The sequence below is a fragment of the Cobetia sp. Ld8 genome (genome assembly GCF_045066615.1).
GTDB lineage: Bacteria > Pseudomonadota > Gammaproteobacteria > Pseudomonadales > Halomonadaceae > Cobetia > Cobetia amphilecti.
In genome coordinates, this window is the sequence record NZ_JBISHF010000008.1 from 918,191 (window position 1) to 975,861 (window position 57,671).

43 protein-coding genes (2 of these 43 running past the window's edge) are annotated in these 57,671 nt (G+C 64.1%); 13 read left to right on the top strand and 30 right to left on the bottom strand.

Annotation, left to right across the window (positions count from 1 at the left end; translation table 11 throughout):
- The 5 genes from ACJJV2_RS14790 to fhuB all read left to right on the top strand — a co-directional run.
- Positions 1–1,308 carry the 3' end of a GNAT family N-acetyltransferase gene (locus tag ACJJV2_RS14790; protein ID WP_405281965.1) on the top strand. 1,410 nt of this gene lie to the left of the window's left edge, so the window shows 1,308 of its 2,718 coding nt (coding positions 1,411–2,718); its start codon lies beyond the left edge, outside the window; its stop codon occupies positions 1,306–1,308.
- 269 nt (positions 1,309–1,577) lie between these two features.
- Positions 1,578–2,345 carry an RNA polymerase sigma factor gene (locus ACJJV2_RS14795; protein WP_175090181.1) on the top strand — a complete coding sequence of 256 codons (768 nt, stop codon included), beginning with the start codon at positions 1,578–1,580 and terminating at the stop codon, positions 2,343–2,345.
- Between the two features lie 99 nt (positions 2,346–2,444).
- Positions 2,445–3,212, top strand: coding sequence for an ABC transporter ATP-binding protein (locus ACJJV2_RS14800; RefSeq protein WP_287020507.1), 768 nt, complete (start codon positions 2,445–2,447; stop codon positions 3,210–3,212).
- 8 nt (positions 3,213–3,220) lie between these two features.
- Positions 3,221–4,165 (top strand): ABC transporter substrate-binding protein, encoded by a 945-nt coding sequence (locus tag ACJJV2_RS14805; RefSeq protein ID WP_405281968.1) that lies wholly within the window; start codon positions 3,221–3,223, stop codon positions 4,163–4,165.
- Complete coding sequence (gene fhuB / locus ACJJV2_RS14810; protein ID WP_405281970.1) at positions 4,152–6,272, top strand: Fe(3+)-hydroxamate ABC transporter permease FhuB; 2,121 nt, start codon at positions 4,152–4,154, stop codon at positions 6,270–6,272. Before ACJJV2_RS14805 ends, fhuB begins: the two co-directional genes overlap by 14 nt.
- Positions 6,273–6,387: 115 nt before the next feature.
- On the opposite strand, the gene purU is transcribed toward fhuB, so the two are convergent.
- From purU to glyA, 6 genes are all read right to left on the bottom strand, one after another.
- The gene (gene purU / locus ACJJV2_RS14815; RefSeq protein WP_107335546.1) at positions 6,388–7,263 is read right to left on the bottom strand and encodes a formyltetrahydrofolate deformylase; all 876 of its coding nucleotides are present in this window, start codon (positions 7,261–7,263) and stop codon (positions 6,388–6,390) included.
- 244 nt (positions 7,264–7,507) lie between these two features.
- Positions 7,508–8,209 (bottom strand): sarcosine oxidase subunit gamma, encoded by a 702-nt coding sequence (locus ACJJV2_RS14820; protein WP_235506931.1) that lies wholly within the window; start codon positions 8,207–8,209, stop codon positions 7,508–7,510.
- Positions 8,202–11,309: a sarcosine oxidase subunit alpha family protein gene (locus tag ACJJV2_RS14825; RefSeq protein WP_405281973.1), complete on the bottom strand. Its 3,108-nt coding sequence runs from the start codon at positions 11,307–11,309 to the stop codon at positions 8,202–8,204. The genes ACJJV2_RS14820 and ACJJV2_RS14825 overlap by 8 nt, the downstream gene beginning before the upstream one ends.
- Positions 11,306–11,632, bottom strand: coding sequence for a sarcosine oxidase subunit delta (locus tag ACJJV2_RS14830; RefSeq protein WP_043333138.1), 327 nt, complete (start codon positions 11,630–11,632; stop codon positions 11,306–11,308). The genes ACJJV2_RS14825 and ACJJV2_RS14830 overlap by 4 nt, the downstream gene beginning before the upstream one ends.
- Positions 11,633–11,657: 25 nt before the next feature.
- Positions 11,658–12,908 (bottom strand): sarcosine oxidase subunit beta family protein, encoded by a 1,251-nt coding sequence (locus tag ACJJV2_RS14835; protein ID WP_043333139.1) that lies wholly within the window; start codon positions 12,906–12,908, stop codon positions 11,658–11,660.
- A 141-nt stretch (positions 12,909–13,049) separates the two neighbouring features.
- Entirely contained in the window at positions 13,050–14,360 is a 1,311-nt protein-coding gene (gene glyA / locus ACJJV2_RS14840; RefSeq protein WP_043333140.1) for a serine hydroxymethyltransferase, read from the bottom strand.
- A gap of 372 nt (positions 14,361–14,732) precedes the next feature.
- Between glyA and ACJJV2_RS14845 the strand changes: the two genes are divergently transcribed.
- Positions 14,733–15,623, top strand: a complete 891-nt coding sequence (locus ACJJV2_RS14845) for an AEC family transporter (protein WP_054555340.1) — start codon at positions 14,733–14,735, stop codon at positions 15,621–15,623.
- 559 nt (positions 15,624–16,182) lie between these two features.
- Here the strand turns inward: ACJJV2_RS14845 and nhaC are convergent.
- The gene (gene nhaC, locus ACJJV2_RS14850; RefSeq protein ID WP_405281976.1) at positions 16,183–17,715 is read right to left on the bottom strand and encodes a Na+/H+ antiporter NhaC; all 1,533 of its coding nucleotides are present in this window, start codon (positions 17,713–17,715) and stop codon (positions 16,183–16,185) included.
- A 194-nt stretch (positions 17,716–17,909) separates the two neighbouring features.
- Positions 17,910–19,019, bottom strand: coding sequence for an FAD-binding oxidoreductase (locus tag ACJJV2_RS14855; RefSeq protein ID WP_405281978.1), 1,110 nt, complete (start codon positions 19,017–19,019; stop codon positions 17,910–17,912).
- Positions 19,020–19,638: 619 nt separating this feature from the next.
- On the opposite strand from ACJJV2_RS14855, the gene ACJJV2_RS14860 reads away from it, so the two are divergent.
- Entirely contained in the window at positions 19,639–20,922 is a 1,284-nt protein-coding gene (locus ACJJV2_RS14860; RefSeq protein ID WP_279834379.1) for an aromatic ring-hydroxylating dioxygenase subunit alpha, read from the top strand.
- 139 nt (positions 20,923–21,061) lie between these two features.
- On the opposite strand, the gene cyoE is transcribed toward ACJJV2_RS14860, so the two are convergent.
- From cyoE to ACJJV2_RS14890, 6 genes are all read right to left on the bottom strand, one after another.
- Entirely contained in the window at positions 21,062–21,916 is an 855-nt protein-coding gene (cyoE, locus tag ACJJV2_RS14865) for a heme o synthase (protein WP_043333143.1), read from the bottom strand.
- 13 nt (positions 21,917–21,929) lie between these two features.
- Positions 21,930–22,259, bottom strand: a complete 330-nt coding sequence (gene cyoD, locus ACJJV2_RS14870) for a cytochrome o ubiquinol oxidase subunit IV (protein WP_043333144.1) — start codon at positions 22,257–22,259, stop codon at positions 21,930–21,932.
- Positions 22,256–22,867, bottom strand: a complete 612-nt coding sequence (gene cyoC / locus ACJJV2_RS14875) for a cytochrome o ubiquinol oxidase subunit III (RefSeq protein WP_405281981.1) — start codon at positions 22,865–22,867, stop codon at positions 22,256–22,258. The genes cyoD and cyoC overlap by 4 nt, the downstream gene beginning before the upstream one ends.
- Positions 22,868–22,884: 17 nt before the next feature.
- Complete coding sequence (gene cyoB, locus ACJJV2_RS14880) at positions 22,885–24,894, bottom strand: cytochrome o ubiquinol oxidase subunit I (protein WP_279835327.1); 2,010 nt, start codon at positions 24,892–24,894, stop codon at positions 22,885–22,887.
- Positions 24,895–24,897: 3 nt separating this feature from the next.
- Entirely contained in the window at positions 24,898–25,881 is a 984-nt protein-coding gene (cyoA, locus tag ACJJV2_RS14885; RefSeq protein ID WP_043333146.1) for a ubiquinol oxidase subunit II, read from the bottom strand.
- Positions 25,882–26,316: 435 nt separating this feature from the next.
- Positions 26,317–26,574, bottom strand: coding sequence for a hypothetical protein (locus tag ACJJV2_RS14890; protein WP_405281984.1), 258 nt, complete (start codon positions 26,572–26,574; stop codon positions 26,317–26,319).
- Positions 26,575–27,374: 800 nt separating this feature from the next.
- Here ACJJV2_RS14890 and ACJJV2_RS14895 point away from each other — a divergent pair.
- Together ACJJV2_RS14895 and ACJJV2_RS14900 are read left to right on the top strand one after the other, a co-directional pair.
- Positions 27,375–28,004: a flavin reductase family protein gene (locus tag ACJJV2_RS14895; protein WP_052384477.1), complete on the top strand. Its 630-nt coding sequence runs from the start codon at positions 27,375–27,377 to the stop codon at positions 28,002–28,004.
- A gap of 232 nt (positions 28,005–28,236) precedes the next feature.
- A complete protein-coding gene (locus ACJJV2_RS14900) occupies positions 28,237–29,817 on the top strand; it encodes a BCCT family transporter (RefSeq protein ID WP_043333147.1) in 1,581 nt (526 codons plus the stop codon).
- A gap of 127 nt (positions 29,818–29,944) precedes the next feature.
- Here ACJJV2_RS14900 and ACJJV2_RS14905 read toward each other — a convergent pair whose 3' ends face one another.
- The 3 genes from ACJJV2_RS14905 to ACJJV2_RS14915 form a co-directional block, all read right to left on the bottom strand.
- Positions 29,945–30,184, bottom strand: coding sequence for a hypothetical protein (locus ACJJV2_RS14905; protein WP_043333148.1), 240 nt, complete (start codon positions 30,182–30,184; stop codon positions 29,945–29,947).
- Between the two features lie 261 nt (positions 30,185–30,445).
- On the bottom strand, positions 30,446–33,472 hold the full coding sequence (locus ACJJV2_RS14910) for a molybdopterin-dependent oxidoreductase (protein WP_405281987.1): 3,027 nt from the start codon (positions 33,470–33,472) through the stop codon (positions 30,446–30,448).
- Positions 33,469–35,232 (bottom strand): NADH-ubiquinone oxidoreductase-F iron-sulfur binding region domain-containing protein, encoded by a 1,764-nt coding sequence (locus ACJJV2_RS14915; RefSeq protein WP_405281988.1) that lies wholly within the window; start codon positions 35,230–35,232, stop codon positions 33,469–33,471. The genes ACJJV2_RS14910 and ACJJV2_RS14915 overlap by 4 nt, the downstream gene beginning before the upstream one ends.
- A gap of 420 nt (positions 35,233–35,652) precedes the next feature.
- Here ACJJV2_RS14915 and ACJJV2_RS14920 point away from each other — a divergent pair, with 420 nt between their 5' ends.
- On the top strand, positions 35,653–37,242 hold the full coding sequence (locus ACJJV2_RS14920) for a BCCT family transporter (protein WP_043333742.1): 1,590 nt from the start codon (positions 35,653–35,655) through the stop codon (positions 37,240–37,242).
- Between the two features lie 153 nt (positions 37,243–37,395).
- Here ACJJV2_RS14920 and ACJJV2_RS14925 read toward each other — a convergent pair whose 3' ends face one another.
- Positions 37,396–37,788 carry a DUF4168 domain-containing protein gene (locus ACJJV2_RS14925; RefSeq protein ID WP_043333741.1) on the bottom strand — a complete coding sequence of 131 codons (393 nt, stop codon included), beginning with the start codon at positions 37,786–37,788 and terminating at the stop codon, positions 37,396–37,398.
- Between the two features lie 669 nt (positions 37,789–38,457).
- Between ACJJV2_RS14925 and ACJJV2_RS14930 the strand changes: the two genes are divergently transcribed.
- Complete coding sequence (locus ACJJV2_RS14930) at positions 38,458–39,093, top strand: DUF4174 domain-containing protein (protein ID WP_347422024.1); 636 nt, start codon at positions 38,458–38,460, stop codon at positions 39,091–39,093.
- 137 nt (positions 39,094–39,230) lie between these two features.
- On the opposite strand, the gene ACJJV2_RS14935 is transcribed toward ACJJV2_RS14930, so the two are convergent.
- The 10 genes from ACJJV2_RS14935 to ACJJV2_RS14980 all read right to left on the bottom strand — a co-directional run bounded on the left by ACJJV2_RS14935 (position 39,231) and on the right by ACJJV2_RS14980 (position 53,225).
- Positions 39,231–40,157: an electron transfer flavoprotein subunit beta gene (locus tag ACJJV2_RS14935; protein WP_405281991.1), complete on the bottom strand. Its 927-nt coding sequence runs from the start codon at positions 40,155–40,157 to the stop codon at positions 39,231–39,233.
- Positions 40,158–40,190: 33 nt separating this feature from the next.
- On the bottom strand, positions 40,191–41,645 hold the full coding sequence (locus ACJJV2_RS14940) for an electron transfer flavoprotein subunit alpha/FixB family protein (RefSeq protein WP_405281993.1): 1,455 nt from the start codon (positions 41,643–41,645) through the stop codon (positions 40,191–40,193).
- The gene (locus tag ACJJV2_RS14945) at positions 41,642–43,831 is read right to left on the bottom strand and encodes a (Fe-S)-binding protein (RefSeq protein ID WP_405281995.1); all 2,190 of its coding nucleotides are present in this window, start codon (positions 43,829–43,831) and stop codon (positions 41,642–41,644) included. Before ACJJV2_RS14945 ends, ACJJV2_RS14940 begins: the two co-directional genes overlap by 4 nt.
- 156 nt (positions 43,832–43,987) lie before the next feature.
- Positions 43,988–46,066 carry a dimethylglycine demethylation protein DgcA gene (gene dgcA / locus ACJJV2_RS14950; RefSeq protein ID WP_043333738.1) on the bottom strand — a complete coding sequence of 693 codons (2,079 nt, stop codon included), beginning with the start codon at positions 46,064–46,066 and terminating at the stop codon, positions 43,988–43,990.
- Positions 46,067–46,338: 272 nt separating this feature from the next.
- Positions 46,339–46,875, bottom strand: coding sequence for a DUF5943 domain-containing protein (locus ACJJV2_RS14955; RefSeq protein ID WP_107335564.1), 537 nt, complete (start codon positions 46,873–46,875; stop codon positions 46,339–46,341).
- A gap of 99 nt (positions 46,876–46,974) precedes the next feature.
- On the bottom strand, positions 46,975–47,985 hold the full coding sequence (locus tag ACJJV2_RS14960; RefSeq protein WP_107335565.1) for a dipeptidase: 1,011 nt from the start codon (positions 47,983–47,985) through the stop codon (positions 46,975–46,977).
- 248 nt (positions 47,986–48,233) lie between these two features.
- Positions 48,234–48,995, bottom strand: a complete 762-nt coding sequence (gene mtgA, locus ACJJV2_RS14965) for a monofunctional biosynthetic peptidoglycan transglycosylase (RefSeq protein ID WP_405282242.1) — start codon at positions 48,993–48,995, stop codon at positions 48,234–48,236.
- Positions 48,996–49,280: 285 nt separating this feature from the next.
- Positions 49,281–50,462: a GlxA family transcriptional regulator gene (locus ACJJV2_RS14970; RefSeq protein ID WP_405282244.1), complete on the bottom strand. Its 1,182-nt coding sequence runs from the start codon at positions 50,460–50,462 to the stop codon at positions 49,281–49,283.
- A 668-nt stretch (positions 50,463–51,130) separates the two neighbouring features.
- A complete protein-coding gene (gene fghA, locus ACJJV2_RS14975) occupies positions 51,131–51,994 on the bottom strand; it encodes an S-formylglutathione hydrolase (RefSeq protein WP_405281997.1) in 864 nt (287 codons plus the stop codon).
- A 121-nt stretch (positions 51,995–52,115) separates the two neighbouring features.
- Positions 52,116–53,225, bottom strand: coding sequence for an S-(hydroxymethyl)glutathione dehydrogenase/class III alcohol dehydrogenase (locus tag ACJJV2_RS14980; RefSeq protein WP_043333735.1), 1,110 nt, complete (start codon positions 53,223–53,225; stop codon positions 52,116–52,118).
- Positions 53,226–53,511: 286 nt separating this feature from the next.
- Here ACJJV2_RS14980 and ACJJV2_RS14985 point away from each other — a divergent pair, with 286 nt between their 5' ends.
- Positions 53,512–54,405 carry a LysR family transcriptional regulator gene (locus ACJJV2_RS14985; protein WP_216060106.1) on the top strand — a complete coding sequence of 298 codons (894 nt, stop codon included), beginning with the start codon at positions 53,512–53,514 and terminating at the stop codon, positions 54,403–54,405.
- Between the two features lie 137 nt (positions 54,406–54,542).
- On the opposite strand, the gene ACJJV2_RS14990 is transcribed toward ACJJV2_RS14985, so the two are convergent.
- Positions 54,543–56,069 (bottom strand): NCS1 family nucleobase:cation symporter-1, encoded by a 1,527-nt coding sequence (locus ACJJV2_RS14990; protein WP_054555323.1) that lies wholly within the window; start codon positions 56,067–56,069, stop codon positions 54,543–54,545.
- On the bottom strand, positions 56,026–56,421 hold the full coding sequence (locus tag ACJJV2_RS14995) for a hypothetical protein (RefSeq protein ID WP_405282000.1): 396 nt from the start codon (positions 56,419–56,421) through the stop codon (positions 56,026–56,028). The genes ACJJV2_RS14990 and ACJJV2_RS14995 overlap by 44 nt, the downstream gene beginning before the upstream one ends.
- Before the next feature lie 553 nt (positions 56,422–56,974).
- Between ACJJV2_RS14995 and ACJJV2_RS15000 the strand changes: the two genes are divergently transcribed.
- Positions 56,975–57,671 carry the 5' portion of a nitrilase-related carbon-nitrogen hydrolase gene (locus tag ACJJV2_RS15000; RefSeq protein ID WP_043333765.1) on the top strand. 140 nt of this gene lie beyond the right edge of the window, so the window shows 697 of its 837 coding nt (coding positions 1–697); it begins with the start codon at positions 56,975–56,977; the stop codon falls past the right edge of the window.

A 57,671-nucleotide genomic window follows, 5' to 3' on the forward strand; every position in this document is an offset into this window, starting at 1 on the left:
TTCGATGCGCTGGACTATCGCGCCTACGCGCCGGAAGCCGCGCAGCCGTTCTCGCTGGTGTGGATCGCCGTGCATCGCGACAACGCCCATTACTCGGCCGTGGATGGTCTCGATCCGCGCCGTCTGCTCGAGGAAGAGCTGGGTGAAGCCGAACTCGCCCGTCTGGAGCAGCAGCTGACCGAGAAGGGCCTTGCACCCTCCGACTACCTGATGATGCCGGTGCACCCGTGGCAGTGGAGCCACAAGCTGGCGATCACCTTCGCCGCCGAGATCGCCAGTCAGCACATCGTCTGTCTCGGCCTGGGGGAGGACCGCTATCAGGCGCAGCAGTCGATCCGCACGCTCTACAACCGCAATCAGCCGAATCGCCGCTATGTGAAGGTCGCGCTGTCGATCCTCAACATGGGCTTCATGCGCGGCCTGTCGCCCTATTACATGCGTGCCACTCCGGTCATCAATCAGTGGCTGCAGGGCCTGATCGATTCGGACCCGTCCTTCGAGAAGTGGGGCTTCCGCCTGCTGCGTGAAGTCGCGGCCATCGGCTATCGCGATGATGTGCTGGAAGACGCGGACCCGGCGGCCGTCGGCTATCGCAAGATGCTGGCCAGCCTGTGGCGCGAGAGCCCGGAAGACGTCAAGGACGAGGGCGAGCGCCTGATGACCATGGCCGCGCTGCTGCATGTCGACAACGATGAGAAGGCCTTGCTGCCGGCGCTGATCGAGCGCTCCGGCATCGGCGCCGAAGCGTGGATCGACAAGTGGCTGACGGCTTACATGACGCCGCTGCTGCACTGCTACTTCAAGCACGACCTGGTGTTCATGCCGCACGGCGAGAACCTGATCATGCGTCTGCGCGATGGCGTGCCATGTGGTGCGCTGATGAAGGACATCGCCGAGGAAGCGGCGCTGTTCGCCACCGAGGAGACGCGCGCACTCGAACTGCCGGCAGGGGTCGAGCGTCTGGTGGTCGAGGTGCCGGAACCGATCCGCATCCTGTCGCTGCTCACCGATGTCTTCGACTGCATCTTCCGCTTCGCGGTACCGCTGCTGGTGCGCGAGCAGGTGATGACGGAAGAGGCCTTCTGGTCGCGCGTCGCGGCCTGCATCCATGACTATCAGGATGCCCACCCGGAGATGGCCGACAAGTTCGCGCGTCATGATCTGTTCGCGCCGCGCTTCACGCTGTCGTGCCTCAACCGCCTGCAGCTGCGCAACAACCAGCAGATGGTCGATCTCACCGATCCGTCCGGCGCCCTGCAGCTCAAGGGCGAGCTGGATAACCCCATCGCGGCCTTCGCCCGCCGCTAGACGGTGACGCTTGGCGATCACCAGGTCGCGATGACCTGATGATCGCCATGACCCGTCAGCTACGACCCGTCAGCCAAGACCAGCTAACTACGACCAGCTAACTACGACCAGCTAACTACGACCAGCTAACTACGACCAAGCAGCACCGGGACCGCCCTCGTCATGCACGGGGGCGGTCCTTGGCGTGTCTGATACTTAATCATTGATAATGATTCGTAACAACAATACCATTACCCTCCCATCACGACAGATCTCATTGCGAGCCGTGGATGTCCTCTCACGCCAAGCCCCCAGTTCGGCCTCATCGCGACACGGATGAGCGAACGCCTGACGCACACGGGCCAGAAGCTGAAACGCCCGCTGAGCTGCAGGCTTGTGCTGCACAGCAATACCGTCACTCGCTGGACCAGCTGTTTGCCGAGCATCGTCACGAACTGACCGGCTTTCTGGTGCGCCAGCTGGGCTCGCATGAGCTGGCGGAAGACATCAGCCATGAGGTCTATCTGCGTCTGCGCCTGACCGGAGACTGGCCCGCCAACCCGCGCGCCTGGCTGTTTCGCATCGCTCGCAATCTGATCATCGACCACCACCGCCACCAGTCCCGCGCACCGGAATTCGAATCGGTGTCCGAGGGCGATGAACGCGTGGCGGCCGCCCATCTGGACCCGGAGAGGAGCCTGGCGCGCCGCCAGAAGCTGCAGGTCGTCGATGCGGCACTCTCCGAGCTGGCGGGCCATTTTCGCCTCGCCCTGACCTGGTATCGCCTCGAGGGCCTGACCAAGCGCGAGATCGGCGAGCGACTCGGCGTGTCCGAGCGCATGGCAGGCCGCTACGTCACCCAGGCGCAGCAGCACTGCGAGATGCGGCTGGCCGCGGCGGGCTGTTATCGCAATGAAGTCAGCCGCGACTGCGCCGCCAGCCAACAGGACACCGCGGATTCGCTGCCAGCCGTGCGCCAAACGTCAGCCGCGCCCGGCAAGGCGCGACGACGAAGCCGGCGTGATGACATCCCGACAACAAGAGGCGATCAGCACTGATGGCCCCGCGGAGCACGGATGGGCGAACGCCTCCGCGTCATGTCGCCCAGAATGAATCGCCCCTAGCCTGACGCCCTGACCACGGATGACGATGCTTTCATGTTCACTCTCGACCACCTGCGCTTTGACCTCGGCGAGCGCTGCCTGCTCAAGACGCAGTCTCTCGATTTCGCCCCCGGCCAGGTGCATGGCCTGATCGGCCACAATGGCTCCGGCAAGTCGACACTGCTCAAGTTGCTGGCGCGTCAGAACACCCCGACCAGTGGCAAGTTGGCGCTGGATGATCGCCCGCTCTCGCAGTTCGGCAGTCGGGAATTCGCGCGGGCGGTGGCCTACCTGCCGCAGCACCTGCCGGCGGCCGAAGCGCTGACCGGCCGCGAGCTGGTCGCCTTCGGCCGTTATCCGTGGCACGGCCTGCTCGGCCGTCCCGGCCCCAAGGATGAAGAAGCCATCGAGCGCGCCATCGCGCTGACCCACACCGAAGCCTTCGCCGAACAACAGGTCGATACCCTCTCCGGTGGCGAACGTCAGCGCGTGTGGCTGGCCATGCTGCTGGCCCAGGGCAGTCGTTATCTGCTGCTGGATGAACCGCTGGCGGCGCTGGATATCGCCCATCAGATCGAGGTGATGGAGCTGGTCTCGCACCTGAGCCACACCCTCGGGCTGGGCATCATCATCGTGCTCCACGACATCAATCTGGCGGCGCGTTACTGCGATCGCCTGGTGGCGCTGCACGGCGGCCAGGTGCTGGCTGAAGGCGCGCCCGACGAGATGATGAACCCCGCCACGCTCAAGGATATCTACGGCGTCGAGATGCAGGTGATCACCCCGCCGCAGAGCCAGCAGCAGATCGCGGTGCCGCTATGAAGTGGCTGTTGGCACTGATCAGTCTGAGCCTGCTGGCGGTGGGGGCCGCCAGCGCTGCCACGACGGACGATACAGCCCAGCCACCGGCCGGCTTCGTCGATCGCCCCATCGTGGCGCTGGACTGGACCCTGGCCGAGACCCTGACCGGAATCGGAGTGCGCGCCATGGGCGTGGGTCAGGTCGCGACCTACGCAAGCTGGGTGGATCAACCGGCGCTGCCGCAGGGCACGCGGGATCTCGGCCTGCGCACCCAGCCGAGTCTGGAGCAGCTGGCCGCCCTTGCCCCCGCCGACATCCTGATCAGCCCGATGCTGTCCAGCCTCGCGCCACGCCTGTCGGCCATCGCGCCGGTCACCAGCATCGCCATCTATACCCCGGACGCCGACACCTGGCAGACACTGGTCAAGGCGACCCGCCAGCTGGGCAAGCTGACGCAGCGCGAGCCACAGGCCGAACAGCTGATTCGCCTGAGCACCGCTCGCCTGGCCGGTTACAACGCCGCGCTGCGCCAGCAGGCGGCACGCAAGAGTCAATCGCCCCTGCCGCTGTTGATGGTGCAATTCATGGATGACCGCCATGTGCGCATCTTCGGCGACAACAGCCTGTTCCAGGCCGTGATCGAGCGCATGGGTATCGACAACGCCTGGCAAGGGGACACCAACGCCTGGGGCTTCGCCACCGTCAGTCTCGAGAAGCTGGTGACGCTGAAGGGCCGCATGGTGGTGGTGGAGCCGCTGCCGCCCGGCGGACACCAGGCACTGGCACATAACGGTCTCTGGCAGGCCATGCCCGGCGTGCGCGAGAACAGCCAGGCCTCGACGCCGCTGTTCCTGCCGCCGGTCTGGAGCTTCGGCGCCCTGCCCTCGGCCAATCGTTTCGCCGCACTGCTCGCCAGCCATCTGATTGACGACGAGGCGACACTTGAGGGGGAGACCACCGATGGCAACCACTGAGCAGGCCATGAGCACCCGCCCCGCATCAGGCCGTCGCCCGCTGTACCTCACGCCGGGCCGGGCCTGCAGCCTGTTGGCCCTGGCCCTTGTGGTGCTGGGCAGCCTCGCGCTCAACCGTGAAGGCCTGAGCCTGATGCAGGGCCTGACCGCACTGTGGGCCTCGCCCGACTTCAGCGATGCGGCCAGTCTCGGCCAGGCAGACAGCGCGCTGCTCTCCGCGCAGCTGGTGGCCCATGTCAGCTGGTGGCCGCGTCTTGTCTGCGCGCTGCTGGCCGGTGGCGCGCTGGGCATGGCGGGCGTGCTGATGCAGCAGGTGCTGCGCAATCCACTGGCCGCGCCCACCACCCTCGGCGTCGCCAGTGGCGCGAGTCTGGCGATGATGCTGGCGACGCTGTTCGCCCCGGCGCTGATGGCCGGCACGGGCCTTGGAGGAGACGGCTTCCAGCTGGGCCGTGAATGGGTCGCACTGGCCGGTGGCCTGGCCGCCATGGGGCTGGTATTCGCGCTGGCCTGGGCGCGTGGCATGTCGCCGACCGTGGTGGTGCTGGCAGGGCTGGTGGTCAATCTCTACATCGGCGCGCTGGGCATGGTGCTGTTGCTGTTCAATCAGGAGGCCCTGCACGGCACCCTGGTATGGGGCGCAGGTTCGCTGGCCCAGAACAGCTGGGATGGCGTGATCACGCTGCTCACCCGCCTGCTGCCGGGCATGTTGCTGGCGCTGGTGCTGATGCGCCCGCTGGCAGTGCTGGACCTCGACGAGGCCAATGCCAGAAGCCTGGGCGTCTCGCTGCGCAAGCTGCGCCTGATGAGTCTGGGACTGGCGGTATTTCTCAGCGCCTGCGTGGTCAGCGTGCTGGGCATCATCGGCTTCATCGGCCTGGCCGCGCCGGCCTGCGTGCGTCTGATGGGCGCGCGCCGGCTGGGCCAGCGCCTGCTGTGGGCACCATTGTTCGGGGCGCTGCTGCTGGCGGTGACGGACCAGGTGGTCGCCAGCCTCGATGGCCTGCTGCCCAACCTGATTCCGACCGGCGCGATGACGGCGGCCCTCGGCGCGCCGCTGCTGCTGTGGCTGATTCCGCGCCTCAAGATGGCGCAAGGGGCTGGCCCCGCCAGTCATCACGGCATGTCACTGACGCATCGTCATCCTCGCCCCGACCGCCTGCTCGGCTGGCTGCTGGCCGGGGTCTGCGTGGCCCTGATGCTGGCCCTGCTGATCGGCAATGGCGCCGATGGCTGGACCCTGGGCAGTGACATGCTCCAACAGCTGATGTCCGGCCAGACCAGCGTGCTGGACTTCCGCCTGCCACGGGTACTGGCGGCGGCAGGCGCCGGCGTACTGCTGGCCCTGGCCGGCACCCTGTTGCAGCGCCTGACCAGCAACCCGATGGCCAGCCCCGAGATTCTCGGCATCAGCGGCGGCACCGCCATCGCTCTGATGCTGACGCTGCTGCTGGTCCCGTCGCCGGGGCAGCTGACCCTGCTGGGCGCAGGCATCTGCGGGGCGCTGGCCTGTCTGGCGCTGCTGGTGGTGCTCAATCATCGCAGTGGCTTCATTCCCGAACGCGTGCTGCTGTGCGGGGTGGCGATCACGGCGCTCTACGATGCGGTGCGCGGCATCATCCTCGCCGATGGCGACCCGCGCGGTCAGCAGATTCTGGCCTGGCTGTCCGGCTCCACCTATTACGTGGGTCTCTCCGCGGCGGTCGGCGTGCTCGCGCTGGCGATCATCGCGGTCCTGCTGGTGCGTCCGCTGGCGCGCTGGCTGGACATCCTGCCACTGGGCATGGCGAGCGCCAGTGCGCTGGGCATCGGCGTGACCCGCGCCCGCCTGGTGCTGCTGGGCGCGGTGGCGGTGCTGACCGCGCTGGCGACCCTGATCGTCGGCCCGCTGTCCTTCGTCGGCCTGCTGGCCCCGCATCTGGCGCGCCTGCTGGGGCTGAGCCGCGCCCGCGAGCACATGCTCGGTGCGGTACTGTGCGGCGCGCTGTTGATGGTGCTGGCCGACTGGCTGGGCCGCCAGCTGCTGTCGCCCTACGAGATTCCCGCCGGCCTGATGGCCTCGCTGATCGGTGGCAGCTACTTCCTGTGGAGCCTGCGCAGAAGCTGACGCGCATACGCACATGCATGAACGACGAAGCCCGCCACCGAAAGGTCGCGGGCTTCGTCGTTTGTGGAGTCTGTGGAGTTCATGAACAGAGTGAGCTGGCGGACGCAGCCCGGGCTCAGTTGCCGAACACCACCGTGCGCTTGTCATGCAGGAAGACACGACGCTCGAGGTGATAACGCACGCCGCGCGACAGGGTCAGGCACTCGATATCACGGCCCTTGGCGATCAGGTCTTCGGGATAGTGGGCGTGATCCACCGTCTCGACGCCCTGGGTGATGATCGGCCCTTCATCGAGATCATCATTGATGTAGTGCGCGGTGGCACCGACCAGCTTGACGCCCTTCTCGTAGGCCTGGTGATAGGGGCGTGCGCCCTTGAAGCCCGGCAGCAGCGAGTGGTGGATGTTGATCGCCCGCCCCGAGAGCTTCTCGCACATGTCGCTCGACAGCACCTGCATGTAGCGCGCCAGAATCACCAGCTCGGCCCCGGTGTCCTGCACGATCTGCCATACCCTGGCTTCCTGCTCGGCCTTGGTCTCGGCGGTGATCGGCAGGTGGTGATACGGCAGGCCATGCCACTCGGCCAGCGGTGCCATGTCCGGATGGTTGGAGATGACGGCGGTGATGTCCATCGGCAGCTGGCCGATGCGATGCCGGTAGAGCAGGTCGTTCAGGCAGTGGTCCGAGCGCGAGACCATGATCACCACCTTCATGCGCTCATCCGGCGCACTCAGGCTGACGTCCATCTCGAAGTCGGCGGCACGCGTGCCCAGGCCCTGCTCGAAACTCGCGGCATCGAAGCCGTCATCGAGGGCACCGGCCTCGGTCTGCGGACGAAATTCGGCCCGGATGAAGAAGCGCCCCGACAGGCGGTCATCGAAGGAATTGAGCTCGGTGATATAGCAGCCCTGCTCGCGCAGGTAGCGCGTCACGACGTCCACCGTGCCGATGCGGCTGGGACATTGGGCGGTCAGAATCCAGGTATCACGCATACGTAGGTGCCTGTCATGTAAGGATTATCTATTGTTGGAAGCAGCAACGTCAGGGTTGCATCCGAGGCCCTGCGCGACAAACCAATATTATTGAGGCGGGCTTCAGTATTTCTGAAGCCCGCCTCCTGGCCCGGGCAAGGCCCCTGGCAGTCGATTCAGGTCATGGCGTGCGCCTGCGACAGACCTCTCTCTAGACGCAGATCTCTCCAGACGCACTCAGGCCTCAGATATCAGGCCTCAGACCTCAGGCCTTGATGCAGACCCCGAATTCCTCGCTGGCATCCAGCAGCCAGCGGCCGAGGTAATCGGCGAAGCTTCTGCGCACCACCAGCTCGAATTCGCTCTCGCTGACGCGGCGCAGCACCAGTGTCGCCTTGGCGAACACCGCCGGCACGCCACGTCCGACCGGGAAGGCACGCGGGTGCACATCGGTGGGCGTCGACTTCATCAGCACCTGACGCGCCTGGTCGCCACTCAGCGAGATGACGGTCTGACCACCGCTGACGTTGACCACCTGATAGCGGCCGGCCAACGCCTCATGCAGCGCCTTCTCGACAGTGAAGGCTTCCTCGCCGGGCACCAGGATCAGCCACTCATCCGGTGACAGCCACTGGATCGAGCGACCGCCCTCATTCTGATGGAGGGTCGCCGGCGTCAACGGCAGCGCCAGACCCAGCGCCGCCTCGACACCCTCGGCGAAGCCCGGCTGCGCGGGGTCACCGCGCAGCGTCAGGTGACCGAGAAACGCCTTTTCCTGCAGCACGACGCCGGCATCGCCGTCATCGCGGGCCGTGAACAGATGCGCCAGTGGCGAACGGGCGCACTGAGCGTGGACCTCGGGCGTCGGGCGCTGGTCGATCACCGACGTCTGAGAACTTGTCATGTCCTGCGGCTGCGCATCGACGGCGGCACCCGCTTGCGGGTCGAGTGTGGTGGCATCAGACATGCTGGCGCTCCCCTTTCTTGTCGTAGAACACCGGTGAGGTGATTTCGGCTTCCAGCGTCGTACCATCGGCCTGCGGCAGGAACACCGTCTCGCCGATGCGCTTGGCACCGCCCTTGACCACCGCCAGCGCGAAGCCATGTCCCAGCGTCGGGCTGTAGTAGCTGGAGGTCACGTGGCCGACCATCGGCATCGGGATGGCGTGCTCGGGGTCGAAGACGATCTGCGAGCCTTCCGGCAGCACGATGCGCTCATCGCCGGCCTTCTTGCGCGTCGGAATCAGGCCGACCATCTGCTTGCGGTCATCGCGGCGGGTATCCGGACGCGACAGCGCACGCTTGCCGATCCAGGAATACGGCTTGTTGTAACCGACACACCACTGCATGCCGAGATCTTCCGGGGTGATCGAGCCATCGGTGTCCTGACCGACGATGATGAAGCCCTTCTCGGCGCGCAGCACGTGCATGGTCTCGGTGCCGTAGGGCGTGAGGCCGTACTTCTTGCCACATTCGAACAGGCGCTTCCAGACATGCAGCCCGTAGTTGGCCGGCACGTTGAGCTCGTAGGACAGCTCGCCGGTGAAGGAGATGCGGAAGATGCGCCCGGGAATGTCGGCGATCAGCCCTTCACGCACTTCCATGAACTTGAAGCTGTCGCGATTGAGGTCGATGTCGGTCAGCTCGCCGACCAGCGCACGCGCCTCGGGGCCGGTGACGGTCAGGGTCGCCCAGTGATCGGTGACGCTGGTCATCTGCACGTCCAGTTCCGGCCATTCGGTCTGGTGCCACAGCTCCAGCCATTCCAGGATCGAGGCCGCGCCACCGGTGGTGGTGGTCATCAGGAAGTGGTCTTCGGCCAGACAGGTGGAGACACCGTCGTCCATCACCATGCCGTCGTCGTGACACATCAGGCCGTAGCGCGCCTTGCCGACGCCCAGCTTGGCCCAGGCGTTGGTGTAGATGCGGTTGAGGAACTCACGCGCATCGCGACCGGTGATGTCGATCTTGCCCAGGGTCGAGGCGTCCAGCACGCCGACCTTCTCGCGCACCGCCAGACACTCACGCTCGACCGCGGCATGCATGTCCTCACTGCCCTGCGGGTAGTACCAGGGGCGCTTCCACTGGCCGACATCCTCGAACTTGGCGCCCTGCGCTACGTGCCATTCGTGCATCGCGGTGTAGCGGATCGGGTCGAACAGCTCGCCGCAGTGACGGCCGACGATGGCGCCGAAGGTCACCGGCGTATAGTTGGGACGGAACACGGTGGTGCCGGTGTCGGGGATGGTCTGCCCCAGACAGCGCGCGGCGACCGCCATGCCGTTGATGTTGCCCAGTTTGCCCTGGTCGGTGCCGAAGCCCATCGCGGTGTAGCGCTTGACGTGCTCGATGGACTCGAAGCCCTCGCGGGTGGCGAGCTCGATACCGGCGGCGGTGACGTCGTTCTGCAGATCGACGAACTGCTTGGGCGCGCGTGCGGTGGGCTTGTCATGCGGCACCTGATAGAGCGGCAGCATCGGCGTTTCTGCAAGTTCGGAGACCGCAGGCACCTCGGCCTGGGCGGTCTCGAACTCGCAGGCTTCCACCGCGGCGACACCGCTGGCGTAGGCCGCGACCAGCACATCTTCCAGCGCGAAGCTGCCATTGGCGGCGCCGCAGGCATCGAAGCCCTTGAGCATCGGTGCGCCCAGCGCCGGCAGGAAGCCGTGGATCTCGTCGCTCCATACCGGACGCGCACCGGTGTGCGCCGCCAGGTGAACCACCGGGCTGTAGCCGCCGGAGCTTGCGATGGTGTCGCAGGCGAGCTCTTCCACTGCCCCCGTCACGCTGAAGGCATCGATATCGATGGCCGCGATGCGCGCACCTGTCACGCGACGCTCGCCCTTGGCCTCGATCACGGCGGAGCCGGCGATGATGCGGATGCCCGCAGCGCGCGCCGCCTCGACCATCACGCCGGAGGGCGCCGGACGCGCATCGGCGATCGCGACCACTTCACGACCGGCCGCCGCCCAGGCAAGCGCCGCGCGATAGGCGTGGTCGTTGTTGACCGACAGCACCAGCTTGTCACCGGCGGCGACGCCGTAACGAGTCAGATAGGTGGTGACGGCACCGGCCAGCAGGTTGCCCGGCACATCGTTGTGGCTGTAGACCAGTGGCCGCTCATGGGCGCCGGTGGCCATGATGACGCGATGGGCACGCACGCGGTGCAGGCGGGAGCGTGCCTGCTGGGCGCCACGGGCATTCAAGGGCGCGAGATCGGCCTGATGCTCGGTACGGCGCTCGTGCAGGGTCACGAAGTTGTGATCGTGATAGCCATTGGCGGTGGTGCGCGGCAGCAGCTGCACATCCTCGCAGGCTTCGAGTTCCGCAAGCACCGCGTCACGCCATTCGATGGCGGGCTTGCCGTCCAGAGTCTGATCGAGGCAGTCCGCCGACATGGAGAGCAGCGAGCCACCCAGCTCTTCCTGCTCGTCACACAGGATGACGCGCGCGCCACTGCGGGCCGCGACCAGCGCCGCCATCAGGCCCGCCGGACCGGAGCCGATCACCAGCACATCGGTGTGCTGATGCAGGTGATCATAGATGTCCGGGTCCTCCTCGAGCGGAGAACGCCCGAGACCGGCGGCCTTGCGGATGTACTTCTCGTAGGTCATCCACAGCGAGGCCGGCGCCATGAAGGTCTTGTAGTAGAAGCCCGGCGGCATGAACTTGCCGCCCAGCTTGCCGACCTGCGGCAGGAAGCGGCTCATCAGGTCCTTCTGCGCCTTGACCCAGCCGCTGACAGCGTGAGCTTCCAGGCCATCGTAAAGTGCCTGCTGGGTGGCACGCACGTTGGGCACCTGGCCCGCTTCGGTGCTGCCCAGCTGCAGGATGGCGTTGGGCTCTTCGGCACCGGCGGCGACCAGGCCGCGCGGACGCGCATACTTGAAGCTGGCGTTGAGCACGTCGAGGCCGTTGGCCATCAGTGCCGAGGCGAGGGTATCGCCTGCCAGGCCCTGATAGCGCTTGCCATTGAAGGTGAAGGTCAGCGGCGTGGCGCGGTCGATGCGTCCACCCGAGGCGAGACGGCGCGGGGCAGCGGCGGTCTGGTTGTCTTGCTGGCTCATGCGCTCACCCCCTTGGCTTGCGTGGTCGGATCGGCTTTTGTCTCACCGGTGATGGTGGGCTGCTCGCCCATGCGATAGGTCTCGAGAATCTCGTAGGTCACGGTGTGGCGGGTGATGTTGAAATACTTGCGACAGCCCACGGCGTGAATCCACAGCTCGTGATGGACGCCACGCGGGTTGTTGCGGAAGAACAGATAATCCCCCCACTCGGCATCGGAGCAGGCTTCGGGGTCCTTCGGGCGCTCGATATGCGCCTGGCCCTTGACGTGGAATTCCTCTTCCTCGCGCAGCTCGCCGCAGTAGGGACAGAAGATATGCATCATGGTCGGTCGTCTCCTGACGGCAGGTTCAGTGCGCGACGCCAGCGGCGCCGTGTTCGTCGATCAGCTTGCCCGTATTGAAACGGTCATAGGAGAAGGGTTCTGCCAGCGGATGGGTGCGCCCCTTGGCCAGTGTCCAGGCAAAGACGTTGCCGGAACCCGGCGTGGCCTTGAAGCCACCGGTACCCCAACCGCAGTTGAAATAGAGCCCCTTCACGGGCGTCTTGGAAATGATCGGACAGGCGTCCGGGCAGGTGTCGACGATGCCGCCCCACTGACGGTTCATGCGTACCCGCGAGAAGATCGGGAACATCTCGACGATGGCCTGCAGGGTGTGCTCGATGGTCGGGTAGCTGCCACGCTGGCCATAGCCCACGTAGCCGTCGATGCCGGCACCGATGACCAGGTCGCCCTTGTCCGACTGGCTGACATAGCCGTGGACGTGGTTGGACATCACCACGGTGTCGAGAATCGGCTTGAGCGGCTCGGAGACCAGCGCCTGCAGCGGGTGGGATTCCAGCGGCAGACGGAAGCCGGCCTTCTCGGCCATCACCCCGGAGTTGCCTGCGGTGACCACTCCGACACGCTTGGCACCGATGAAGCCGCGCGAGGTTTCCACCCCGACGATGGCGCCATCCTGCTTGCGGAAGCCGGTGACCTCGGTCTGCTGGATCAGGTCGACGCCGAGGCTGTCGGCGCCGCGCGCGAAGCCCCAGGCCACGGCGTCGTGACGTGCCACGCCACCGCGCGGCTGCCAGGAGGCACCGAGAATCGGGTAGCGTGCGCGGCTCGAGCAGTCCATCGCCGGCACCAGTTCCTGCACCTGCTGGGCGTCCAGCACCTCGCCGTCGATGCCCTGCAGACGGTTGGCATTCACGCGGCGCTGGATGTCACGCATGTCCTGCAGGGTGTGGCCCAGGTTGAGCACGCCACGCTGGGAGAACATCACGTTGTAGTTGAGATCCTGGGACAGGCCTTCCCACAGCTTCATGGAATGCTCGTAGAGCGCCGCCGCCTCGTCCCACAGATAGTTGGAGCGCACCAGGGTGGTGTTGCGCGCGGTGTTGCCGCCGCCCAACCAGCCCTTCTCGATCACCGCGACATTGGTGATGCCGTGCTCCTTGGCCAGATAGTAGGCCGTGGCCAGACCATGCCCGCCGCCACCCACGATGACGACGTCGTATTCCTTCTTGGGTTCTGGGCTACGCCAGACCTTCTGCCAGTTCTCATGGTGGCTGAGCGCATGCTTGACCAGCCCGAATCCCGAGTAACGCTGCATTTGCCACCCTCCTCACATCTTTGCCACCGCAAGCGCTGTCCGGTGCTCTCGCCCGAGTGATGTCTGTTGTTGTCACCCGAGTGTTGTCTCTGCGCTTGCGGCATGTGTCGTTGTTATCGTTGTCTCTCGCCAGCGCCTTGTTCAGGCAAGCGCAGCGGGGTCGGTCACGCTGTTCGATGCGTAGACCGGGAAGCGTGCACAGACTTCCTCGACCTTGCCGCGCACCTCGGCTTCCACCTTGGCGCTCTCGCCGGTGGACAGCGCGTCGAGCAGATCACAGATCCAGCCGGCCAGTGCCTCGCATTCCGCCTCGCCGAAGCCGCGCGTGGTGGCGGCCGGAGTGCCGATGCGCAGCCCGGATGTCACGAAGGGACTCTGCGGGTCATTCGGCACGCTGTTCTTGTTGACGGTGATGTGGGCGCGGCCCAGTGAGGCATCCGCGTCCTTGCCGGTCACGCCCTGACGGATCAGCGAGACGAGGAACAGGTGGTCATCGGTGCCGCCGGAGACCACGTCGTAGCCGCGCGCCATGAAGACCTCGGCCATCACGCGGGCATTGGCGATCACGCGGGCCTGATAGCTGACGAAGTCCTGGCTCATCGCTTCCTTGAAGGCCGCGGCCTTGGCGGCGATGACGTGCATCAGCGGGCCGCCCTGCTGGCCGGGGAAGACGGCGCCATTGAGCTTCTTGTGCAGCGCTTCATCACCGGTGGCGGAGAGAATCAGGCCACCGCGCGGGCCGCGCAGCGTCTTGTGGGTGGTGGTGGTGACGACATGGGCGTAGGGCAGCGGGCTCGGGTAGTGACCCGCCGCGACCAGACCGGCCACGTGGGCCATGTCGACCATCAGCCAGGCGCCGATCTCGTCGGCGATATCGCGGAAGCGACGCCAGTTGACCACGCGCGAGTAGGCGGAGAAGCCGGCGATGATCATCTTCGGCTTGTGCTCACGCGCCAGACGCTCCATTTCCTCGTAGTCCAGCTCGCCGCTTTCGGTCAGGCCGTACTGGATGGCGTTGTAGTGCTTGCCGGAGAAGTTGGGTGCCGCGCCGTGGGTCAGGTGACCGCCATGCGCCAGGCTCATGCCGAGGATGGTGTCGCCCGGCGAGACGAGTGCCATGAACACGGCCGCGTTGGCCTGGGCGCCGGAGTGCGGCTGCACGTTGGCGTAGTCACAGCCGAACAGTGCACAGGCGCGCTCGATGGCCAGTGTCTCGACCTTGTCGACGAATTCGCAGCCACCGTAGTAGCGCTTGCCCGGATAGCCTTCGGCGTACTTGTTGGTCAGCTGGCTGCCCTGGGCCTCCATCACCAGCGGGCTTGCATAGTTCTCGGAGGCGATCAGCTCGATATGCGCTTCCTGACGCGCTGTCTCTTCGAGGATGGCCTCGGCCAGTGCAGGGTCGAGTCTGGCCAGTCGGTCATCACGGGTGTAGCCATGTTGCTGAGACATTGCGCGCCTCCGGTAAGCGGATCGTTGTTGTTGGAATGGTTCGATGAAGGGTGATCAGTGATCGTCTGTTCGCTCAAATCGTGTCGAGTCAGCCGGCGCCAAGGCCTTGAGTGGCTGTCTTGACCCGATACTAGCCCTGCCCCCCTGCGGCAAACTGCTTGTCAGCGTCACCCCGCAGCGCGAATGCGACATCGGCAGGCAAAAGCGACATCTCGATGGCCCGCACAGAGCTGCTGCGAATAGTGGCTGCCCGCCACTGGCGCTACACCGAAGCCCCTGCGGGCAGGTATGCTAGACACCGATATCGTGCGATCAGGCGCCGGATGACGACTGATCCATGCAAGCGCGCGCCTGAGGAAGGGAGTTGAGAATATGCTGATGGAATTGCTGGCGGTGATGGCACCGGTACTGTGTGGCGCCGCCATCGGCTTCTTCTGGGTCAGGCTGGGCAACGACTACCCGATGGCCTTCGTCACCCGGCTGGTGCTCTACATCGGCACGCCGGCGCTGATCCTCAATGCGCTGGGCAGCGCCGAGATCGACAACTCGAGCTTCCTGCGTACGGGCCTGGCGACACTGTCCGTGATGGCTCTGCTGCTGGCGCTGAGCTGGCCCTTCGCGCGCCTGATCGGCAAGCCCTGGAAGGTCGCGGTGGCGCCGTTGCTGTTCTCCAACGTCGGCAACATGGGCCTGCCCGTCTCGCTCTACGCCTTCGGCCAGGCCGGCTTCGCCTACGCCATCACCATCATGGTCACCATGTCACTGCTGCAGTTCACCCTCGGCGCCTGGCTTGCCAGCACCAGCGGCAACCCGCTGCGCAGCGTGGTGCGCTCGCCGACCATCTGGGCAAGCATCGTCGCCACTCTCATGCTGCTCTGCGATGTGCACATGCCGCGCTTCGTTGCCAACAGCCTGGAGTTGATCTCCGGCTTCACCGTGCCGCTGATGCTGATCACCCTGGGCGTGTCGCTGGCCAGCATTCGCGTCAAGAATCTGGCGGCGGGCGTGGGCTTCAGTGTCCTGCGCATTCCCTTTGCCGCCCTGTGTGCCTGGGGGATCGGCACCCTGCTGGACCTGCCCCCGCTGGCGCTGCACGTGTTGACCATGCAGATGGCCATGCCGGTGGCGGTCTACAACTACATGTTCGCCCAGAAGGCCGGGCGTGAGCCGGAGTACGTGGCCACGCTGGTGTTCTGCTCGACGCTCGCCGCCTTCCTCTATCTGCCCATGCTGCTGGCGGCGATGGGGGCGACACTGGGCTGACCCGACGGAGGCCGCCCGAGCCTTCCCGCACTGAATGACAGGCACAAAAAAACCACGCGAGCCTGAGCTTGCGTGGTCGTGTGACACCTTCCTGCGGAAACTGCCGTACCGTGAAGAAGACGGTATTGCACCATCCCGATATTGAGCAGCACGGCGCTTCCTGTTGCGACGATCAGCCTTGTAGTCCTGCTGGCACCCGCTCCCGGCCTGGAGGTGGCGCACCGTTCCCCTGTGTCATCATTGCCCTTTTGACCAAACCCGTGACTGGAGTGGCAGTCGTGGACCTGACGTGAACGCTCTCCGCTCTCGACCCGCAGCTGAAGAGGGCATGCAGCCCAACGGGGCCTTGTGCTTATGGCACCAGGGCGAACCCTGGCATGGCCTGGCGGGACTTCCCGCAGAGCCCCCTGCACTGCATGCGCTCATTCACGTGGCAACATCTGAAGGGTAGCCCCGAAGTCGTCTGCACCTCCAGATGGTTTGTGCCGTCTTCCTGCGCGAGTCGACTTGCTCATGAACCTGAGCATGAAGTCTTAGAGCACTCATGCCGAGCAGACTGTCAGCGCACCTCGGGCGTGGCGGCTGGCAGTCCCGCCAGGCCCTCGGCCTGCTGCTGACGCAGCTGGGCCAGCGTTGTCACGGCATGTCCCCTGGCTTGCCATTCGGCGCGCTCATCATCATCGGCCCGAATGATGAAGCGTCCAAGCAGGGTGTAGAGCAGCCCCAGCAACGGTGACAGCCAGCAGGCGAAGGCCAGCGGAATGTAGAGCAGCCCCTCCATGCCCGCGCCACCGGCCATCAGCCCCAATGAGCTGACCACCACCGCGCCACCGGCATTCCAGGGAATCAGCGGCGAGATCAGCGTGCCGCCCTCTTCCAGTGAGCGCGACAGATTGAGCGTCGAGTATCCCTCACCCCGATAGATCGGCGCGTACATGCGTCCCGGCAGGGCAATCGAGAGGTAGGGGTCGCCCGCGATGACATTGGTCAGCGCCGCCGTGGAACTGGCCGCGACCTGCAGACCGAAGATACCGCGCACCTTGACCAGCACCGCGGCACACAGCGCCTCCAGACAGCCGATGATTTCCAGCAGTCCCCCGAAGGCCAGTGCGATCATCACCAGCAGGATGACCCAGGCCATCGACATGATGCCGCCGCGATTGAGCAGGCTGTCGATCTCGCTCACGCCGGTGCTCAAGGCGTAGCCGCCCTGCATATAGCCGAACAGTGCCTTGACCGCCTCGCCCTGTACGCCGAATGCCACGACCGCTCCGGCCAGCACCCCGACGAACAGCGCCGGGAGTGCCGGCATGCGCGCAACGGCCAGCGTCATCACCAGCAGCGGCGGCATCAGTACCCACAGATTGAAGGTGAAGTGCCCGGAAAGCCCTTCGGTGATGGCGGTGATGCGCTCGAGATCCAGCACCTGACCGGCGGCGAGCAGGTTACCGGCGATCAGGTAGATCACCAGCGCGATCAGCATGGAGGGAATGGTGGTCGGCATCATGTTGCGGATGTGCGCGAACAGATTCACGCCCGTCACCGCAGGGGCCAGATTGGTGGTATCCGACAGCGGCGAGACCTTGTCACCGAAGAAGGCGCCAGATACCACCGCACCGGCGGTCCACCACGGCGGAATGCCGAAGCCGGCCCCGATGCCCATCAGCGCAAGCCCCACCGTGCCCACGGTGCCCCAGCTGGTACCCAGCGCCACCGAGACCACCGCGCACAGCAGCATGGCCGCCGCCAGGAAGTATTCCGGCGAGACCAGCTTGAGCCCGTAGTAGATGATCATCGGCACGCTGCCGGAGGCGATCCATACGCCGACCGTCATGCCGACCAGAATCAGGATCGCGATGGAGGGCAGGCCGACACGCACGATGCGCATCATGCCCTCTTCCATCGCCGACCAGCCGTGGCCCAGCTTCCAGCCGATCAGCGCCGTGATGGCGACACCGCATACCAGCGGTACATGCGGAGTGAACTCGCCGAACACGAACAGTTGCAATGCAAGAACGGCCAGGGTGGCCACGATAGGCAGGCAGGCCATCTTGAGCGATGGCCGTAGTGGGGTCTTCACGTCCCGAGTCATGTCTTGCTCCATTAGTTAGTTGTACTTTTTGTACCCCTAACGCTAATGGGACCCGGGAAGTCGCGGCTGACTGGCTGCGTCATCCAACCGCGCGAATGCGACATGTCCTCTCATTTAGCCAGCGCATTTATCCAGCGCCTGCGCCCGCCCGTGAATATCGTTCGCGAAAGCCAGCAGGGAGGCCAGGTTGTGGATCAGTAATCGATCACCACATCGCCATTGGGCACGCTGCAGCAGGACAGGATGAAGCCTTCGGCGACGTCTTCATCGGTGATGCCGCCGTTGTGTTCCATCTCGACCTCGCCCGAGACCTTCTGCACCCGGCAGGTGCCGCAGATGCCCATGCCGCAGGCCTTGGGAATATGCAGGCCGAGCTTGGCGGCGGCGGCGTGGACGGTCTCGCCCGGGGCGATCTGCACCGACTTGCCGGTGGCGGAGAACTCGACCCGCGTGAGATCGGAGCGGTCCAGCTCATCGGCCAGCACCTCGGCCTGTTCGGCCTGCTCGATGGCCTCTTCCTCGACATCGACCGGCGTGGCACCGAAGGATTCCTCGTGATAGCGGCTCATGTCGAAGCCATGGCTGCGCAGCAGATGCTTGACCGCATTCATGTAGGGCGTGGGGCCACAGCAGAAGATCTCGCGCTCCATGAAGTCCGGCGCGATCATCTCGAGCATCGCGTCGGTGAGGTAGCCGCGATAGCCGGACCAGGTCTGGCCGGTCTCGAAGCGTTCACAGATGACGTGCATGTTGAACTCCGGCACGCGGGAATCCATGAACTCGAGCTGACGCCAGAAGATGATGTCGCGCGGGCTGCGCGCACTGTGCACGAAGGAGATGTCCACGTTGGCATTGGTATCGAAGTACCAGCGCGCCATCGACATCAAGGGCGTGACGCCCACGCCACCGGACAGCATCAGAATACGCTCCGCCGGATAGTCGATGCAGTTGAAGTTGCCGACCGGGCCGTGCACCGCCAGCACGTCGCCTTCATTGAGGTTGTCGTGCAGCCAGTTGGAGACCAGCCCGCCCGGCACGCGCTTGACGGTGATCGAGAAGCTGTAGGGCACCGACGGTGAGCTGGAGATGGTGTAGGAGCGCATGATCTGCTGGGCATCGATCTCGAGCTCCAGGGTCACGAACTGCCCCGGCTTGAAGAAGAACATCACCGGCTGTTCGGCCATGAAACAGAAGGTGCGAACGTCCCAGGTTTCCTGAATGACCTTCACGCAGCGCACGCTATGTCGACCGTTGGTCCAGGTCTGTGTCGTAACCGGATTGAAGTTGCTGAGAGTGGTGCTCATGAAGGCCTCGCTGGGCATGTTGTTCTTGGAGACATGTTCTTGAAGAGACAGTGTCAGGCCCCCCTGCGCTGCGTGCGCGGCCAACGGTGGGACATGCTCAGGATTGTCGAGTCAGCGCCCGGCAAGCATTTATCCGTGCACGACAGAAACATGCCCGATCGCTCCAATCCCTCCCCCGCAGCGCCCTGCCCCCGCCTCATCGCTGCGCCTGTCTGTGTCTCAAAGCCCCTGCGCAGACGACCGGCGTCGGAAATACATCATTGAGCGTCGCCATCAGACATAAGTCGCGACTTGACCTCAGCCACACTGCGCTCCATGCGTGGCAATGCCCTTCAGACGTCATGCGGGCTGCCTGAACTTCCACGCTGACTATCCTGTCGAGCGAGCGGCACTCTGCCTGCGCCGCCCTCGACACCCGAACCGACCAGGACGGGACGACACACCGCACGATGCATCGGCACTCCCTCATGGGACCCCGATGTCGCCCCGCGGTGCTGCCCGGCAATGGTCTGTTCACTCGTTCCCTCTGTCCCGGCTTCACAACAACAATGATCAGCACACTCACTCAACCCAAGGCGACCCTGCTCCCGGCGCCTACCGACCGTGCGAGGACACCGCGATGAGCGACTTACTGGAACACGCTCAGGATCAGCAGCGTCAGGCTGTGCGCGAGGCCGCCGCGCGGCTTCTAGAGGCCCGCAGTCCCGGCTACACCCTGCCCCAGCCCTTCTACAATGATCAGCGCCTGTTCGATCTCGACATGAAGGAGATCTTCGAGCGCGAGTGGCTGTTTGCCGGCCTCAGCAGCGAGATCCCGCTCAAGGGCAACTTCATGACCATGGACGTGGGCAACAGCCCGATCATCATCGTGCGCGGTGACAACGGGGCCATCCATGCCTTCCATAACGTCTGTCGCCATCGCGGTTCCCGCCTGTGCAGCACCGAGCGTGGCAAGGTCGCCAAGCTGGTGTGCGGCTATCACAAGTGGACCTATGAGCTGGATGGTCGCCTGCTGTTCGCCGGTTCCGACATGGGCACCACCTTCGATACCAGTGAGTACGGCCTGCACCCCGTCCACGTGCGCTCAGCCGGTGGCATGCTGTTCATCAACCTCGCCGAGCAGCCCGAGAACTGCGAGCCGTTCTTCAAGACGCTGGAGTTCTACCTCAAGCCCTACGACATGGAGAACGTCAAGGTCGCGGCCAGCTCCTCCATCATCGAGGAAGGCAACTGGAAGCTGGTGATCGAGAACAATCGCGAGTGCTATCACTGCGATGGCTCCCACCCGGAGCTGCTCAACACCCTGCAGGAATTCGATGACACCGATGACCCGCGTGCCACCGATGCCTACAAGGCGCTGGTCGCGAAGAAGCAGGCCGACTGGGATGCCGAGAAGGTGCCCTATCAGCTGGTGCGCTTCGGTCGCCGCAATCGCATGACGCGCACGCCGCTGCTGGAAGGCACCGTCTCGATGACCACGGACGGCACCCCGGCGTGCAAGAAGCTGTTGGGACGCCTGCAAAGCCCCGACATGGGCTCGCTGCGCATCCTCAACCTGCCCAATTCCTGGAACCACTTCATGGGCGATCACGCCGTGGTCTTCCAGGTCGACCCGATCGGCCCCCTCAAGACCCGCGTGACCACCAAATGGTTGGTGCACAAGGACGCGGTGGAAGGTGTCGACTACGACCTGGCGAAGCTGCGCAAGGTGTGGGACGCCACCAATGATCAGGACCGTCAGTTGGTGGAAGAGAACCAGCGCGGCGTCAACTCCAGCGCCTATCAGCCCGGCCCCTATTCGGCGACCTTCGAGTTCGGTGTCGTCGACTTCGTCGACTGGTATGCCGAGCGCATGCAGGAAGCGCTCAAGGAACAGCAGGAGCCGCATCTGCAGCTGGCCTGAGGGCTTGAGTCCTCGAAACCTGAGTCTCTGGAAGACAGGCAAGAAAAAACCCGCCACCGGCAAGCCGGTGGCGGGTTTTTTTGGCTTTCACCCGGGCAACACGCCGAAGGCGGGTCACCCGAGAGGTACTACGGCTGGATTACAGCTGCGTGTCCAGGCTCATCATCAGGCTGAGCGCCATGACGATGATGATGGAGAAGCCGAACAGCTTGCGTGCCCAGGAGGCATCAGGCTGATCCTTGAGGCGCCAGGCGGCCAGATACAGCCACCAGCCACCCGTGACGGTCGCGACTACCAGATACCAGATGCCGGTATATCCCCACAGTGTCAGCAACAGCGACACCGGGATGAAGCCGGCAATGTACCCCGTCACTACACGCTTGGCATGCTCCATGCCTCGCGCTACCGGGAGTACCGGAATATTGGCGGCCCGATAGTCATCGACACGAAACATGGCAATCGCATAGGAATGCGGCATCTGCCACATGCTGAAGATGATCAACAGCAGCAGCGCCCCCATGTCCGCCTGACCGGTGACGGCCAGGTAGCCGACCACTGGCGGCGCAGCGCCGGACAGTGAGCCGATGAGGGTGCCATACACCGAGCCACGCTTGAGCCACATGCTGTAGGCCCCGACGTAGATCACGAAGCCCAGTCCCACGGCGATCATCGCCATGAGATTGGTCATCGCGGCCAGAAGCCAGAAGCCTGCAAGGCCCAGCACGCTGCCGAAGACGAAGGCCCCCTTCAGCGAGATGTCGCCCTGCACCAGAGCACGGCCCTGGGTACGCGCCATGTGGCGGTCGATATCGCGATCGATGCAGTTGTTGAACACACAGCCTGAGGCCACGATCAACGCCACCCCGACCAGGGTGGCGATGAACAGCGCCCAATCCACCTCACCACCGGAAGCGAGAAAGAAGCCGCCGCTGACGGTGATCAGGTTGCCGAAGATAATGCCCGGCTTGGTGGTACGCAGGTAGTCCTTGATCATCAGGCTCACGCTATCAGATGGGCATCATGTTCTGATTCAGCTCGATCATGATCCATATGGAACCACCAACGACGATTGCCACGATCACCACGGTGAACAGCATGGCCATGACATTCCAGCTCTGCTCCTTGGAGCCGTCCAGGTGCAGGAAGAAGTACAGCTGCACGAAGACCTGAGCGATGGCGAAGCCGTAGATGGCCCAGATCACGCCGACACCCGGATCGTCCATCATCATCACCATCCCGAACGGGATGATGGTCAGGATGATGGAGAGAATCAGACCGGTCACGTACTGCTTGACGCTGCCGTGATTGTCGTTGTGGTCGTTGTTGGAATGGCTCATAGCATCACTCCTGTGAGATAGACGACGGTGAAGACGCAGATCCAGATGACGTCCAGGAAGTGCCAGAACAGGCTGAGCATCATCAGACGACCGCGATGCACTTCCGTCAGACCTTTCTTCTTGACCTGGAAGATCAGCAGCGCCATCCAGATCAGACCGGCGGTCACGTGCAGACCGTGGGTGCCGACCAGGGTGAAGAAGGCAGACAGGAACGCGGACTTGTCCGGACCCTGGCCGTTCACGATCAGGTGGTAGAACTCATAGATTTCCATCGCGATGAAGCCTGCGCCACAGGCGAAGGTGATCATCAGCCACTTGATCACCGCGGAGCTGTCTCCGCGGTTCATGCCCAGCATCGCCAGGCCGTAGGTGAAGCTCGAAGCCAGCAGCAGCGCGGTCTCGACCAGCACGAAGTTCAGCTCGAAGATCTCGGCGCCCGTCGGGCCACCGGCATACGCCTGGCTCAGTACCACGTAGACCGCGAACAGCATCGCGAACAGGATGCAGTCGCTCAGCAGATAGAGCCAGAAACCGAAGACCTTCAGGCCGTTGGTATCGTGATGCTCGTGATCGTCATGGGCGTCATGCGCCCCATCGTGAGATGTCATTGCATTATTCGCCATGATTACCCCTGAACCACTGTGTCGTTAGGTGTGCGGGCGCTGGGCAGGGCGCGACGCTCGCGACCCTCACGCTCGACACGCTCCACTTCCTCGACGGACACGTAGTAGTCGATGTCGTAGTTGAAGGAGCGCACGATGAAGGTAGCGATCATGCCGACCAGCCCGACCACGGCCATCCACCAGATGTGCCAGATCAGTGCGAAACCGAACACCAGGCTGAAGGCGGAGATGATGACGCCAGCAGCGGCGTTGCGCGGCATGTGGATCGGCGCATAAGGCTTCTTGGCCTCCTGCTCGATGCCACGTTCCTTCATTTCCCAGAACTCGTCGAGCTCGGAAACCTGCGGCTCGTGAGCGAAGTTGTAGAACGGTGCCGGTGAAGTGGTGCTCCACTCCAGGGTACGACCGCCCCAGATATCGCCAGTGGTGTCCTGCAGCTGCTTGCGGTTCTTGATGCTGACCGCGATCTGGATCACGGTGCACGCGATACCGATCAGGATCAGGACAGCACCGATGAAGGCGACGACCAGGTACGGCACCCACAGCGGGTTGTCGACGTGCTGCAGACGACGGGTCATGCCCATGAAGCCGAGGATGTACAGCGGCATGAAGGCGAGGTAGAAGCCAGTGATCCAGAACCAGAAGGAACGCTTGCCCCACTTCTCGCACAGCATGAAGCCGGTCGCTTTCGGGAACCAGTAGGTAATACCGGCCATCGCACCGAAGACCACGCCGCCGATGATGACGTTGTGGAAGTGGGCGATCAGGAACAGCGAGTTGTGCAGTACGTAGTTGGCGCCCGGAACGGCCAGCAGAACGCCGGTCATGCCACCGATGGTGAAGGTGACGATGAAGCCCAGGGTCCACAGCACCGGAGAGGTCATTTCGACACGACCACGGTACATGGTGAACAGCCAGTTGAAGATCTTCACACCTGTCGGGATCGAGATGATCATCGTCGCGATACCGAAGAAGGCGTTCACGTCAGCGCCGGCACCCATGGTGAAGTAGTGGTGCAGCCAGACGATGAACGACAGGACGGTGATGACGAGAGTCGCCCACACCAGCGAGGTGTAACCGAACAGCTTCTTCTTGGAGAAGGTGGCGATGACTTCGGAGAACACACCGAAGACCGGCAGCACCAGGATGTACACCTCAGGATGGCCCCAGGCCCAGATGAGGTTGACGTACATCATCATGTTTCCACCAAGGTCATTGGTGAAGAAGTGGAAGTCGAGGTAGCGATCGAGCGTCAGCATCGCGATGGTAGCGGTCAGAATCGGGAAGGCCGCGACGATCAGGACGTTGGCGCACAGTGCGGTCCAGGTGAAGACCGGCATCTTCATCAGGGACATGCCCGGCGCACGCATCTTGAGGATGGTGGCGATGAAGTTGACACCTGTCAGCAGGGTACCGACACCGGAGATCTGCAATGACCAGATCCAGTAATCCACCCCGACCCCGGGGCTGTAATTGGCCCCCGACAACGGCGGATAGGCCAGCCAGCCAGTCTTGGCGAACTCACCCAGACCCAGAGAGATGTTGACCAGCAGCGCGCCGACCACGAACAGCCAGAAGCTGAGCGAGTTCAGGAACGGGAAGGCCACGTCACGTGCGCCGATCTGCAGCGGCACGACAACGTTGATCAGACCGATGACCAGCGGCATCGCCACGAAGAAGATCATGATCACGCCGTGGGCAGTGAAGATCTGGTCGTAGTGATCCGGGGGCAGATAGCCCTGACCACCACTGGACGCCAGCATCTGCTGGGAACGCATCATGATCGCATCGGAGAAACCACGGATCAGCATCACCAACGCGACGATGATGTACATCATGCCGATCTTCTTGTGATCGACAGAGGTGAACCACTCATTCCACAGGTAGGCCCACTTTTTCTTTACCGTGATGAAGCCGACAAGGGCTGCACCACCGAGGATTACCGCCGCAAGCACGATCATGATGATCGGCTCGTGATACGGAACAGCCTCTATTGTGAGTTTTCCAAGCATTGCTTATTCCTCGGTTGCCATCGCAGATTCAGCGTGACCAGAAGCGTCATGATCGGACATGCCGTCTTCGGCGCTGTCGTGATGCATTCCACCCTTCTTCATGTGGCGCATCTGATCATCGCTCATGCCCAGCTCCATGCCGTCCATGTAGGGCGCCATGATCTGCTCATACAGGTTCGGCTTGACCTGACCATAGAAGGTCGGGGCAACGTCCTCGCTCGGCTCCTTGAGAGCGGCAAGACCAGCGTCATCCAGCACCTTGCTGCTGCCGCGTGCCTTCTCGATCCAGGCGTCGAAGTCGCCTTCGCTCATGACATGCGCCTTGAAGTGCATGTCGGCGAAGCCGGCGCCGCTATAGCTGGCAGAGATACCGTCGTAGGTACCCACTTCACTGCCGATCAGGTGCAGACGGTTTTCCATCCCCGCCATTGCATAGATCTGGCTACCGAGCTGCGGGACGAAGAACGAGTTCATCACCGTGTCGGATGTGATGTGGAAGCGAACCTGACGATCCACCGGCATGGCCAGTTCATTGACCGTAGCGATGCCCTGCTCCGGATAGATGAACAACCACTTCCAGTCCATGGACACGACCTGCACCTCGATCGGCTCACCGCCGTCGACGATCTCGGCACGCGGGTCCAGCTCGTGCGTGCTCTTCCAGGTCAGGATGCCCAGAGCGAGGATGATCAGGCACGGAATGCCCCAGACCACGATCTCGATCTTGGTGGAATGCGCCCAGTTGGGCGTGTAGGTCGCCTTGCTCTGCTTGGTATCGCGATAGCGCCAGGCGAACCACAGCGTCATGAAGATGACCGGGATAACAACCACGAGCATCAGGTAGGTAGCAGTCAGGATCAGCGACTTTTCGGATTCACCGATAGGCCCCTTGGGATCGAAGAGCACGGCGTCACAGCCGGACAGCATCAATAATCCCGCGAGGATAGGGAGTCCCCGCAGAGCCCCCCGCATTAGGCTTTTTCTCATCTCACGACCTCGTTGGAACACGCCATGGCGTCATGACGAGCCCACATGTGGAACACAGCGTTCGAAGAAATGACCAACAGGAAGCCGTCGATCTTTCGAACGAAATCAGAAGATTTCCCGCAGGCGGGCACAGGATAGAGAAAAGACAGGGGGGCTGACTACGGGGCAGGATGACGCACCAGGGGCCACATGCGGATGACTTCGGCCATCCGGTGCGCGCCAATCATGCCTTGAGCGGCATGAGTTCTCTCACGCTCGAGGGAGGTTAAGGCAGCGGGATCGGGTGGCGAAGCCGACACTCACGGCAATGATGTCGCGACAGTGCATGCCTTGCAGGGCCAGACAGCTCGTCAATCGCCAGCCTTCTCCGCGATGCCAGCCCCCCTGCCCTGCTTGATGATGCCCGTGAGAATCACGACCTTGTCGCGCCACAATTCAGTGCATCCCCACAGATGTCCTCGCCATCGGCGCACCAGGTGGCGTCGAAGCAACCACTACCGCCACACGATACTGCGCAACAAAAACCCAATAAATGGCCACAACTTGAAATAAAATGCCAAAAATTGTGCCGATGAGCCTTTCAAAAGTTGCTAAAGCACTCCCCCAACCCGGGCGAGAGAGGCGTTTTCCCGACATGATACTTGTATGAGGCCGGCGTTCATTGACGAGAAAACATGCATCATTATCGATCATGACCTGACAGGTAAATGCACCATGATGCGTCTCACATGATGCTGGCATTCCCGATCAACAGGGGACACTTTTTCGCAACCTTGGCATGCCATTCTCATGATCAACGCCGAACCAAATGGCCGGATGAGTGTCATTTTCCGTCATTCATTTACGCGGACTGACCACCTTTCTGCCAGATGACGCCCGGCCCGCCATCATAAAAAATACACAAATAAACACACCCCAGAAACCATCTGGTTACCAATTTTGCACAAAAATCCGGTTTCCCGCCCCCATTGTGTGACTTGAGTCAGACAAGGAATGAACTCGACCGCGGCGTCAGGAACAACATCCTCGAAAAAGGTCAAGACCTGCGACAATTGACCACACCAAAAATAGGGACAATGATCTGGGAGAATTTCCCGAGACCTTTTTCACGCCCAGCGGCCAGACAGGCCACTCTTCACCAGCACCACCGGCCTGTGGTCAGGCGCGATTCGCGTTCCACATCAGCGATGATTCGCGGCCGCCACTCGCCGCGACGGCCAGATTCTCGAGCTCTCGGTCTAGCGGGCTCTTGGCTTGCCGGGTCTCTTGGCTTACCGGGTCTCTTGCCTTATCGGCCTCTGGGCCTGGCGGGCCCTCACTCTCTCCAATGTCAGTCGCCGTGCGACATGCTGGCTGAGCGGGTCGAGAGCCATGCCCTGTGACGGCAGCCCTGCGACGGCAGCTCTGCAATGACAGCTCTGCGATGACAGCTCTGCAATGACAGCTCTGCAATGACAGCTCTACAACAACAGCCCTGCAACGAGAGCCCTACCATGACTGCCTCCTCGACCACGCATTCCCTCATCGCCGCTGACCAGCTTCCCGCAGGCATCCTCTATCGCCTGTTCTCGGGCAGCATCGCGCCCCGGCCGATCGCCTGGGTCTCGACCATCGACGCGGCAGGCAACACCAACCTCGCGCCCTTCTCGTTCTTCACCATCGCCAGCATCAATCCACCGGTGCTCGCCTTCAGCCCGCTGCGCAATGGCGAAGGCAAGACCAAGGACACCCTCAACAACCTCGGGCAGGTGGCGGAGTGCGTCATTCACATCGGTGGCGAGGCGATGAGCGAGGCGCTCAATCTCACCAGCGCCAGTCTCGCGGCCGACGAGGATGAGTTCACCCACGCGGGCCTGAACAAGGTGGCCATGCCGCCGCTTGCGGTTCCGCGCGTGGAAGGTGCTCCGATCGCCTTCGGCTGTCGACTGCGCGACATCATCTCGTTCGGTGATCAGCCGCTGGCCGGTTCACTGGTGCTGGCCGAGGTGGTGGTGATGCATGCCGACGCAGCGGTCTGGGATGGGCGGCATGTCGACAATGAGGTGCTGCGTGCCATCGGGCGCATGGCCGGCAGTGACTATGCACGCACGGATAGCCTGTTCAGCCTACAGCGCCCCGAATGACTTTCCGGCAAGGAAAAGAAATCCATAAACCTTAATACAATCAATGCCTTTCAGCGCACGACAAGGATGACTCAAGGTTTGACGCCGTCATCTGCAACTGGCAGAAAGGCGCATGTTGCTCAAGGCTTCAGACCAAGGTCTGAACGCTTCCACCAGGCGGGACAAGGTCCCTCATTCTGACTCGAGATGCCCATAGGAGCGGCTATCGAAAGAAAACATACGAGGTAACTCCATGTCATCGAATCCGTATGTGACGGATTACCAGATCGGTCAGGACAATGTTCAGCGACTCGGGCTGGATGTCCACAAGCCGGTCTTCACCATCAGTGCGCTGCTGATCGTAGGCTTCATCCTGTTCACGCTGCTGATGCCCGAGTCGGCCGAGTCGGCACTGGGCGGCGCCAAGGCATGGTCCATCACCCATGGTGATTGGCTGTTCATGCTCTCCAGCAACTTCTTCATCCTGTTCTGCCTGCTGCTGGTCCTGCACCCGGTCAGCCGCCTGCGTCTGGGCGGACGCGACGCCAAGCCGGAATTCAGCCGGATGGCCTGGTTCGCGATGCTGTTCGCGGCCGGCATGGGCACCGGCCTGATGTTCTGGGGGGTCGCCGAGCCAGTGGCGTACTACACCGACTGGTCCGGCACGCCACTGAATGCGCCACCGCGTACGCCGGAAGGCGCAACGGCGGCACTCTCGGCCACCGTATTCCACTACGGGCTTCACCCCTGGGCCATGTATGCCGTGATCGGCCTGTCGCTGGCCTTCTTCGCCTACAACAAGGGCCTGCCGCTGACGCTGCGCTCGGTGTTCTACCCCTTGCTGGGTGAACGTGTATGGGGCTGGAGCGGCCATATCATCGATATCGTCGCGGTGCTCGCCACCCTGTTCGGCCTTGCCACCTCTCTGGGGCTGGGCGCGGCACAGGCGGCCTCGGGGCTGGACCATCTGTTCGGCATCGGCGATGGGCTGGTCAGTCAGATCGGCGTGATCGTGGCCGTCACGCTCGCGGCCATCTACTCGGTGAGTCGCGGTCTGGATGGCGGCGTCAAACGCCTCTCCAATCTCAACATGATGCTGGCCGCGTTGCTGGTGGTGTTCCTGTTCATCGTCGGCCCGACCATGGACATCATCACCGGGCTCGGCACCACCAGCGTCGGCTATCTGGAATATCTGCTGCCGCTCTCAAACTGGATCGATCGCCCCGACGAAGGCTGGTTCCATAGCTGGACCATCTTCTACTGGGCCTGGTGGATTTCCTGGTCGCCGTTCGTCGGCATGTTCATCGCGCGTATCTCGCGCGGACGCAGCGTGCGCGAATTCGTCACCGCCGTGCTGGTGGTACCGACCCTGGTCACCATCGTGTGGATGACCGTCTTCGGCGGCACCGCACTGGAAGAGGCGCGAGCCGCCGGCAGCGAGCTGGCCCAGGGCATCGACACTCCCTCGATGGCCATGTTCCAGATGTTCGACAGCCTGCCGCTGTCTTCCATCACCTCCTGCGTCGCCATCGTGCTGGTGCTGGTGTTCTTCGTGACCTCCTCTGACTCCGGCTCGCTGGTGATCGATTCCATCACCGCCGGCGGCAAGCAGGATGCCCCGACGCGCCAGCGCATCTTCTGGGCAGCGGCCGGCGGCCTGATCGCCTGTGCCCTGCTGTATGGCGGCGGCAGCACCGCACTGAGTGCGCTGCAGGCGGGCGCCATCTCCACGGGACTGCCCTTCACGGTGGTGCTGCTGGTGATGTGCTTCTCGCTGTTCCGCGGTCTGCGCTGGGAAAAACGCGAATACGATCGCGCCAACGCAGCGACCTGAGCCACTGCGCGCAGTGAAAAGAGGCGAGTGAGCACCCACGCAAAAGGGCCTGTCAGTCGACAGGCCCTTTTGTTCATCTGGCAATCAGTGTCAGCGCGCGGCGCGCAATCTTTCAGGAGTGTCGCGCCTAGCGCAGCCCCGGCAGCAGATACTTGTCCAGCGCCTGGCGCACCGACGGCAGCAGGATATCGGAGTGCATCACCAGCTCGCGCACCAGTTCCTGCAGGCCCGGCACGCCCACCTCGGCATGCTTTCTGAGTGCCATGCGCGCGCAGGTGTCCGCGCAGGCATGCTCGGAAATCTGCACGCCCAACGCCACCAGCCGCTCACGAAAGTCTTCGTGATCAATCAGCTCCACGATCATCATCGTCATTCTCCTTGCTCGCTGACGGCGGGCATTGTCATTGGTATTGACCCACTCTGTTCTGAGCATAGCCCTTGTGAGGATAGCCGAAATGCACGACGGGCTGTCTCCGACATTCTGGTCAGACCGGGGCGCCCTCTGCGTGCCTGCCCACGCCACTGGCGTAGGCATTTGCGTCAGGCGCGTCTGGCTCGGTTGCGGTCTATTGCCTCGATCTATCCGCTCGGTCCAGCCCGCTTGCCATGTCCACCTCACATGTCCGCTTCAGCTCTCCACACCCGCCTCGGCGGGTTCGGCTCTGGCCAGACGGCAGGCGGCGTACTTGAACTCGGGAATCTTGCCCACCGGGTCGAGCGCCGGATTGGTCAACAGATTGGCGGCGGCCTCGGCGTAGCAGAAGGGCACGAAGACCATGCCGGCCGGCGTCAGCGGATCGGCGCGGGTAGCGAGGGTGATCTGGCCACGTCGCGTGGTGATCGAGAGTGGCTCGCCCGGCGTGATGCCCAGGCGCTCCAGCTCCACCGGATTGAGCGTGGCCACGGCGGCCGGCTCGAGGTTGTCGAGCACCGCCGCGCGGCGCGTCATCGAGCCGGTATGCCAGTGCTCCAGCTGACGACCGGTGGTCAACACCGTCGGATAGTCGTCATCCAGCGTCTCATCCGGCGGCGTGGGCCAGGTCGGCACGAAGCGGGCACGACCACTGGCGCGCGGGAAGCCCTCGCCGAACACCACATCCTCGCCCTCCCCCCCCGGCGTCAGGCACGGGTAGGTCACCGAGTTCTCCGCGGACAGCCGCGCCCAGTCGATGTTGTCGAGGGAATCCATGCCCTCTTGCATCTCGGCGTAGATCTCCTCCGGCCCGGCGTAATCCCAGCCAAGCCCCATGCGCCGCGCCAGCTGCTGGGTGATCCACCAGTCCGGCTTCGCCTCGCCCGGGGCGCGCAGTGCCGCCCGCCCGCGCTGCACCTGCCGGTTGGTATTGGTGACGCTGCCGTCCTTCTCCGGCCAGGCGTACGAGGGCAGCACCACATCGGCGAACTGTGCCGTCTCGGTGACGAAGATGTCCTGCACCACCAGGTGTTTCAGATGCGCCAGCGCGCTGCGCGCATGTTCGAGATCCGGGTCCGACATCGCCGGGTTCTCGCCGAGAATGTACATGCCGCGGATCTGATCGGCGTGGATGGCGTGCATGATCTCCACTACCGTCAGGCCCGGCGTCGCCGAGAGCGGGGTCTGCCACAGCGCTTCCAGACGCTCGCGCGCCGCCGTGTCACCCACCGGCTGATAGTCGGGGAACACCATCGGAATCATCCCGGCATCCGAGGCGCCCTGAACGTTGTTCTGGCCGCGCAGCGGGTGCAGGCCGGTGCCTTCACGCCCGACATGACCACACACCAGCGCCAGCGCGATCAGACAGCGCGCATTGTCGGTGCCGTGGGTGTGCTGCGAGATGCCCATGCCCCAGAAGATCATCGCGCGCCTGGCGGTCGCGTACTCACGGGCCACGGCGCGAATCTCTTCTGCCGCCACGCCACACAGCGGCGACATCGCCTCCGGCGTCAGCGCCGCGACATGCTCCGCCAGCGCGGCGAAGTCCTCGGTGTGTGCCTCGATATAGGCCTGATTGGCCAGCCCCTCGGTGATGATGACGTTGAGCATGGCATTGAACAGCGCCACGTCCGCCCCCGGCGTGAACTGGATCGAGCGATGCGCCTGACGACGCAGCGCCAGCGCACGCGGGTCGATCACCACGATGCGTGTGCCACGCTTGGCGGCGCGCTTGAAGAAGGTCGCCGCCACCGGATGATTGACGCCCGGGTTGCAGCCGGTCAGCACGATCAGATCGGACTGCTCGGCCTGCATGAAGGAGGCGCTCACGCCGCCCGAGCCGACGCCTTCCATCAGCGCCGCCACCGAGCTTGCATGACACAGGCGCGTGCAGTGATCGACATGGTTGGAGCCGAAGCCGGTGCGCACCAGCTTCTGGAACAGCCACGCCTCCTCGTTGGTGCACTTGGCGCTGCCGAAGCCCGCCAGGCTGTCGGGGCCATGCGCGCGCTTGAGGCGCATGAGCCCCTCGGCCGCGACCTCGAGGGCCTCGTCCCAGCTGGCCTCACGGAAGTGGGTCAGCGGGTGGGCTGGGTCAAAGTTCGCATCCAGCCCCTTGGCCACACCGTCACGGCGAATCAGGGGGCGGATCAGACGCTCCGGATGGCGCGGATAATCGAAGCCGAAGCGTCCCTTCACGCATAACCGACCGTGGTTGGAGGGCCCATCGCGGCCACTGACCGCGATGATGTTGTCCAGCCGCGTATCCGCAACGCGCTGTCGGCGCTGATCAGTCTTATAGGAGCCGCCGTCCGCCATGCCCTGCTGGGCATCCGCCAGGGTCGCGACCGGCTGGCCCTCGACACTCAACGCCTCGCCGCTGCCACGGCTGACCTGATACTCCAGCTGACAGCCCACGCCGCAGTACGGGCAGATGGAGGCGACGCGCTCATCGACGGCGGCGCTGTCGCCGAAGCCCTGCTCATCCACCTGGGCGGCAGGCATCAGGGCGCCGGTCGGGCAGGCCTGCACGCACTCGCCACAGGCGACGCAGGTGCTGTCGCCCATCGGGTCCTCGAGATCGAACACGATGCGCGTATTGCTGCCGCGCCCCGCCAGCCCGATCACGTCATTGACCTGTACCTCGCGACAGGCGCGCACGCACAGGCCGCAGCTGATGCAGGCGTCATGATTGACCGCCATCGCGGTATGGGAGTGATCGAGAGCGCTGGCCTGCGTCGGCAACCACTCCTCCACCGTATCCCCCAGCCACTCGCGGACCGTCTCGCGGGCGCCGCCCAGGGTCTCGCGAGCGTGCCCGACATCCACCGCCAGCAGCTCGGCCATCGCCATGAAGTGGCTGCTGACATCGGGGTTGTGCGCCTCGGCGGGCATGTCGGCGGCGAGCAGCTCCACCACCATCGCGCGCGCCTCGCCGGCACGCCGTGAGCTGGCACTGCGCACCACCATGCCCGCCCGCGCCTCGCGGATGCAGCTGGCAGCAAGGGTGCGCTCGCCGTCGATCTCGACCATACAGGCGCGACAGTTGCCATCGCCGCGATAATCCGGCGCTTCGCTGTAGCAGAGGTGGGGAATCGTCTCGCCGGCACGCTTGACGATCTTCCACAGCGTCTCGCCGGGATAGGCCGTCACCTCGGCACCATCCAGCGTGATGGTGAAGCCATCCTCGCGCAGCGGCTGATCATCCGAGGACGAGTTGCCCAACCCTGTCAGCGCATTCATGCCTCACCTCCCGTGGCGTCAGCCGCATGGCTCGTGGCGATCAAGCGCACCCCGCTGCTGGCGAGGGTCTCCCGGAAGTCCTTGAGCAGGCCGAGCACCGGATTGGGCGCGGCCTGGCCAAGCCCACAGATCGAGGCGTCCATCATCACCTGCGACAAGCGCGTCAGCAGCGTCTCATCCCACTCATCGCCGCTGAGCGCCGCCAGCATCTGACGCGTGCCGACACGACACGGCGTGCACTGGCCGCAGGACTCGTCCATGAAGAAGCTCATCAGATTGCGCGCCACCGCCGCCAGGTCGTCCTTATCCGACAGCACCACCACCGCGGCCGAGCCGATGAAGCAGCCGTGGGCCTGCAGGGTGTCAAAATCCAGCGGCAGGTCCGCCTTGCTGGCCGGCAGAATGCCGCCGGAGGCGCCGCCGGGCAGATAGGCACGCAGACGATGGCCGTCGGCCATGCCGCCGCCGTATTCCTCGACCAGCTCGCTGAGCGTGATGCCGGCCGGCGCCAGATACATGCCCGGGCGTCTGACGCGCCCGGAGAGCGAGAAGCTGCGCAGCCCCTGACGTCCCTGACGCCCGGCCGCGACGTAGTGGTCATGGCCTTCGCGATGGAGCCGCGCGATCCAATAGACCGTCTCGACGTTGTTGACCAGGGTCGGGCGACCGAACAAGCCACATTGCGCCACAAAGGGCGGACGCTGACGCGGCTTGCCGGGCTTGCCTTCCAGCGACTCGATCAGCGCCGATTCCTCGCCACAGATATAGGCGCCGGCGCCACGCCGCAGCTGGATATAGCCCGGCGCGACGAGGCCTGCGGCTTCCAGCTCCGCGATGCACTCGCGCAGCACGGCATTCAGGGTCGGGTACTCGTCGCGCAGATAGAGGTAGAGCGCCTCGGCCTCGATGGCATGCGCACTGGCCAGCGCGCCCTCGAGGAAGGTGTGCGGCTCACGCTCCAGATAGCAGCGGTCCTTGAAGGTGCCGGGTTCGCCTTCATCGGCGTTGATCACGCAATAGCGCGGCCCCGCCTCGGCGCGCACGAAGCCCCACTTGCGAAACGTCGGGAAGCCCGCCCCGCCCAGGCCCCGCAGTCCGGCCTGCTCGATCATCTGCGCCAGGTCCTCGATGCTGACCTCACCGCCATCCAGCGCGGCGAGCAGCCCATAGCCGCCACTGGCGCGATATTCCGCCAGCCGCGGATAGTCGAGACTCGCAGCCGGCGCCGCATGCACATAGCCTTCGGCAATCGCCGCCGTGATGCCTTCCACGCTGGCATGGCCGAGATGGTAATGCCCGACCTCCGCCACCGGCGCACTGTCGCAGCGCCCCATGCAGGGCGCACGCAGCACGCGCACCTGTTCGGGGTCCAGCCCCGAGGCGAGGCCGGCGCGCAAGGCCTCGGAGCCGGCCAGCTGACAGGACAGCGAATCACAGACGCGCACGGTCAGCGCCGCGGGCGGCGTCTCGCCATCGCGAACCACGGTGAAATGGGCATAGAAGGTGGCTGTCTCGTAGACCTCGGCCATCGGCAGGCGCATCCACTCGGCCAGCGCACGCAGATGGGCCAGCGTCAGATAGCCGACCTCATCATTGAGCACATGCAGATATTCGAGCAGAAGGTCACGCTGCGCCGGGGCATCGCCCAGCAGGCGCTGTACCTCGGCCCAGGCCTCGGCATCCAGCGGACGGCCGCGCAACTGGCTGCGCGAACGGCGGCGAGCGACAGGTGTCGGCTCGGTCAGGGTCTCAGGCGTCATGGCGGCACCACGGTGTTGTTATTGGGCAGGAGCAGGCAAGTACTGGCGTATCGCGCGAGGAGTGAAGTCTCGGGCGCGAAAGTGGTGCGCGGTCAGGGAGTACGCACCACTTTCCTTCACTGTAGATCGCAATCTACAAAGCGGGCACACCTGCGACAACCGCTCTGAGCGCTGAATCGCCCCCTGTGTCAGTCACGCATATGCCGGCGTCGTATCCAGCTAACTCGCTCTCGCCCAGCCCTCACACAATCACGAGGGCCGGTGGCGACCTGTCCCGCAGTCAGACTCGCCACCGCGCTCCGGATTGCCATTCCCCCCCCTTCTCACATCGCAGCCCCGGGAGACACCCACGACAACACCTCGCTCCACGCCAGCTGCCCTGCCCGGCTGGCGACACCAATAACAACATGAGGTCACCAAATGTCATCGAATCCGTATGACACGGACTACGAGATCGGCCAGGACAATGTCCAGGTAATGGGTCTCGATGTTCACAACCCCGTCTTCGCGATCAGCGCCGTGCTGATCGTCAGCTTCATCCTGTTTGCCATCCTCTTCCCAGCGGGCGCGGAAAGTGCCCTGGGCGGCGCCAAGGCCTGGTCCATCGCACATGGCGACTGGCTGTTCATGCTGGCCGGCAACCTCTTCGTGCTGTTCTGCCTGCTGCTGATCGTGCACCCGGTGGGCAAGCTGCGCCTGGGCGGCCAGAAGGCAAAGCCCGAGTTCTCGACACGCTCCTGGTTCGCGATGCTGTTCGCCGCTGGCATGGGCATCGGGTTGATGTTCTGGAGCGTCGCCGAACCGGTGGCCTACTACACCGACTGGTACGGCACGCCACTGAACGCACCCGCCGGGACGCCGGAAGGAGCACGCGCCGCGCTGGGCGCCACCATGTATCACTGGGGCCTGCATCCCTGGGCCATCTACGCCGTGGTCGGGCTGTCGCTGGCCTTCTTCACCTACAACAAGGGCCTGCCGCTGACCATCCGCTCGGCGTTCTACCCGATACTCGGTGAGCGCACCTGGGGCTGGATGGGGCATATCGTCGATATCCTCGCCGTGCTGGCTACCATCTTCGGTCTGGCGACTTCGCTGGGGCTGGGCTCCGCTCAGGCAGCATCGGGGCTGGACTACCTGTTCGGCGTCGGCGATGGCCTGCCGACTCAGATCGCGATCATCATCCTGGTGACGCTGGTGGCCATCTACTCGGTCAGTCGCGGCCTGGATGGCGGCGTGAAGCTGCTTTCCAACATCAACATGATCATCGCCGCTGTCCTGATCATCTTCATCCTCATCTTCGGGCCGACACTCGCCATTCTCATGGGCCTGGGCACCACCACCCTCAGCTATGTGGAATATCTGCTGCCGCTGTCCAACTGGATCGGCCGCCCCGATGAAAGCTGGTTCCATGGCTGGACCGTCTTCTACTGGGCGTGGTGGATTTCCTGGTCACCGTTCGTCGGCATGTTCATCGCACGTGTCTCGCGCGGCCGCACCGTACGCGAATTCGTCACCGCCGTGCTGCTGGTGCCGACACTCGTCACCATCGTGTGGATGTCAGTCTTCGGCGGTACCGCACTGGAACAGGCCATCAATGGCGTAGGCGCGCTGGCCAATGGCATCGATTCCGTGTCGCTGGCCATGTTCCAGATGCTCGACAACCTGCCGCTGTCCGGTGTGGCGTCCTTCATCGCCATCCTGTTGGTACTGGTGTTCTTCGTGACCTCCTCGGATTCCGGTTCGCTGGTGATCGATTCGATCACCGCCGGCGGCAAGGTGGATGCACCGATCAGCCAGCGCATGTTCTGGGCAGCGATGGAAGGCCTGATCGCCGGTGCCCTGCTCTATGGCGGCGGAAGCGCTGCGCTGGGCTCGCTGCAGGCGGGTGCCATCGCCACGGGGCTGCCGTTCACGCTGGTACTGCTGGTGATGTGCTATTCGCTGTTCCGTGGCCTGATGCAGGAAAAGAAGGCACAGGACATGCTCATTCGTCCGGTCGCCGGCGCCTGACATGCGGCGCTGACCAAAGCTTTACTGACCGAAGCTTTACTGACCAAGGCGATACTGACTGACAGGCCGCAAGACATGGGCACAAAAAAACGCCGCCCCCGGCAACCGGGGGCGGCGTTTTCATTGGATGACCCGAACGTCATCCAGGCGAGATCAGGAGTTTTCCTGCGCCAGCTTCTGCACCTTCTTCATCAGGTCCGGGTCGTTCTGGACCGCTTGACCGATGGAGTTGAAGGTAGCGACTTCCAGACCGGAGTCTTCGACAGCGCTGACCATCTCGTCGTTGGCTTCCTGACGCACGCTCTGCTTGGCAGTCTCGTCGTCGGCTTTCTGCAGCTTGCCGGCGAATTCCTGAGAGATGCGTGCGATGTCCTGAGAGGCCGCAGCGAACTGTTCCAGCTGAGCGTCAGTGAAATCGCCAGCCTGAGCCTGTGCCGCCTGGGCAGTAGACTGACCCTGGGCCGGTGCGTCAGCAGCGAACGCCGGTGCCGACATCATGCCCGCGGAAATCAGGGCAGCCGTCATGTATGCAGTCATCCGTTTCATTGCAGCCTCCAGCAGTGATCAATAAGTGTTTGCCCTAACTCAGACGGGTCTGACGACAGGATGTTCATTTTTTCATGCAACTCTTTGAAAACATCCTGTATCGCCAGAGTTACATGAGTCGCAGATCAGCAACGTAAAAACCGCGGGGCCGCGCATGGCGGGCGTCATGACGGCTGGACGCGCATACAGCTTGCACCACGATCGTGAAAATATCTGCAGCAAGCCGCGTGAAGTCTGCCCACCACCCACTCGACCCGCCCTCGATACAGACATGCCTCTGCGCTCGCTACGCGCTCTAGACAGGCATGCCACCTGTTGCCGCCGCTATCGATATGTCGCCATTGGCCTTTTCACAGGCTGAATGAGGGCGGCATGTCGTGAAGTACCACATAAATCGCGCGCCAACGGGCAGCAAACTCTCGGCGACTGTCTTAGTCTTGAAGGAGAGGCTGTCATCCGGGGTGTGCCACTCTCCTGTGCAACCTGCTTCTGCAGCCCAGGCTGGCTAGCCCAGCTCATAACATTCGTTGCCGGAGGACTGCCATGTCCACGCACATACCATCCACGCAGAGACTGTCCAAGCAGAAACTGTCCTCGCAGGTACTGTCCACATACGTACCGCCCGCGCTACCTCGACGGCTCTCGCATCACAGGCTGACGCCGGGCCTGATGAGCCTCTTGTTGCTGGCCCTGCTGCCGGCCCTGCTGCTGAGCTCGCCGGTGCATGCCATCAGCCTGCTGGATTCGGACGCCGACCTGAACGCGCCCGCCGAGACATCCACAGGCGCGCCGCCGCCCCCGACCTCGCCGGACACCGCGGAGACCACCATGACCGCCGCCAATGTCGACCCCGCCGCCAACCCGCTTTTGGGCGAGACCTGGAACCGACGCTCGCTGGTGCTGATCGCGCCGGATGAGCAGGACCGGGATCTCGAGCGTCAGCGCGAGGAACTGCGCGCCACGCGTGGCGAGATGCAGCAACGCGACATGACGCTCTATACGCTGATGGGCACGCGCGGCATCCACGATGGCGTGCCGATGAGCTTCGAGGAGGTGCGTGCCCTGCGCGATGCCATGCAATTGCGCGAGGGCGCGCCCTTCACCGTCATCCTGATGGGCAAGGACGGCGGCAAGAAGATGCAGCAGGAAGGCTTCGTCTCCCCCGACCAGATCTATCAGGTGATCGACAACATGCCGATGCGCCAGCGCGAAGCCAGTCAGGCAGCGCGCAAGGCTCCCCAGGGCACCGACGAACACACCTCGCCCGAACCCTTGAACGATGAGGACTGGCAGTGGGAGGAGTAACCTTTCTGTAAGGAGCGACCTTCTGTGAGGAGCGACCTTCTGTAAGGAGCGACCTTCTGTGAGAAACGACCTTCTGTGATGCATGAAAAAGCCCCTGTCAGCTCGGCTGACAGGGGCTTTTTACCGTCTGCGTGACTTCAGCGCAGCACGCCTTCCTCACGCAGCAGCTTGAGGATTTCCGCCGCGCCCTCCTCGGCGCTCACGCCTTCCAGCCGCTTGCCACCACCCCCTTCGGCCTTGGCGGCCGCGGCCTTGAAGCGGTCCCGCGCGCTGGTCGCCTTGATGCGCTTCAAGCGCTTGGGGCGCTTGCGAGCCGGGGCCACGCCGAAGGCCTCGGCCTGCGCATCACGGACAAGCTCGCCGCTGGCCAGTGAGGAAAGCTCACCGCGGCGCGCCTGCGCGAAGGCCGACTGACGCGCCGCCGGCGCCGCGGAGTCGACACTGACAAGCGCCGGCAGCTTCACGCGCAACCGTCGCCGCTGGCCACGTGGCAGCGCCTGCAAGGCGGTGAGATGCGCGCCATCGCAGCTCTCGATCGCGACGATACCCTCCACCAGCGGCCAGCCGAGACTCTCCGCCAGCAGATGCGGCAACAGACCACTGCCCTCACCGGTCTCGCCCTGGCCGCCACACACCACCAACTGCGGGGCCGCCTGCTTGAGGCGCGTGACCAGCAGCGGCCAGACATCGATGACCGGCTGATCAGCAGCCTTGAGCGAATCAGCAGCCTTGAGCGACGAATCGACAGCCTTGAGCGGGTCAGCGCCAGGAGCATCCGGCGTTACCAGCGTCAACGACTCCAGCCCCATGCCCAGATAACCGCGCAGCGCTTGGTCCTGCTCGCTGCCGGGCGCGATCTCGCTGCCAGTGGCGTGCCAGGCGCTGAGGCTTACGGCACCGGGTGCCGACTGACGCTCCAGCGCCAGACACAGCTCCAGGGCGCGGGCGTCCTGCTCGGCGCGCCGCAGACGCCCCGACACCGGATGCTGTCCCAGCGACACCAGACTCACGACCTCAAGCGGCGCCGAGGCCTGCTGTGCATCGGACGAACGATCTGCCTTCATATCCTTCTCCTTTCCCCTGTCGCAGGCGCGAGTTCAGGCCGCGTCGGCGGCAAGCGTGGCGGATGACGCACTGGATGACGCCGAGGCCGCGGCAGGCACCTGACCCGCCGACGAGGTATCACCGCCGGCACCGCGTTCGGCCTCGAGCTGATGACAGAGGCTGGCGAGAATCGCCCCGGCGTCACCGATCACCGAAAGATCGGCACGCTTGACCATGTCACAGCCACCATCGGTGTTGATCGCCACCACCTTGTCGCAGCGCTGGATGCCCTGCAGATGCTGGATGGCCCCCGAGATGCCCACCGCGACATAGACCCGCGCCGTCACCCAGGTACCGGTAGCACCGACCTGGCGGGCACGCGGCATGAAGCCGTCATCCACCGCCACCCGCGAGGCGCCTTCGGTGGCCCCCAGCAGGCTGGCGGCGCGGTGGAAGCCATCCCAATCGCGGATGCCGTTGCCCGCCGAGAGAATGAATTCGGCCTCGCCCAGCGCGATCGCGGAGGGATCGACGGCCACCGGACCAAGGTCTTCGATCACGTCTGGCACGGCGTGCGCGGCACTGGCCGCCTCCCACTCGAGCGGCAGCGCGGCGTGGCGCACATCTTCCACCGGCTCGGCGCATTCCGCCTCGCACAGCACGATACGGGTCAGCGGGCGAGTCAGGTCCTGCTGACCATTGCCGCTGCGCCCGGTGACGCTCACCTCGGCAAGCTCGCCACGCCCGATGGCGGCAAGCTCGCCGTCGAGCTGATAGGCATTGCCGCTGGGCCGCGCCAGCGCATCGCCCTGGCACAGCAGGCGCGCACCGAGACGTCGGCCGCGTTCGCCACCGCCAGTGCGGGATTCCGGCAGCAACCACAGCCGTGGTGCCAGCTTGCCATCGATGGCCTCAAGCTCCGCCAGCTGAGCCAGCGGCGCATAACCATCGTGGAGGGTATCGGCAAAGTGCAGCCAGCGATCGGCACCCGCCGCGCCGAGTCCGACACTGTCGGCGGCGTCACCATCCTCACGCAGCGTGCCGAAGGTGACGGCCAGCACCGCGCCCTGATGGGCGGGGTCGGCATCGGCGATCTGACGCGCCAGCCCCAGTACATCGCGGTCGTGACTCGAGAGTCGCCCACCGGTCATGTCCGGCACCACCGCGATCAGGAAGGCGGGTGATGCGATCTCGACCAGCGGCAGTACGCGCGCCTTGGCCACGACCGCGGGCTGGCCAGCACCCGCCGCGGCAGGCCCGGAGCGGCCACTGCGGTCGATGCGCTTGCGACCATTGGCGGCGATGAAGTGGCCGACATGCGGGTCGCGACGCATCACGCCCTGCGGGCCCATCCAGCGTTCCTGAGGGGCTGCCGCGCCGCGGCCCAGCGCCTGCAGCGCGATGAGATGCTGCGGGTGCAGGCGATTGCGTGCCTGCTGCTCCAGGCGCGGGTCACGGCGTGGCAGTGACTCACGCTCGATTGCGTGTGGATCGACGGGAATCGTCATGCCGCCACCTCCGCGTCAGTGGGCTGCGTGGTCGACGCCGCCAAGCCTTGCGTGGACGCTTCCAGTACCAGCGCCCGCGCCATCAGTTCCGCCAGATCCAGCACCTGGGGTTCGGCTTCACCGGCCGGAGCCACCACGCCTTCCAGCATCGCGGTGCACTGCGGGCAGCCGACCGCCACCACCTCGGCGCCGGTCTCGCGCACATCGCCCATGCGCATGTCGGGGATACGCTGCTTGCCGGGGATGTCCGTCACCGGCGCGCCACCACCGCCGCCACAGCAGCGTGAGCGGAAACCGGAGCGCTGCATCTCGCGCACTTCCAGCCCCAGCGCCGCCAGCAAGCTACGCGGCGCCTCGAATTCACCGTTGTAGCGACCCAGATAGCAGGGGTCGTGCCAGGTGACCGCGCCGAGCGTCGCCAGCCTGGTGGCATCGAGGCTCAGACGACCCGCCGCCAGCAGCTCGTTCATGTAGCTGGTGTGGTGGTTGACGAGGTAGTCGCCACCGAAGGCGGCATATTCACGTCCCAGCACATGGAAGCTGTGCGGATCGCAGGTGATGATGCGCGCGAAGCGATACTTCGACAGGGTGGCGATATTGCGGGTGGCCAGCGACTGGAAGGTCGCCTCATCCCCCAGACGGCGCGCCACGTCGCCACTGTCACGCTCTTCCGCACCGAGGATGGCGAAATCGACCCCGGCGGCGCGCAGCACCTGCACGAAGGCACGCAGCGTGCGCTGGTTGCGCATGTCGAAGGCGCCATCGCCCAGCCACAGCAGCGCTTCCACCGGACGCGGATCACGCGCTGCCTCGCGGGCGGCCTGCAGCTCGGCGATGCGCGGCAGGTCGAGATCCGCCGCCCAATGCAGACGCGCTTCGAGCGCGAAGCCGCCCGGGTTGTCGGTGGCGATCAGGTTGTCGAGCACCTCGACACCCTTGCCCGGCGTCGCGCCCTGCTCCAGCGTCATGTGACGGCGCATGTCGACGATGGCATCGACGTGCTCGATCATCATCGGGCACTCCTCGACGCAGGCGCGACAGGTGGTGCAGGCCCACAGGGTTTCCGGCTCGACCAGTACCTTGAACTCGTGGATCAGCTTGTCGCCATCTGTCGCCTCACCCGCAGCACCCGGTGCCGCCTTGATCTGGATCGGCCCAGAGGCAACGGTCTGAGCTGCTGGGCGAGCATGCGGAGAGGCCCCGACGATGGCCTGCTGCGGGCCGCCGCCATGCTGGCCGGGCGCGCGCCTTGGCTCATCGCCCGGATAGGGCGAGCCGGCGTAGGCGGTATCGCTGCCACCGGCCATGCCCACCACCATGTCCTGGATCAGCTTCTTGGGATTGAGCGGTTGACCGGCCGCGAACGCCGGGCACACCGCTTCACAGCGCCCGCACTGCACGCAGGCATCGAAGCCCAGCAGCTGACGCCAGTTGAAATCGGACGGCTTGCCGACACCCAGCGGTGCCTCGGGGTTGGTCAGGTCCAGCGGCAGCAGCGCGCTGTCGCGGATGCCGGCACTGTCACGGGTGCTGAAACGTGCCGGACGCCGATGGAAGGCCAGATGCAGCGCACCGGCGAAGGCATGCTTCATCGGCCCGGTGATGCGCGAGCCGCCGCCGGTCATGCCGACGATCATCTCGAGCAACCCCCAGGCGATGCCCGCTACCAGCACCAGCCCGAGGATACCGCCGGAGATCATGCCGCCGACGCCTTCCGGCAGCACCAGTGACAGACTCATCACGAACAGGCTGGCGGAGAACACCAGCAGGCTCTTGGGCAGACGCATCCACGGGCCACGCGACAGGCGCGCCGGCGGGTCGAGGCGACGACGACGCACGAACAGCGCGCCACCGAACATCGCGCCACTGGCCAGCAGCAGCAAGACGCCCAGCCAGGCGGAGTCGATGCCGAAGCCGTAGACCACCACCATCAGCAGCGCCGCGGCCACGAAGCCGCCCCCGGTGGCGACGTGGGTGTTGGCCATGTAGCGGTCCCGCGCGACCACGTGGTGCAGGTCCACCCCGTAGCGGCGCGGCACCTTGGCAAGGCTCGCGATCAGCTCTCCCATGCTCATGGACGTGGCGTCCGCCCGCCCCTGGCGCCACAGGCCGATGCGCTTGACCGCGCCGATGGCAGCCAGCGCCAGCGCGGTGAAGATCAATACCGACAAGATCGTGTCATTCATGCTGCTCACCCTCTTTCCTCAAGCCCGCTCAGTCTCTCTTTCAGACCCGGTCAGTCTCTCTTTCAGACCCGCTCAGCCGCTTTCTTCAAGCCCGCTGTCGACCGGACGACTGCCGAGCCGGCGGCATAGGCGCGGCCGGCTCGGCAGATCACGTCATCAGAAGTCCTTGCACAGACGCAGGGCGTCATAGATGGCGGCGTGGGTGTTGCGCGGTGCGTTGCAGTCACCGAGGCGGAACAGCAGGTAATCATTGCCCTCGGTGGCCTGGCTCAGGCACGGCTGCGGCTTGATGGCGTAGAGCGACTCGACGTCGATCTGGCCCTTGTTGAGCGAGCCGTCCTTGAAGGCGTAGTAGAGCGCCTCATCCGGACGCACGCCGTTCTCGACCACGATCTGATCGACGACGCGCTCTTCCAGCGTGCCGGTGTATTCGTTCTCGAGCACCGCCACCAGCCCCTCGCCCTCGCGATAGACCTCATGCAGCACCATGTCGGAGGTCATCACGACTTCCTTGGCATACAGGCTGCGGTAGTAGGTCGGGAAGGTGGTGCCGCCGACCGCCGCACCGGGCTTGATGTCGTCGGTGACGATCTCGACCCTGGCGCCCTTGTCCGCCAGATAGTCGGCCACCGAGACCCCGGAGAATTCGCAGATGCTGTCGTAGATCAGCACGTTGCTACCCGGCGCGACGCGCCCGTCCAGCACGTCCCATGAAGAGACGATCAGGCTCTTGGCCGGGTCTTCGTCATAGCCCCAGGACGCGAACTGGTCCATGAACGGACGACCGCCCACCGCGAGGATCACCACATCGCCGCGCAGGTCACGGATGGTAGCCTCATCGGCCCGCGTGCCCAGGCGCAGGTCAACCTTCAGGCGCGCCAGTTCCAGCTGATACCAGCGCGTGATGCCGGCGATCTGATCGCGCTGCGGCGCCTTGGCCGCGATGGTGATCTGGCCGCCCAGCTCGTCACGGGCCTCGAACAGCGTCACGTCGTGGCCGCGTTCGGCGCACACGCGGGCTGCCTCCATGCCGGCCGGACCACCGCCGACGATGACAACCTTGCGCACCGGGCCGCTGGTCTTCTCGATCTGATGCGGCAGGCCCATGTATTCGCGCGAGGTGGCGGCATTCTGGATGCACAGCACGTCGAGGCCCTGATACTGGCGGTCGATGCAGTAGTTGGCGCCGACGCACTGCTTGATCTGGTCGAGCTGGCCCATCTTGATCTTGGCGATGATGTGCGGATCGGCGATGTGGGCGCGGGTCATGCCGACCATGTCGACATAGCCGCCTTCCAGGATACGCTCGGCCTGGTTGGGGTCCTTGATGTTCTGGGCGTGGATCACCGGAATCGAGACGACTTCCTTGATGCCGGAGGCCAGGTGCAGGAAGGGTTCCGGCGGGTAGGACATGTTGGGAATGACGTTGGCGAGGCTGTTGTGGGTATCACAGCCGGAGCCGATCACGCCGAAGAAGTCGAGCAGACCGGTGGCGTCGTAATAGGCCGCGATCTGCTTCATGTCGTCGTGGGACAGGCCATCGGGATGGAATTCATCGCCACAGATGCGCATGCCGACCACGAAGTCGTCGCCGACCTCGGCGCGCACCGCCTTGAGCACCTCGAGACCGAACTTCATGCGACCCTCGAAGCTGCCGCCCCACTCATCGGTGCGCTTGTTGACGCGCGGGCTCCAGAACTGGTCGATCAGGTGCTGGTGCACGGCGGACAGCTCGACGCCGTCCAGGCCGCCTTCCTTGGCACGCCGCGCCGCCTGGGCGAAATCGGCGATGATGCGCTGGATCTCCTCCACCTCGATGGTCTTGCAGGTCGAGCGGTGCACCGGCTCGCGGATGCCGGACGGTGACATCAGCGAGGTCCAGTCGAAGCCGTCCCAGCGCGAGCGACGGCCCATGTGGGTGATCTGGATCATGATCTTGCCGCCATGCTTGTGCACGGCATCGGCCAGATTCTGGAAATGCGGAATGATGCGGTCGGTCGACAGATTGACGGAGCTCCACCAGCCCTGCGGGCTGTCGATGGAGACCACCGAGGAGCCACCACAGATGCACAGGCCACACCCGCCCTTGGCCTTCTCTTCGTAGTAGCGCACGTAGCGCTCGGTGGTCATGCCGCCATCGGTGGCATACACCTCGGCGTGGGCGGTACTGACGACGCGGTTGCGGATGGTCAGCTTGCCGATCTCGATCGGCTGGAAGAGTGCGTCGAATGCCATGGTGAGAGCTCCTCGCCGGGGAGAGCGCCGCCTCGTCACGCTGGCCTGGCCTGCCCGCCGCCACGAGTCGTTGCTGGTGGCGGCGGGGTCGGCGTCAGGCGTCTTGCATGTCAGGAAAGGCGGCGCTCAGGCGTTGCGTTGTCGTTGTTGTGGGTGGTGAGTGTCGTGACAGAGAGATGAACGGGCAGCCGGCTTGTGCTGTTGCCTTTTGCCTGGGCCGGGTCTGGGCCTTGACCCGAGCCATGGAATAGAGAGTGGCGGATCCGAAAACGTCACACTGTTCCGGGAGCGACCTCGAAATACCCCACGTCACAGCCTTCCTCACCGCCGCTCTGGGTCTGGACGGCGACGGTGCGCAGCTCGCTGCCACGCGCAGCCAGAATCTGGTCCATCGCGCCGGCGAACCAGCCGGTGAACATGTACTCGAGCCTGGTGCCGGTCTTGCCCTGCTGATAGACGAAGCAGGAGTGTTCCAGGCGCACCTTGCAGGTACCGCGCTCCAGATCGATCTCCTCGGTGATGAACAGACCCCAGCCGCGCTGCGACAGGCGCTTCATGTAGTGCTCGAAGACTTCCACGCCGACCAGGCCGTGCAGCTCGGCTTCCTTCTCGCACCAGTGCCAGGCGCTCTTGTAGCCGGCGTGATAGAGAATCTCGGCGTATTTCTCCACGCCCAGCGCCTCTTCCACCGCGACATGGTTGTTGATGAAGAAGTGGCGCGGCACGTACAGCATCGGCAGCGCATCGGACGTCCAGACGCCAGTCTCGCTATCCACTTCGATCGGCAGTTCAGGGGCCATCTTGCTCATGTCGGTGTCCTCCAAAGGGGGCTTGAGGGAATTGCAAAAGAGAGATCAGGAAAGAAAGATCAAGTAAGAGCGATCAAGAAAAGGCGCGGGCAGACAGACTCAGCCGCCCCAGACGTTTTCCAGCGTGCGCAGCCAGTTCTCGCCCATGATCTTGCGCACCTGATGCTCGCTCATGCCGCGACGCAGCAGCGCCTCGGTCAGATTGGGGAACTCGCCGATGGTGCGGATGCCTTCCGGATTGACGATCTTGCCGAAGTTGGTGAGACGACGGGCGTAGCCCTTGTCGTGGGTCAACCACTCGAAGAAGTCCTGGCCGTGACCCTGGGTGAAGTCGGTGCCGATGCCGATGGCATCCTCGCCGACCAGGTTCATCACGTATTCGATGGCCTCGACGTAGTCGTCGACGGTGGCGTTGACGCCGGCCTTGAGGAAGGGGGTGAACATGGTGACGCCGACGAAACCGCCGTGTTCGGCGATGAAGCGCAGCTCGGCATCGGACTTGTTGCGCGGGTGGTCCTTGAGACCGGCCGGCGCGCAGTGGGAATAGCAGACAGGTACCCTGGATTCGAGGATGACTTCCTCGGAGGTCTTCGAGCCGACGTGGGAGAGATCACACATCACTCCGACGCGGTTCATCTCGGCGACCATCTCGCGGCCGAAGCCAGACAGGCCGCCGTCGCGCTCGTAGCAGCCGGTGCCGACCAGATTCTGGGTGTTGTAGCACATCTGCACGATGCCCACGCCGAGTTGCTTGAAGACGTCGACATAGCCGATCTGGTCTTCATAGGCGTTGGCATTCTGGAAGCCGTAGATGATGCCGGTCTTGCCGGCGGCCTTGGCGGCGCGGATGTCGGCGGCCGTGCGCGCCACGCAGACCAGATCACTGCTCTCGGCGATCAGCTGGTTGCTCTTGACGATGTTGTTGACGGTCGCCTGGAAGCCTTCCCAGACCGAGACAGTGCAGTTGGCAGCGGTCAGACCGCCCTTGCGCATGTCCTCGAACAGCTCGCGCTGCCACTTGGCGATCACCAGACCATCGATGACGATGCTGTCATCGTGCAGGGCGCGGGCCGCATCGGACCCACCGAAGGAGGAGGAGAATTCGGACATCATGTCGCTCCGGCGCTGGGCAGGCGGCTCTGGAAGTCAGGTCACTGCCCGTACCCGGCGGACAGGGCCTGCCGGAACACGATCTCCAGCAGGCTGTGCCAGCATAGTCCTGCCCTCTTTCCCCTCTGACGCCAGATGCGACCCGTGGCTATCGAATCGCGTCAGGGCTGTCGTTTCTGAAACGACGACGCCCCGACTCGAGTGAGCCGGGGCGTCGTGGGACAGCCGATGGTGTAGCGACAAGCCGGTCAATGCGCGGGGGACAGCTCCTTGAGCGAAGGCAGCAGGTCCCAGCTCAGCCAGCCACGCGGCTGTTCCAGACGCTTCAAGTAGCCCATGCCGAGATTGTTCATCTGACGGCGCGTCCAGCTGGCGCGACGCTGGATATAGGCCGAGGGCTTGCCGGCATTGAAGCGGATCGGGTTGGGCAATACCGCCGCCAGCAGACTGGCCTGATAGGCGGAAAGGCTGGCGGCATCGGTATTGAAGTGATGCTCGGCCGCGGCCTCGACGCCGAAGACCCCCGGCCCCCATTCGGCGACGTTCAGGTAGACCTCGAGAATGCGCTCCTTGGGCCAGATCATCTCGATCAGGATGGTGAACCAGACCTCCAGCCCCTTGCGCACCCAGCTGCGCCCGTTCCACAGGAAGACATTCTTGGCGGTCTGCTGGCTGATGGTACTGGCGCCACGCAGACGCTCACCGGCCAGCCGTGCATCGATGGCCTTGACGATCTGATCGACATCGAAGCCGTAGTGATCGGGGAATTTCTGGTCTTCCGAGGCGATCACCGCCAGACGGGCATGGTTGGAAATCTGCTCCATCAGCACCCAGTCATGCTGCAGCGCCATCGGCTCGCCGGTGACCAGGCCATAGCCCCACTTCTCCAGCATCACCATCGACACCGGCAACGGCACGAAGCGCAGCAATACCACCAGGCCGATGCAGGCCACCATCCAGCAGGCGACGACCTTGAATGCCCACACCGCCAGCCAGCGCAGGCGCTCCATCGGGCGCATGCCGGCACGCGGCGCCGGGCGGCGTGTCGCCCCGCGCCGAGCACCCGCCACACGCTCCGTGCCTTCCTGCCTGCGTTGCTGTCCTCGTGCCATCCCTTGCCGTCCCCTGTCGTGCGTGTCGTGGCTCGCCGCCGAGCCATTGTCGTGTCAGCCACTGCTTCCTGGTGCCTTCGAGTGTACCAGAGCGTGCCGGTGGCTCCTGTGAAAACGACAACGCCCCTGCCGGAGCGGCAGAGGCGTTGGACATTGCGGGAGGCTGGTGTCAGTCGGCAGGCGTCAGCCCTGCAGACGCACACTGGCGTAGGTCGGCTCACCGCGCGCATTGGCCAGTGCCAGAATCGCCGAGGAGACGGGGGACTCGCTGGCCGGTTGCAGGGGCGCATTGCCGACCATGCTCTGGCCGATCGACTGGTGCAGCAGCCCTTCCAGACTGGCGATACCGGTCAGCTGATGATCGCCATCGGCGCGACACGGCACCTCCAGCACGCTGACACTGCGCTCGCCCCCGATGCGCTCATCACGCGGCGGCATGCCGAAGTACTCGCGGTAGCACTTGGAGAAGTGCGGCGTGGACACGAAGCCGCAGGCCGAGGCCACCTCGATGATCGACAGCGCCGTCTGCTTGAGCAGCTGACGCGCGCGGGTCAGGCGCAGCTTGAGATAGTAGCGCGACGGCGAGCAGTGCAGATACCGCTGGAACAGCCGCTCCAGCTGACGGCGCGAGACATCGACATAGTGCGCCAGCTCGTCCAGGCCGATGGGCTCTTCCAGATTGGCCTCCATCAGCGCGACGATTTCCAGCAGTTTGGGCTGGGTGGTGCCCAGCACATGCTTGAGCGGCACGCGCTGCTGGTCCTGCTCGCCACGTACGCGATCGCAGATGAACATCTCGGAGATGCCCGCCGCCAGCTCGCGGCCATGCTCGCGACCGATCATGGTCAGCATCATGTCCATCGGCGCGGTTCCGCCGGAGGCCGTGGCGCGGTCCTGATCGATGGAGAACAGTCGCGTGGTCAGCGGCACGCGCGGGAAGGCTTCCTGCATCGCGGCCAGACACTCCCAGTGGATGCTGGTCTCATGGCCTTCGAGCAGCCCCGCCTGGGCCAGCGCCCAGCTGCCGGTGCAGACGGCACCCAGCTTGCGGCCGGCACGTGCCTGCGCCTGCAGCCAGCTGACATGCGGACGATGCACGGAGCGCTGGATGCCGACGCCACCGCACACGATGACGATATCCAGCGGCGGGCAGGCCTCGGTGGAGGTATCGGGCGTGACCTGCAGGCCATCGCTGGCGCGCACGGGGGCGCCTTCCAGCGTCACGGTATACCAGCGGTACAGCTCGCGTCCGGCCAGCTGATTGGCCATGCGCAGCGGTTCCACCGCCGAGGCCAGCGAGATGAGCGTGAAGCTGTCGAGCAGCAGGAAGCCGATGGTCTGCGGCTGGCGCGTCTCGCCGGCCATTCCTGCAGCGGATGAGTGAGCTTCGTACGGGCGGGCGAAACGGCCACTGGTCAATGCCATGAGGGGAGTCCTTCTCTATATCTGCTTGAGTGGCAGACCGGGGCCTCGTGGTGCCCTCTCCCGTGGCCTGATGAGGCCGGCGGGGGTCCGCAGTATTATCGTTATTGGGTCTCAGCAGGGAGCGAACCCGGAGGGTCGGCTCCAGCAGCGACGACATCGGCGATCGGCCCCATCAGGGGGAGGTCAATAAGCGACCTCTGCAATTCCGATAGCGTCAGGGATGTCGTGATTCACTGCCTGGACGTCGTGTGTTGTCCACCTCTCGACAGTAAACCATCGCGCCTGCATGGCGCAGTGACTTTATCGCCGCTGTGCAGCAAATCATCGTTGCCGTACGGCACAGAATAACGCCTGAGTTGGCTACCACTGACGCAGCATAAGCAAACGCTACCAAAACGGGCTTTCATGCCTGAAGGTTCTGAAAAACTCTGCTTCTCATGACGAAAAAACGACAGTCCCGCTATCCATCAATCGATAGCGGGACTGTCGTTTCTGTCTTTCACGCTGTGTCTCTGCTCGGCGAGCGATCATCTGCGACTGGCGCTTTCACACCTCAAAGCAGATGTTTCGCGTGTCTATTCATCTCTACCAGCTACCACACTCACACCTCAAAGCAGGTGCTTCGCATGGTAGGCAAGATGCTCATCGATGAAGCTGGCCATGAAGAAGTAGCTGTGGTCGTAGCCGGGCTGACGACGCAGGACCAGCGGGTGGTCCAGTTCGGCGCAGACCGCCTCCAGGCGCTCCGGCTTGAGCTGCTCCTCGAGGAACTGATCACTCTCGCCCTGCTCGACGAACAGCTCCTGACGCGCGGCGCCGCTCTTGCTCGCCTGCTTGACCAGCTCGCAGGTGTCCCACTGCGCCCACTGGGCGCGGTCATCGCCGAGATAGCCGCTGAAGGCTTTCTCGCCCCACGGGCAGGCCATCGGATTGACGATCGGCGCGAAGGCCGAGACCGAACGATAGCGGCCCGGATTCTTCAGCGCGCAGATCAAGGCGCCATGGCCCCCCATGGAGTGACCGGAGATCGACTCACGCTCGCCATCCACCGGGAAGTGCCGCTTGACGAGCGCCGGCAGCTCCTCGGTGACGTAGTCATACATGCGGTAATGACGTGCCCACGGCTCGCGGGTGGCATTGACGTAGAAGCCTGCGCCACTGCCGAAGTCGTAGCTGTCGTCTTCGCCTTCCAGATTGACGCCGCGCGGACTGGTGTCCGGGCAGATCAGGGCGATGCCCAGCTCCGCCGCCTTCTTCTGCGCGCCGGCCTTCTGCATGAAGTTCTCGTCGGTGCAGGTCAGCCCCGACAGCCACCACAGCATCGGCACCGGGCCCTGTTCGGCCTGGGGCGGCAGATAGATGGCGAACACCATGTCGCAATCCAGGCTGCCGCTGCGGTGACGGTAACGCTTGAGCCAGCCGCCATGCACCTTGTTGGCGCTGACCAGCTCGAGTTGTTCGGTCGCGGTCATCATGCTCTCCCTTGTGATATCGCCCATGAAAACGGCGTCGGCAAGCCGACGCCGTTTCGCATTCCAGACCTCACCGGGCAACAGGTGTTTCCGTGTTGCCCGGCGGCAGTTCAGCCCCGGATCAGAAGCTCAGCACGGTACGGATCGACTTGCCTTCGTGCAGCAGATCGAAGGATTCGTTGATCTTCTCGAACGGCATCTGGTGAGTGATGAAGTCGTCCAGATTGATCGCGCCGTCCATGTAACGCTCGACGTAGCCCGGCAGTTCGGTACGGCCCTTGACGCCACCGAAGGCGGAGCCTTTCCAGACGCGCCCGGTCACCAGCTGGAACGGACGGGTGGAGATCTCTTCACCGGCACCGGCGACGCCGATGACGATGGATTCGCCCCAGCCCTTGTGTGCGCACTCAAGCGCCGCACGCATGACATTGACGTTGCCGATGCACTCGAAGGAGTAGTCGACGCCGCCGTCAGTCATGTCGACGATGGCTTCCTGGACCGGCACGGACAGCTTGCTCGGGTTGACGAAGTCGGTGGCGCCGAACTTGCGGGCCAGGTCGAACTTGTCTTCATTGATGTCGATGGCGATGATGCGCGACGCCTTGGCCATCACCGCGCCCTGGATGGCGGCCAGACCGATGGCACCGAGGCCGAAGATGGCGACGGTAGAGCCCGGCTCGACCTTGGCGGTGTTCATCACCGCGCCGATACCGGTGGTGACGCCACAGCCCAGCAGGCAGATCTTGTCCAGCGGCGCTTCCTTGGACACCTTGGCCAGCGAGACTTCCGGCACCACGGTGTATTCGGAGAAGGTGGAGGTACCCATGTAGTGGTGCAGCATCTTGCCATCGAGGGAGAAGCGCGAGGTGCCGTCCGGCATCAGGCCGCGACCCTGGGTGGCACGCACGGCGCTGCACAGGTTGGTCTTGCCGGAGAGGCAGAACTTGCACTTGCCGCATTCGGCGGTGTAGAGCGGAATGACGTGGTCGCCCGGCACCAGGCCAGTTACGCCTTCGCCCACTTCCTCGACGATACCGGCGCCTTCGTGGCCCAGAACGGACGGGAACAGGCCTTCCGGGTCTGCGCCGGACAGGGTGAACGCATCGGTGTGACAGACGGCGGTATTGACGATGCGTACCAGCACCTCACCGGCCTTCGGCCCTTCGACATCGATCTCGACCAGTTCCAGCGGCTTGCCGGCTTCCAGCGCAATCGCAGCACGTGATTTCATGAATCTCTCCTAGTGAGCATCAATAGCGGTAAACTGGCTGCCAATCTCATGCCCCCTGGTGTGGTGATGATCACCACGGAGGCCACCCTGAAAGGTAGCAGCACCTGACAGGTTGCATAGATGAGTCGCCCGAGGGGCTCCCCACGCGACAGGCACTGGGCTCGTCCTTGCGGTTCATCCTTGCGGGCTTGGCATGGAGCACAGTCTACGCAGTCATGCGGGTGGGATTAAGCCGTCGGCACTCAGATGATTATTGCCACTCAACAACAATGAAAGAGGAGCCAGCATGCAGCGCTGGGACCGTATCGAAGCCTTCGTGGAAGTCGTCAGAATCGGCTCATTTTCCGGTGCCGCCCGTCATCTCGGGGTGTCCAGCTCACATGTCAGTCGTCTGATCAGCCAGCTGGAAGCCCAGCTCGATACCCAATTGCTCTACCGCACCACCCGTCAGACGCGTCTCACCGATGCCGGACAGGTGTATTTCGAGCACTGCCATCACCTCTTCGATGGCTTCCGCGCCGCCGAACAGGCCATCGGTGACTTCCACGCCCGCCCCAGCGGCGTGCTCAAGCTGACCAGCGCCACCACCTTCGGCGAGCGCTACGTCGCGCCGCTGGTCAACGACTTCCAGCTGCTGCACCCGCAACTGGAAGTGCAGATGCACTTCACCAACCGTCCGGTGGAACTGATCGACGAGGGCTTCGACGTCGCCATCCGCATGGGCGTGCTCAAGGATTCCTCGCTGATCGCAAGGCGGCTGGTGGACCGCCGCGAATTCGTCGTCGCCTCGCATGACTACTTCCAGCAGGCGCCGCGCCCGCACACCTTGGCCGAGCTCTCCAGTCATCGCTGCCTGGCCGGTTCCAAGCGCGAGTGGCTGTTCGAGGTCGAGGGTCAGCGCCGTGAGGTGCGCATCACCGGCAGCTGGCAGGCCAACTCGGGTCCGGCACTGTTGGACGCCACGCTCAAGGGCCTCGGCCTTGCCCAGATTCCCGACTATTACGTCGCGCCCTATCTGGCCAGCGGCAAGCTGATCTCGGTGCTGGATGAGTACCAGGTGCGCGATACCGGGGTGTGGATCGTCTATCCCCGCCACCGCCACCTCTCGCCCAAGGTGCGCCAGTTCGTCGACTTCATGGTCGAGCGCTTCGAGGGCGGCATCCCCGGCCTTGACGCATGACGCGCCGCTGCAGATGAGCTGCCGAATTGATGAGCGAATAAGTTGATGAGCGGATAAGTTGATGAGCCGACGAACGACAGACGGGCTGCCAATCGGCAGCCCGTCTGTCATTGCACTCACCATGCTCATCAGTGGCGTCAGGCGCGCTGCGCCCCGCTGCCCGGCACCGCCTCGGGCAGATGCACCGGCGGCGCCTTGACCAGCAGCTTGCTGGCCACGAAGTAGACCAGCGCCCCCAGCAGCGAGCCGGTGAACCAGCCGTAGTCGTAGAACCAGGAAAGTCCGGGCTGCGAGAAGCTGATCACCGTCAGCCCCACCGGCACGAAGAAGGCGATGAAGCCCGCCGGATTGAAGGCCGGATAGGTGCTGCCATCCAGATAGAGTGCCGGCAGATCAAAGGACTGACGACGGATCACGAAGTAGTCGACGATCATGATCCCCGCGATCGGCCCCAGCAGACTCGAATAGCCCAGCAGCCAGTTGGAATAGAGGCTCTCGAGACTGACGTCCGAGACGATCCAGCCCATCTTCTTGATCAGCTCGAAGCCCATCAGCAGCACCCCGACCAGCCCGGTCAGCAGCACGCCGCGCGTCTGGTTGATCAACTTCGGTGCGATGTTCTGGAAGTCATTGGTCGGCGAGACGATGTTGGCCGCGGTATTGGTGGAGAGCGTCGCGATGATGATCAGCACCATGGCGATGGCGACCCAGCCGGGGCTGTCGATACGACCGATCAGGTTGACCGGGTCGGAGATGGTCTCGCCCACCAGCGAGCTGGACGCCGCGGTCAACACCACGCCGAGCGCGGCGAAGAAGAACATCGTCAGCGGCAGGCCGATGATCTGACCGACGATCTGGTCCTTCTGGCTCTTCGCGTAACGGCTGAAGTCAGGAATGTTCAGCGACAGCGTCGCCCAGAAGCCGACCATCGCGGTCAGGCCCGCCATGAAGTAACTGGCCACGCCATCGCCTTCGGGACGATTCGGCGGCTGGGCCAACAGCTCGCTGATCGAGGTATGCGGCAGCGCCCACACCATCAGGCCGACACCCACCGCCAGCAGCAAGGGCGCGGAGAGCGTCTCCAGCCACTTGATGGATTCCGCGCCGCGAATCACCACGAACAGGTTGAGCGCCCAGAACACGAAGAAGCCGATGACCTCGCCTACCCCACCCAGCGCCTTCCAGTCGGCCGAAAGGCTCGACAGCAGCAGGTGGATCGCCAGCCCGCCGAACATCGTCTGGATACCGAACCAGCCACAGGCGACCACCGCGCGAATCATGCATGGCACGTTGGAGCCGATGATGCCGAAGGAGGAGCGCAGCACCACCGGGAAGGGGATCCCGAAGCGCGTGCCGGGGAAGGCATTGAGAGTCAGCGGAATCAGTACCACCAGGTTGGCGACCAGAATCGTGAACAGCGCCTCGCCGACGCTCAGGCCGAAGTAGGCGGTCAGGACGCCACCCAGGGTGTAGGTCGGCACGCAGATCGACATGCCGACCCACAGTGCGGCGATGTTCCAGCGCGACCAGGTGCGTTCGGCACTCTTGGTCGGCGCGATATCCTCGTTGTAACGCGGGCTGCGGGCGACATCCTGTGCCACCACCAGCTCGATCATTTCCTCATTGCTGCGCACCATGTGCGAGCGCGTCTGTGTCGGGGCCATGAGTCCTCACCTGTTCAGCTGTTGTTATTGTTGAGGGTGATGCACTGCGCTTGCCTTGTGTCACTTGTCGTTTCTTGTCTTCCTCACCTTCTCCGTCGCTTTCCTGACTCCTCTTCGCTCCTCCCCGTTCGGCACACTTCATCAGGCACACTTCATTCGGCACTGCATGCAGAAGATTCTGATGCAGAAGATTCTGCGGCAGACGAATCTGTGGCAGACCGTGTAGAAGAAACACCTTGGGCAGTTCGTGTGCAAAACCCTGTGGCAAATCGCATGCCGCCGGCCGGATTATTGCCGACAAATCAAACCTGTCTTGCAAGACAACTTGAGATGCAATGGCGCGTATTTTCATGCATGACGCCTGTCAGGTGGCGACAAGCCGTGTTCGCGCCAACTGTCAGTATGGTCAGGTTCCAAGCTGGTGCAAGGCGGTCTTGCGCAATGTCCCCGCAAACGATCACAAGCCACTGTTGTGCATCGCCTTTTCCCTTGAAAATCACGTGAACCACGCTGATTCTCCAGGCACCACAATGGTGAAACATGGCCTTTTCTTGAATAAAAACTCTTTGATAACAACAAGATAAATCCACAAGACTTTATTTGACACTTCATCTTGCCGAACGCGGGAACACTGTCTAATGTTCATTAAGCTGACTGGTGAGACAGGATTTAAATCGGACCTTTCCTGACCCATGACGCCTGCCAGCGGCATGCAGACTTGCCAGGCAGGCGGCGTGTTTTTCCTGGGGCCATTTCGCGCTATCCCTGCTCACCCGCTCAGCCCACCAGCACTCATTGAAGACAACAACAACCGGCGCCAAGCGCCCGATGAGGAAGACATGTCGAACGATTCCCGCATCTCCTATACCGAGGATGCCGGCAAGCTGCGCTGCGCCGTCATCCAGATGGGACTCAACGTCTCCACCGACCTCGAGCCCGCGCAGATCCGTGATGCCATGAACGAGGCCCACCTGCCGCTGATCGACCAGGCCGGTGAGGCTGGCGTCAAGATCCTGTGCTTCCAGGAAGTCTTCAATCAGCCCTATTTCTGCCCGAGCCAGGATGCCAAGTGGTATGCCGCCGCCGAGCGCGTGCCCGACGGCCCCACCGTCACCCTGATGCAGCAGTACGCGAAGAAGCATCAGATGGTGATCATCGTGCCCATCTACGAGGAAGTGCAGCCGGGGGTGTACTACAACACCGCCGCCGTCATCGATGCCGACGGCAGCTATCTGGGCAAGTATCACAAGACCCACATCCCGCAGGTGGCGGGCTTCTGGGAGAAATTCTTCTTCAAGCCGGGCAAGTCCGACTGGCCGGTCTTCGACACCGCCTACGGGCGCATCGGCGTCTACATCTGCTACGACCGCCACTTCCCGGAAGGCTGGCGTGCGCTGGCGCTCAACGGCGCCGAGATCATCTTCAATCCCTCCGCCACCGTCGCGGGCCTCTCCCAATATCTGTGGGAGCTGGAGCAACCCGCCTCCGCCGCCGCCAATGGCTGCTACATCGCCGCCATCAACCGCGTCGGCCATGAACAGCCCTGGGATATCGGCGAGTTCTACGGCTCCTCCTACTTCGTGAATCCGCGCGGCCAGATCG

Bases quoted from the DNA above. Each gene is read 5' to 3' on its own strand.
- cyoD (WP_043333144.1), bottom strand. From the start codon at position 22,259: ATGAGCCATTCCAACAACGACCACAACGACAATCACGGCAGCGTCAAG.
- cyoE (WP_043333143.1), bottom strand. From the start codon at position 21,916: ATGATCAAGGACTACCTGCGTACCACCAAGCCGGGCATTATCTTCGGC.
- ACJJV2_RS14795 (WP_175090181.1), top strand. From the start codon at position 1,578: ATGTCCTCTCACGCCAAGCCCCCAGTTCGGCCTCATCGCGACACGGAT.
- ACJJV2_RS14890 (WP_405281984.1), bottom strand. From the start codon at position 26,574: ATGATCGATAATGATGCATGTTTTCTCGTCAATGAACGCCGGCCTCAT.
- ACJJV2_RS14820 (WP_235506931.1), bottom strand. From the start codon at position 8,209: ATGTCTGATGCCACCACACTCGACCCGCAAGCGGGTGCCGCCGTCGAT.
- ACJJV2_RS14905 (WP_043333148.1), bottom strand. From the start codon at position 30,184: ATGATGATCGTGGAGCTGATTGATCACGAAGACTTTCGTGAGCGGCTG.
- ACJJV2_RS14985 (WP_216060106.1), top strand. From the start codon at position 53,512: ATGCAGCGCTGGGACCGTATCGAAGCCTTCGTGGAAGTCGTCAGAATC.
- ACJJV2_RS14895 (WP_052384477.1), top strand. From the start codon at position 27,375: ATGACTGCCTCCTCGACCACGCATTCCCTCATCGCCGCTGACCAGCTT.
- cyoB (WP_279835327.1), bottom strand. From the start codon at position 24,894: ATGCTTGGAAAACTCACAATAGAGGCTGTTCCGTATCACGAGCCGATC.
- ACJJV2_RS14855 (WP_405281978.1), bottom strand. From the start codon at position 19,019: ATGAGCACCACTCTCAGCAACTTCAATCCGGTTACGACACAGACCTGG.
- ACJJV2_RS14915 (WP_405281988.1), bottom strand. From the start codon at position 35,232: ATGACGCCTGAGACCCTGACCGAGCCGACACCTGTCGCTCGCCGCCGT.
- glyA (WP_043333140.1), bottom strand. From the start codon at position 14,360: ATGTCTCAGCAACATGGCTACACCCGTGATGACCGACTGGCCAGACTC.
- ACJJV2_RS14910 (WP_405281987.1), bottom strand. From the start codon at position 33,472: ATGAATGCGCTGACAGGGTTGGGCAACTCGTCCTCGGATGATCAGCCG.
- ACJJV2_RS14955 (WP_107335564.1), bottom strand. From the start codon at position 46,875: ATGAGCAAGATGGCCCCTGAACTGCCGATCGAAGTGGATAGCGAGACT.
- mtgA (WP_405282242.1), bottom strand. From the start codon at position 48,995: ATGGAGCGCCTGCGCTGGCTGGCGGTGTGGGCATTCAAGGTCGTCGCC.
- ACJJV2_RS14825 (WP_405281973.1), bottom strand. From the start codon at position 11,309: ATGAGCCAGCAAGACAACCAGACCGCCGCTGCCCCGCGCCGTCTCGCC.
- ACJJV2_RS14970 (WP_405282244.1), bottom strand. From the start codon at position 50,462: ATGGCCGGCGAGACGCGCCAGCCGCAGACCATCGGCTTCCTGCTGCTC.
- ACJJV2_RS14830 (WP_043333138.1), bottom strand. From the start codon at position 11,632: ATGATGCATATCTTCTGTCCCTACTGCGGCGAGCTGCGCGAGGAAGAG.
- ACJJV2_RS14940 (WP_405281993.1), bottom strand. From the start codon at position 41,645: ATGACGATTCCCGTCGATCCACACGCAATCGAGCGTGAGTCACTGCCA.
- ACJJV2_RS14995 (WP_405282000.1), bottom strand. From the start codon at position 56,421: ATGAAAATACGCGCCATTGCATCTCAAGTTGTCTTGCAAGACAGGTTT.
- ACJJV2_RS14960 (WP_107335565.1), bottom strand. From the start codon at position 47,985: ATGTCCGAATTCTCCTCCTCCTTCGGTGGGTCCGATGCGGCCCGCGCC.
- ACJJV2_RS14935 (WP_405281991.1), bottom strand. From the start codon at position 40,157: ATGAAGGCAGATCGTTCGTCCGATGCACAGCAGGCCTCGGCGCCGCTT.
- ACJJV2_RS14980 (WP_043333735.1), bottom strand. From the start codon at position 53,225: ATGAAATCACGTGCTGCGATTGCGCTGGAAGCCGGCAAGCCGCTGGAA.
- purU (WP_107335546.1), bottom strand. From the start codon at position 7,263: ATGCGTGATACCTGGATTCTGACCGCCCAATGTCCCAGCCGCATCGGC.
- ACJJV2_RS14945 (WP_405281995.1), bottom strand. From the start codon at position 43,831: ATGAATGACACGATCTTGTCGGTATTGATCTTCACCGCGCTGGCGCTG.
- cyoA (WP_043333146.1), bottom strand. From the start codon at position 25,881: ATGAGAAAAAGCCTAATGCGGGGGGCTCTGCGGGGACTCCCTATCCTC.
- ACJJV2_RS14800 (WP_287020507.1), top strand. From the start codon at position 2,445: ATGTTCACTCTCGACCACCTGCGCTTTGACCTCGGCGAGCGCTGCCTG.
- ACJJV2_RS14860 (WP_279834379.1), top strand. From the start codon at position 19,639: ATGAGCGACTTACTGGAACACGCTCAGGATCAGCAGCGTCAGGCTGTG.
- ACJJV2_RS14900 (WP_043333147.1), top strand. From the start codon at position 28,237: ATGTCATCGAATCCGTATGTGACGGATTACCAGATCGGTCAGGACAAT.
- ACJJV2_RS14925 (WP_043333741.1), bottom strand. From the start codon at position 37,788: ATGAAACGGATGACTGCATACATGACGGCTGCCCTGATTTCCGCGGGC.
- ACJJV2_RS14835 (WP_043333139.1), bottom strand. From the start codon at position 12,908: ATGCAGCGTTACTCGGGATTCGGGCTGGTCAAGCATGCGCTCAGCCAC.
- dgcA (WP_043333738.1), bottom strand. From the start codon at position 46,066: ATGGCATTCGACGCACTCTTCCAGCCGATCGAGATCGGCAAGCTGACC.
- fghA (WP_405281997.1), bottom strand. From the start codon at position 51,994: ATGACCGCGACCGAACAACTCGAGCTGGTCAGCGCCAACAAGGTGCAT.
- ACJJV2_RS14990 (WP_054555323.1), bottom strand. From the start codon at position 56,069: ATGGCCCCGACACAGACGCGCTCGCACATGGTGCGCAGCAATGAGGAA.
- ACJJV2_RS14845 (WP_054555340.1), top strand. From the start codon at position 14,733: ATGCTGATGGAATTGCTGGCGGTGATGGCACCGGTACTGTGTGGCGCC.
- cyoC (WP_405281981.1), bottom strand. From the start codon at position 22,867: ATGACATCTCACGATGGGGCGCATGACGCCCATGACGATCACGAGCAT.
- ACJJV2_RS14920 (WP_043333742.1), top strand. From the start codon at position 35,653: ATGTCATCGAATCCGTATGACACGGACTACGAGATCGGCCAGGACAAT.
- ACJJV2_RS14930 (WP_347422024.1), top strand. From the start codon at position 38,458: ATGAGCCTCTTGTTGCTGGCCCTGCTGCCGGCCCTGCTGCTGAGCTCG.
- nhaC (WP_405281976.1), bottom strand. From the start codon at position 17,715: ATGACTCGGGACGTGAAGACCCCACTACGGCCATCGCTCAAGATGGCC.
- fhuB (WP_405281970.1), top strand. From the start codon at position 4,152: ATGGCAACCACTGAGCAGGCCATGAGCACCCGCCCCGCATCAGGCCGT.